Annotated in this window: 52 protein-coding genes and 2 tRNA genes; 34 read left to right on the top strand and 20 right to left on the bottom strand. The window is 52.8% G+C overall.

The window, feature by feature from the left end; all coding sequences use genetic code 11:
* Nucleotides 1-70 precede the first annotated feature (70 nt).
* A complete protein-coding gene (locus VE954_RS30445; protein WP_324960078.1) occupies nucleotides 71-532 on the bottom strand; it encodes a hypothetical protein in 462 nt (153 codons plus the stop codon).
* Between the two features lie 191 nt (nucleotides 533-723).
* Between VE954_RS30445 and VE954_RS30440 the strand changes: the two genes are divergently transcribed.
* A complete protein-coding gene (locus VE954_RS30440; protein WP_324960075.1) occupies nucleotides 724-1,398 on the top strand; it encodes a DedA family protein in 675 nt (224 codons plus the stop codon).
* Nucleotides 1,399-1,626: 228 nt separating this feature from the next.
* On the top strand, nucleotides 1,627-3,018 hold the full coding sequence (locus VE954_RS30435) for an ammonium transporter (RefSeq protein WP_324960073.1): 1,392 nt from the start codon (nucleotides 1,627-1,629) through the stop codon (nucleotides 3,016-3,018).
* A 51-nt stretch (nucleotides 3,019-3,069) separates the two neighbouring features.
* Here VE954_RS30435 and VE954_RS30430 read toward each other — a convergent pair whose 3' ends face one another.
* The 3 genes from VE954_RS30430 to VE954_RS30420 are packed head-to-tail and all read right to left on the bottom strand — an operon-like array spanning nucleotide 3,070 to nucleotide 4,349.
* The gene (locus tag VE954_RS30430; protein ID WP_324960071.1) at nucleotides 3,070-3,612 is read right to left on the bottom strand and encodes a DJ-1 family glyoxalase III; all 543 of its coding nucleotides are present in this window, start codon (nucleotides 3,610-3,612) and stop codon (nucleotides 3,070-3,072) included.
* A 24-nt stretch (nucleotides 3,613-3,636) separates the two neighbouring features.
* Entirely contained in the window at nucleotides 3,637-4,170 is a 534-nt protein-coding gene (azu, locus tag VE954_RS30425; protein ID WP_324960069.1) for an azurin, read from the bottom strand.
* A gap of 32 nt (nucleotides 4,171-4,202) precedes the next feature.
* Nucleotides 4,203-4,349, bottom strand: a complete 147-nt coding sequence (locus tag VE954_RS30420) for a hypothetical protein (RefSeq protein WP_324960067.1) — start codon at nucleotides 4,347-4,349, stop codon at nucleotides 4,203-4,205.
* 557 nt (nucleotides 4,350-4,906) lie between these two features.
* On the opposite strand from VE954_RS30420, the gene VE954_RS30415 reads away from it, so the two are divergent.
* Nucleotides 4,907-6,631 (top strand): hypothetical protein, encoded by a 1,725-nt coding sequence (locus VE954_RS30415; protein WP_324960065.1) that lies wholly within the window; start codon nucleotides 4,907-4,909, stop codon nucleotides 6,629-6,631.
* A gap of 55 nt (nucleotides 6,632-6,686) precedes the next feature.
* Here VE954_RS30415 and VE954_RS30410 read toward each other — a convergent pair whose 3' ends face one another.
* Together VE954_RS30410 and VE954_RS30405 are read right to left on the bottom strand one after the other, a co-directional pair.
* On the bottom strand, nucleotides 6,687-8,510 hold the full coding sequence (locus VE954_RS30410) for a hypothetical protein (protein ID WP_324960064.1): 1,824 nt from the start codon (nucleotides 8,508-8,510) through the stop codon (nucleotides 6,687-6,689).
* Nucleotides 8,511-8,520: 10 nt separating this feature from the next.
* A complete protein-coding gene (locus tag VE954_RS30405; protein ID WP_324960061.1) occupies nucleotides 8,521-10,647 on the bottom strand; it encodes an RCC1 domain-containing protein in 2,127 nt (708 codons plus the stop codon).
* Nucleotides 10,648-10,763: 116 nt separating this feature from the next.
* Between VE954_RS30405 and VE954_RS30400 the strand changes: the two genes are divergently transcribed.
* Complete coding sequence (locus VE954_RS30400) at nucleotides 10,764-11,180, top strand: thioesterase family protein (protein ID WP_324960060.1); 417 nt, start codon at nucleotides 10,764-10,766, stop codon at nucleotides 11,178-11,180.
* Nucleotides 11,181-11,183: 3 nt separating this feature from the next.
* Here the strand turns inward: VE954_RS30400 and VE954_RS30395 are convergent, their stop codons facing one another.
* The 3 genes from VE954_RS30395 to VE954_RS30385 form a co-directional block, all read right to left on the bottom strand.
* Nucleotides 11,184-11,879 carry a hypothetical protein gene (locus VE954_RS30395; RefSeq protein WP_324960058.1) on the bottom strand — a complete coding sequence of 232 codons (696 nt, stop codon included), beginning with the start codon at nucleotides 11,877-11,879 and terminating at the stop codon, nucleotides 11,184-11,186.
* Between the two features lie 104 nt (nucleotides 11,880-11,983).
* On the bottom strand, nucleotides 11,984-12,496 hold the full coding sequence (locus tag VE954_RS30390) for an adenine phosphoribosyltransferase (protein ID WP_324960056.1): 513 nt from the start codon (nucleotides 12,494-12,496) through the stop codon (nucleotides 11,984-11,986).
* 23 nt (nucleotides 12,497-12,519) lie between these two features.
* A complete protein-coding gene (locus VE954_RS30385) occupies nucleotides 12,520-14,070 on the bottom strand; it encodes a S1 RNA-binding domain-containing protein (protein WP_324960054.1) in 1,551 nt (516 codons plus the stop codon).
* 187 nt (nucleotides 14,071-14,257) lie between these two features.
* Between VE954_RS30385 and VE954_RS30380 the strand changes: the two genes are divergently transcribed.
* Nucleotides 14,258-15,142 carry an alpha/beta fold hydrolase gene (locus tag VE954_RS30380; protein ID WP_324960052.1) on the top strand — a complete coding sequence of 295 codons (885 nt, stop codon included), beginning with the start codon at nucleotides 14,258-14,260 and terminating at the stop codon, nucleotides 15,140-15,142.
* On the opposite strand, the gene VE954_RS30375 is transcribed toward VE954_RS30380, so the two are convergent.
* A complete protein-coding gene (locus VE954_RS30375; RefSeq protein WP_324960050.1) occupies nucleotides 15,143-15,805 on the bottom strand; it encodes a hypothetical protein in 663 nt (220 codons plus the stop codon).
* Nucleotides 15,806-15,961: 156 nt separating this feature from the next.
* On the opposite strand from VE954_RS30375, the gene hmgA reads away from it, so the two are divergent.
* The 11 genes from hmgA to VE954_RS30320 all read left to right on the top strand — a co-directional run bounded on the left by hmgA (nucleotide 15,962) and on the right by VE954_RS30320 (nucleotide 29,669).
* Nucleotides 15,962-17,266 (top strand): homogentisate 1,2-dioxygenase, encoded by a 1,305-nt coding sequence (gene hmgA, locus VE954_RS30370; protein WP_324960048.1) that lies wholly within the window; start codon nucleotides 15,962-15,964, stop codon nucleotides 17,264-17,266.
* Nucleotides 17,267-17,320: 54 nt separating this feature from the next.
* Complete coding sequence (locus VE954_RS30365) at nucleotides 17,321-17,698, top strand: hypothetical protein (protein ID WP_324960046.1); 378 nt, start codon at nucleotides 17,321-17,323, stop codon at nucleotides 17,696-17,698.
* Nucleotides 17,699-17,759: 61 nt separating this feature from the next.
* Complete coding sequence (locus VE954_RS30360) at nucleotides 17,760-19,280, top strand: UDP-N-acetylmuramoyl-L-alanyl-D-glutamate--2,6-diaminopimelate ligase (RefSeq protein ID WP_324960043.1); 1,521 nt, start codon at nucleotides 17,760-17,762, stop codon at nucleotides 19,278-19,280.
* Between the two features lie 92 nt (nucleotides 19,281-19,372).
* Complete coding sequence (locus VE954_RS30355; RefSeq protein ID WP_324960041.1) at nucleotides 19,373-19,792, top strand: hypothetical protein; 420 nt, start codon at nucleotides 19,373-19,375, stop codon at nucleotides 19,790-19,792.
* 377 nt (nucleotides 19,793-20,169) lie between these two features.
* Complete coding sequence (locus VE954_RS30350; protein WP_324960039.1) at nucleotides 20,170-21,933, top strand: S8 family peptidase; 1,764 nt, start codon at nucleotides 20,170-20,172, stop codon at nucleotides 21,931-21,933.
* Nucleotides 21,934-21,968: 35 nt separating this feature from the next.
* Entirely contained in the window at nucleotides 21,969-22,952 is a 984-nt protein-coding gene (locus tag VE954_RS30345) for a MoxR family ATPase (protein ID WP_324960037.1), read from the top strand.
* A 9-nt stretch (nucleotides 22,953-22,961) separates the two neighbouring features.
* Nucleotides 22,962-23,501 carry a hypothetical protein gene (locus VE954_RS30340; protein WP_324960035.1) on the top strand — a complete coding sequence of 180 codons (540 nt, stop codon included), beginning with the start codon at nucleotides 22,962-22,964 and terminating at the stop codon, nucleotides 23,499-23,501.
* Entirely contained in the window at nucleotides 23,498-24,613 is a 1,116-nt protein-coding gene (locus VE954_RS30335) for a tetratricopeptide repeat protein (protein ID WP_324960033.1), read from the top strand. The genes VE954_RS30340 and VE954_RS30335 overlap by 4 nt, the downstream gene beginning before the upstream one ends.
* Complete coding sequence (locus VE954_RS30330; protein ID WP_324960031.1) at nucleotides 24,597-26,402, top strand: BatD family protein; 1,806 nt, start codon at nucleotides 24,597-24,599, stop codon at nucleotides 26,400-26,402. The genes VE954_RS30335 and VE954_RS30330 overlap by 17 nt, the downstream gene beginning before the upstream one ends.
* Nucleotides 26,390-27,193 (top strand): tetratricopeptide repeat protein, encoded by an 804-nt coding sequence (locus tag VE954_RS30325; protein ID WP_324960029.1) that lies wholly within the window; start codon nucleotides 26,390-26,392, stop codon nucleotides 27,191-27,193. The genes VE954_RS30330 and VE954_RS30325 overlap by 13 nt, the downstream gene beginning before the upstream one ends.
* Before the next feature lie 103 nt (nucleotides 27,194-27,296).
* Nucleotides 27,297-29,669, top strand: coding sequence for a transglycosylase SLT domain-containing protein (locus VE954_RS30320; RefSeq protein WP_324960027.1), 2,373 nt, complete (start codon nucleotides 27,297-27,299; stop codon nucleotides 29,667-29,669).
* Nucleotides 29,670-29,672: 3 nt separating this feature from the next.
* On the opposite strand, the gene VE954_RS30315 is transcribed toward VE954_RS30320, so the two are convergent.
* From VE954_RS30315 to VE954_RS30300, 4 genes are all read right to left on the bottom strand, one after another.
* Nucleotides 29,673-30,887 (bottom strand): glycoside hydrolase family 5 protein, encoded by a 1,215-nt coding sequence (locus tag VE954_RS30315; protein WP_324960025.1) that lies wholly within the window; start codon nucleotides 30,885-30,887, stop codon nucleotides 29,673-29,675.
* 77 nt (nucleotides 30,888-30,964) lie between these two features.
* Nucleotides 30,965-31,600, bottom strand: coding sequence for a maleylacetoacetate isomerase (gene maiA, locus VE954_RS30310; protein ID WP_324960023.1), 636 nt, complete (start codon nucleotides 31,598-31,600; stop codon nucleotides 30,965-30,967).
* 17 nt (nucleotides 31,601-31,617) lie between these two features.
* Complete coding sequence (locus VE954_RS30305; protein ID WP_324960021.1) at nucleotides 31,618-33,174, bottom strand: patatin-like phospholipase family protein; 1,557 nt, start codon at nucleotides 33,172-33,174, stop codon at nucleotides 31,618-31,620.
* Nucleotides 33,175-33,176: 2 nt separating this feature from the next.
* Nucleotides 33,177-34,991, bottom strand: a complete 1,815-nt coding sequence (locus VE954_RS30300) for a protein-disulfide reductase DsbD family protein (protein WP_324960019.1) — start codon at nucleotides 34,989-34,991, stop codon at nucleotides 33,177-33,179.
* 206 nt (nucleotides 34,992-35,197) lie between these two features.
* Between VE954_RS30300 and rplX the strand changes: the two genes are divergently transcribed.
* The 12 genes from rplX (at nucleotide 35,198) to VE954_RS30240 (ending at nucleotide 43,443) form a co-directional block, all read left to right on the top strand.
* Nucleotides 35,198-35,542 carry a 50S ribosomal protein L24 gene (rplX, locus tag VE954_RS30295; protein WP_324960016.1) on the top strand — a complete coding sequence of 115 codons (345 nt, stop codon included), beginning with the start codon at nucleotides 35,198-35,200 and terminating at the stop codon, nucleotides 35,540-35,542.
* A 300-nt stretch (nucleotides 35,543-35,842) separates the two neighbouring features.
* Complete coding sequence (locus tag VE954_RS30290) at nucleotides 35,843-36,496, top strand: c-type cytochrome (RefSeq protein ID WP_324960014.1); 654 nt, start codon at nucleotides 35,843-35,845, stop codon at nucleotides 36,494-36,496.
* A 143-nt stretch (nucleotides 36,497-36,639) separates the two neighbouring features.
* A complete protein-coding gene (locus tag VE954_RS30285; RefSeq protein WP_324960012.1) occupies nucleotides 36,640-37,329 on the top strand; it encodes a cytochrome c oxidase subunit II in 690 nt (229 codons plus the stop codon).
* A gap of 130 nt (nucleotides 37,330-37,459) precedes the next feature.
* The gene (locus VE954_RS30280) at nucleotides 37,460-39,058 is read left to right on the top strand and encodes a cytochrome c oxidase subunit I (protein ID WP_324960009.1); all 1,599 of its coding nucleotides are present in this window, start codon (nucleotides 37,460-37,462) and stop codon (nucleotides 39,056-39,058) included.
* A gap of 24 nt (nucleotides 39,059-39,082) precedes the next feature.
* Nucleotides 39,083-39,655 carry a cytochrome c oxidase subunit 3 gene (locus VE954_RS30275; RefSeq protein WP_324960007.1) on the top strand — a complete coding sequence of 191 codons (573 nt, stop codon included), beginning with the start codon at nucleotides 39,083-39,085 and terminating at the stop codon, nucleotides 39,653-39,655.
* A gap of 18 nt (nucleotides 39,656-39,673) precedes the next feature.
* On the top strand, nucleotides 39,674-40,051 hold the full coding sequence (locus VE954_RS30270; RefSeq protein WP_324960005.1) for a cytochrome C oxidase subunit IV family protein: 378 nt from the start codon (nucleotides 39,674-39,676) through the stop codon (nucleotides 40,049-40,051).
* A gap of 63 nt (nucleotides 40,052-40,114) precedes the next feature.
* Entirely contained in the window at nucleotides 40,115-40,693 is a 579-nt protein-coding gene (locus tag VE954_RS30265; protein ID WP_324960003.1) for a heme-copper oxidase subunit III, read from the top strand.
* A 188-nt stretch (nucleotides 40,694-40,881) separates the two neighbouring features.
* A complete protein-coding gene (locus VE954_RS30260; protein WP_324960001.1) occupies nucleotides 40,882-41,496 on the top strand; it encodes a TlpA family protein disulfide reductase in 615 nt (204 codons plus the stop codon).
* Between the two features lie 12 nt (nucleotides 41,497-41,508).
* Nucleotides 41,509-42,396, top strand: a complete 888-nt coding sequence (locus VE954_RS30255) for a M48 family metalloprotease (RefSeq protein WP_324959999.1) — start codon at nucleotides 41,509-41,511, stop codon at nucleotides 42,394-42,396.
* 11 nt (nucleotides 42,397-42,407) lie between these two features.
* Nucleotides 42,408-43,061: a hypothetical protein gene (locus VE954_RS30250; protein ID WP_324959997.1), complete on the top strand. Its 654-nt coding sequence runs from the start codon at nucleotides 42,408-42,410 to the stop codon at nucleotides 43,059-43,061.
* Between the two features lie 64 nt (nucleotides 43,062-43,125).
* Nucleotides 43,126-43,202 (top strand) — tRNA-Asp (locus tag VE954_RS30245).
* A gap of 164 nt (nucleotides 43,203-43,366) precedes the next feature.
* Nucleotides 43,367-43,443: transfer RNA gene (locus VE954_RS30240), tRNA-Asp, on the top strand.
* Between the two features lie 41 nt (nucleotides 43,444-43,484).
* Here VE954_RS30240 and VE954_RS30235 read toward each other — a convergent pair.
* Nucleotides 43,485-46,190, bottom strand: coding sequence for an ATP-binding protein (locus VE954_RS30235; protein WP_324959995.1), 2,706 nt, complete (start codon nucleotides 46,188-46,190; stop codon nucleotides 43,485-43,487).
* A gap of 328 nt (nucleotides 46,191-46,518) precedes the next feature.
* Between VE954_RS30235 and VE954_RS30230 the strand changes: the two genes are divergently transcribed.
* On the top strand, nucleotides 46,519-48,123 hold the full coding sequence (locus VE954_RS30230) for an ATPase domain-containing protein (protein WP_324959993.1): 1,605 nt from the start codon (nucleotides 46,519-46,521) through the stop codon (nucleotides 48,121-48,123).
* Nucleotides 48,124-49,809 (top strand): HAMP domain-containing sensor histidine kinase, encoded by a 1,686-nt coding sequence (locus VE954_RS30225; RefSeq protein ID WP_324959991.1) that lies wholly within the window; start codon nucleotides 48,124-48,126, stop codon nucleotides 49,807-49,809.
* 16 nt (nucleotides 49,810-49,825) lie between these two features.
* On the opposite strand, the gene VE954_RS30220 is transcribed toward VE954_RS30225, so the two are convergent.
* A complete protein-coding gene (locus VE954_RS30220) occupies nucleotides 49,826-50,083 on the bottom strand; it encodes a helix-turn-helix transcriptional regulator (protein ID WP_324959989.1) in 258 nt (85 codons plus the stop codon).
* Nucleotides 50,084-50,294: 211 nt separating this feature from the next.
* Here VE954_RS30220 and VE954_RS30215 point away from each other — a divergent pair, with 211 nt between their 5' ends.
* Nucleotides 50,295-50,798 carry a DUF2721 domain-containing protein gene (locus VE954_RS30215; protein WP_324959987.1) on the top strand — a complete coding sequence of 168 codons (504 nt, stop codon included), beginning with the start codon at nucleotides 50,295-50,297 and terminating at the stop codon, nucleotides 50,796-50,798.
* On the opposite strand, the gene VE954_RS30210 is transcribed toward VE954_RS30215, so the two are convergent.
* Entirely contained in the window at nucleotides 50,799-51,236 is a 438-nt protein-coding gene (locus tag VE954_RS30210) for a hypothetical protein (RefSeq protein WP_324959985.1), read from the bottom strand.
* 73 nt (nucleotides 51,237-51,309) lie between these two features.
* Here VE954_RS30210 and VE954_RS30205 point away from each other — a divergent pair, with 73 nt between their 5' ends.
* On the top strand, nucleotides 51,310-51,927 hold the full coding sequence (locus tag VE954_RS30205) for a YkgJ family cysteine cluster protein (RefSeq protein WP_324959984.1): 618 nt from the start codon (nucleotides 51,310-51,312) through the stop codon (nucleotides 51,925-51,927).
* A gap of 131 nt (nucleotides 51,928-52,058) precedes the next feature.
* On the opposite strand, the gene groL is transcribed toward VE954_RS30205, so the two are convergent.
* Complete coding sequence (gene groL, locus VE954_RS30200; protein ID WP_324959982.1) at nucleotides 52,059-53,696, bottom strand: chaperonin GroEL; 1,638 nt, start codon at nucleotides 53,694-53,696, stop codon at nucleotides 52,059-52,061.
* Nucleotides 53,697-53,738: 42 nt separating this feature from the next.
* Nucleotides 53,739-54,026 (bottom strand): co-chaperone GroES, encoded by a 288-nt coding sequence (gene groES / locus VE954_RS30195; RefSeq protein WP_324959980.1) that lies wholly within the window; start codon nucleotides 54,024-54,026, stop codon nucleotides 53,739-53,741.
* A gap of 225 nt (nucleotides 54,027-54,251) precedes the next feature.
* On the opposite strand from groES, the gene VE954_RS30190 reads away from it, so the two are divergent.
* A complete protein-coding gene (locus tag VE954_RS30190; RefSeq protein WP_324959978.1) occupies nucleotides 54,252-54,749 on the top strand; it encodes an ATP-dependent zinc protease in 498 nt (165 codons plus the stop codon).
* A complete protein-coding gene (gene rimK / locus VE954_RS30185; protein ID WP_324959976.1) occupies nucleotides 54,746-55,633 on the top strand; it encodes a 30S ribosomal protein S6--L-glutamate ligase in 888 nt (295 codons plus the stop codon). The genes VE954_RS30190 and rimK overlap by 4 nt, the downstream gene beginning before the upstream one ends.
* 69 nt (nucleotides 55,634-55,702) lie before the next feature.
* Here the strand turns inward: rimK and VE954_RS30180 are convergent.
* The coding region (locus VE954_RS30180) for a methyl-accepting chemotaxis protein (RefSeq protein ID WP_324959974.1) at nucleotides 55,703-57,517 on the bottom strand (1,815 nt) is incomplete at its 5' end.

Raw genomic sequence — 57,517 nt, 5'->3', positions numbered from 1 at the left:
GAGGTGAGCACGCGGGCCTTTCAAAGACCCGCGCCCAGTCTCCAGGAAAATCACGTCGGACGCAAGCGTCTCAGAACTGCGAATAATAATGCAGGGTCAGGAAACTACGGAGCATGTCGACGATCTGGGTACCCTGAAAGTTGGCCAGAATGTATTTGTGGCAGTCGAGGTCGCGGGCGATATCGATTTTTTGGTTCCCTTTGACGACCGTGAAAAGAAATTCAGGGGCATCCGCGCAGATGGGCGCTCCTTCATTGGTGTCGATCAGTTCGGCGATGGCAATGGACTGGATGTCCTTCTGCAAGGCGTTCGTGAGCTCCTTGCCAAGTCTCAGCAGAACTTTACGTTCCACGGACGGGGTGGGGACGTACTTCTGGATTTCGACATAGACCGTGCCGTTATCTTCGATCGTAAGGGACGACGATGGGCAGGTGCCAGGACAGAATCCGCCGGATTGTTTTAGAAAAGCCAGAGGTCTGGCGGATGCTGCGGTCGTCAAAAGGAGCGATGAGAGCAGGAGAAGAGTCTTCATAAAATATCCTTCAGTGGAAAAACGAAATCGTAATCCCAATCCGTATACCTGAATCGGTAGCAGCTGCCTAAACCGAAGACTATTCAAGTCAAGACGTCATCAGTCAGACTGAACCATCGATTGGTTGGAAGATACCATGATAAGCTGCAGCTTTACCCGACGGTCGGAAAGCGAGGCGTATGGATATCTTAATGGAATGGATCAAGCAATTTATCGACATCATCCTGCACATGGATCTGTATCTGAATAATTGGATTCGTGATCTGGGCCCACTGATCTACGTGCTGGTGTTTATGGTGATCTTTGCCGAAACCGGGTTGGTCGTGACTCCTTTCCTGCCGGGGGATTCGTTTTTGTTCGCGCTCGGGGCGATGGCGGCCGTGGAGAATGCCTATCTCAGCCTGCCGATGCTGCTCGTGCTGCTGTCTGTTGCGGCGATCCTCGGTGATGCCGTGAATTATGCCGTGGGCAAGTACATCGGACCCCGCATTTTTTCCAAAGACACAGGTCTGCTGCTGAATAAGAAACATCTGCTGGCAGCCCAGGCCTTTTATGAAAAGCACGGCGGCAAGGCGATTATCATCGCCCGTTTCGCACCGATCCTGCGAACCTTCGCCCCGTTTGTTGCGGGTATTGGGCATATGCGCTACAGCCGATTTTTAGCCTACAATGTGGTCGGTGGACTCGTTTGGGTTTGGAGCTTTCTCTTAGCTGGCTTCATGTTCGGGAATATGCCCCAGGTTAAAGACAACTTTCACATCGTGATCTTTGCGATCATTTTCCTGTCTTTGGTACCAGTTGCTATTGAAACATGGCGCGGTTGGAAGGATAAGCAGGCGCGCAGTGCCCCTGTGCGTGAGCGCTGAAAGCTATAATGAATCTACCTCCCGCGTTTTATCCTACCAAAGCGCGGGTTGCCTCCTCCCATTCCTACCATTTCGTTCTTTTCGTCGCCCGGCGCAGACTCCAATTCTCGTGCTAAATCAATGTTATTGTTGGAAATTATAACAATCACAAAACATGGTACGTGTTGTGCTTTACAGAGGCAGCTTGGACACAACCTGCGACTCGTATGAGCAAGAAGGAGAACCTGCATGAAGCAATCTACGGTCCCCCTGGTTTTACTGATTCTATTAAGTCTGTTTGCGGCCTTTGTGCCGGCAACAGAACCATTGAAAACGGGTGGCGCCATTAATCCCGGAGATGTGGCCTGGATGCTGTGTGCGTCTGGACTTGTGCTCTTCATGACACCGGGTCTCTCATTCTTCTACGGAGGCATGGTGCGGTCGCGAAACGTGATCTCGACCATGCTGCAGAGTTTTATCTCCATGGGGCTTATTAGTTTGATTTGGGTGGTCGTGGGATTCAGTCTGGCCTTTGGTGATTCCATTGGCGGGCTCATCGGCAATCCGACCACTTTCTTTATGTTTAAAGGTGTGACCGGGGCCACGCATCCCGATCTTTCCCCCACCATTCCCCTGCTTCTTTTCGCCATGTTTCAATTGAAATTTGCGGTGATAACCCCGGCGCTCATCACAGGTTCATTTGCAGAGCGCGTGCGCTTTACGAGTTACATGCTCTTTATTACGCTCTTTATTCTGTTGATTTACACGCCCCTGGCTCACTGGACCTGGCATCCCAATGGCTTTTTGCGCACCATGGGTGTCCTTGATTTTGCGGGTGGGACCGTGGTCCACATGTCAGCTGGTTTTGCCGCCTTGGCGGGTGCTTTGATGTTGGGGCGCCGCAAAGATCATAACGGCGAAGCTCATACGCCAGCGAACATTCCGTTTATCATTCTCGGTACGGGTATGCTGTGGTTTGGCTGGTTCGGTTTCAACGCGGGTTCGGCTTTGGGTGCCAACGAGCAGGCCGCGCAAGCCTTTGCCACGACCAATACAGCTTCAGCGGCCGCGGCGCTGGCCTGGATTTTCCTGGATATGCTTAAGGGTCGTAAACCGTCCGCTGTCGGTGCTTGCATCGGTGCGGTTGTCGGTCTGGTGGCGATTACGCCGGCCGCTGGCTTTGTCAGTATTGGCGCTTCGATCTTTATTGGCGCTTTTTCATCGATGGTTTCGTCACTTGTGGTGTCCATGAAATCGAAAACAGCCATCGACGACACGCTTGATGTGTTTCCGTGTCATGGTGTGGGCGGTGTGATGGGAATGCTTTTGACCGGTGTGTTTGCCAAGGATGTTGGCCTTGTCTTTGGTCCCACCAAAACGTTCCTGATGCATTGCCTGGCTCTGGTCCTCGTGAGCGGCTTTTCCTTCTTTGGTTCCTTTATCATCTACAAACTCACCGACTGGATTATTCCGATGCGTGTTTCGGTCGATGAAGAGGAGCAAGGCCTCGACCTCAGCCAGCATGGTGAAAGCATGCTCGAAGGTGATCAGCTGCTTCAAGCGAGGACGAGTGATGAAACAGCAGAAGTCAAAAAAGGTTTTCCTGTTGTGGGCCTGACGACCCCCGGGGCTCCAGCTTAATTTGCTCAACGAGCAACCCGATGGCTTTTGCAGCTGTCGGGTTGTTTTGCGTTAAAGAAGCATGCCTTTGCGTACGGAATCTGCCTGCTGCTTGCCTTTCAACTGCTCGACGAGATTCAGTGCAAAACTCATAGCCGTGCCCGGGCCGCGACTGGTCGTGATTTCCTTATCCACCACCACAGCATCCACACTCAATTTGGCATCACGGAGTTGGTCTTCAAAACCTGGGTAACAGGTCGCATGACGTCCCTTCAGCATGCCATGAGCACCAAGTGCAATCGGGGCCGCGCAGATGGCAGCCACTTTGCGATTCTGGCCGAGTTGACGCTCGATCAGTGACGCGACCCGCGGGTCATCCCTGAGGGTATTGGCACCGGGCTGTCCGCCCGGCAGAACGACGAGATCCCAATTCTGGCCGTGGTCCTGCTCCAGCAGGCCGTCGGCCTGGACGGAAATTCCGTGAGCCCCACGCACCGTTTTGTCTTTTAAAGCTAGGGTTCGAACCTGCACATCGGCTCGTCGTAAAACGTCGACGATGGTGATGGCCTCGATCTCTTCAAAACCATCAGCCAAAAGAACAGCAACCTGGGACATCACGTACCTCCTGAAAAGAAGTGCTTACTTCTTTTTATCAGCCTTTTTGTCTTTGTCTGTTGTGGCTGCAGCCGTGGACGGGGCAGCTTTTTCGATCTCGAGAGTACCGGTCATCAAAGCAAAATGTCCAGGGAAGGAGCAGAAGTATTGGTATTTCTCGCCAGCTTTCAGTTTGTTTTTGGGAATCACGGTCGAGTCCGCGGCGCCGCCACCGACGATCTTGGTATAGGCAATGACTTCACCACCGGTCTTCAGTTGCTCACTGTTGGCGTCGATCTTTGCCGGATCAGCGCCAGCTGCCGCGTAACGAGTTTGGATGGTGGGGAGTTTGCCATTCTCGATCAGCACAACGTTGTGGCCCATCGCCGCTGCAGGCAGCTTGCCGATGTGCTTGAAGTCGATCTTGATATCGCTCGTGGCGCATTCGGCCGGGAGTTTGATTTCCTTTTTATCGTACTGCATTTGATCATTGCCCGAGAGGGTAATGGTGCAGTCCACAGCCAATGCAGTCTGAGCCGTGAAACCTGCGAAAGCGAGAGCCATGAGGGACATCTTCATACGAATTCCTTTCAAGAAAAAACATGGGGTCTTTAAGCCATCAGCTTATCGACTTTAAATGGCTTATCGTGCTCAGGCCTGTAACGCAAGAGAGTATTGATGGCGGATTGTGTTCCCGAAGACACAGACGCGAGTTTGAAGCCTTCATAGCCTGCCTTTGATGCGTTCATTCCGGTCAAGGAATTCACCTGGAAGCCATGCGGCTTTCGGCAAGCAGCAAAGCCTTACAAGATCGGCATTATTGCGGTTCAGGAATCAGCTTTGTGCCGTGTGTGCCGAAAGTTTTCTACAGAAGGTCATGATATGGGGCGACTTGGGCTGCGTGGTTTTTATGCGCGGCGATCACTGCTGTTCAAAGGTCGGTGATTCCCGGTGGAATTTGCATTTTTTTGTCTGCTGGACCTTGCACCCTTATGGCAAGACCTGACGACCGGCCCGTCGATGTCGATCCTTTGAACAGGAAAGATGTCAGTAAATATAGATGCTTGTGAGAGCACCTGTAGCGCGGATGGACGACAGTGCCCAAGGAACTTTCAAAAAGGGGAACGCCGGGATGATAAGCCACCGAATTTACACGATGCCGGAAATGGCTCATCAATTGCTTTTCATCTGCTATCGGCATTCGTCTGCCTAGCGTCCGCTGTATTGCAGCGGTAAGCGTGTATGCGTCTGTCGGGAATTCGATTGATAGTGGGTCAACGAATTCGGGGATTTTGGGCAAAGTGGAGGTTTTGGGATGTTAAATTTGCAACGCTGGACATTGGCTACGGCCGCGATCGTCCTGATCAGCTGTAGTCCATACAAAAAAGCTGGATACAGCGGTGGTGAGCAGACAGGCGCCACAGAACCAGGTGAAGTCACGACTCCAGGCACTGACAATGCCACTCCTGAAACCAAAGAACCCGGTAAGGCTAACAGTCCTGCCGATGCTCAAAAAGACAACAAAACATTCCTCGTTCTGAGCGATGAAGAAGCCCTTCATGGTATCAAAGAAGGCGAAGTTCAAATCAAAATCGTTTGTGATCGGAACGTCGGTAAGGTCAACAAAGTGATCACCGCTTTCTGTACGAACAATCTGCGTCCCAAGAGCCTTGCGGAGCTTCACACGGCTTTGGGCCTGGCGTTCCCAGCCGCCCCACAGGCTGGTCGTGGTAACAACGGTGCCGCCGGTAACGGTCCCGCCTATGCGATCCAGGGTCACTCCTCGTCGCTGGTCGGTAAGTTCGTTTCCGCCATCAACCCACGCGTTATTCTTATGGACCGTATCAACAACGATATCGCCCTCGGTTTCGTTCGCGGTGAGCAGTTCGCGGAAATCGCTGTTCGCAACGCGGACAACACCTTTGACTTCTTCCTGGTCGGCTTTAAGCAGGCCTGTAATGCCAAGCCCGAACACTGCAGCGCAGGTGAACTCCTGACCGCTGCTGTGGAGACGGGCTGGACTGCGTTTACTCTGTTCCAGGACATCGATTTGAAAAACACTATCGTTGACTGTATGCACTGTCACCAGCCTGATGGCCTGCAAAGCCAGAAGATTCTGCGCATGCAGGAACTTCGTAACCCATGGACCCACTGGTTCCGTGACAACACCGATGGCCAGCAGCTGATCGCGGATTATACCGCTGCCTGGGGTACGGATGGTGTGGGTGGTGTTCCTGGTGCTCTGATTTCCGGTTCGGATCCTCAGCAGCTGGAAAACTTTGTGCGTGATAACAATATGTTGTTCCAGGAAGCTCAGGCGGCGAATGCTGCAGCTCGTGCTCAGCAGCCCAATGAGTTCTTGACCAACCAGATTCGTGGCGAAGTGGCGAATGCCGCCAACAATGGTCGTAGTCCAACAGCTGAAATGCTGAGACAGCGCTTCATGGCTCGCAAAGCCCTGTCATTCTCAGTTCAAGGTACAACCATAACCCCGCTGAATGCGGATACAGCAGTTGCCAAGAACTATATTCCGATCCCTTTCTTTGGATTGAAAGTTGCTGATCCGACTCTTCAAGCAACATTCACCAAGCAAATTCAGGATTTCAAAGCCGGTACTTTGACGGCTGCCCAGTTTAAAGATACTCGCGAAATCTTCCCAGCAGATCAACAGGCCTTGGCTGACGTTGGTTTTGCAGTGGCTCCGAATGAGACACCACAGAACATTCTGGCCTTGGCTTGTTCGCAGTGTCACCACTCGGGCCTGGACCAAACTCAAAGCCGCGCGAAGTTCAACGCAGTTGACTTCACGAAGATGGCAAACCTGAATGCTGAACTCGATGTGGCTATCGGTCGCTTGAAGCTGGGTTATACCCCTGAGCGCCTGAAGGCTGATGGTATCAAGATCCTGGCTGCTGACGGCTCGCAAGTTGCGATGCATAAAGGTGAGCACCTTCTGACGATGCCACCACGTCGATTCAAGAGCTTGACTGATGCCCAGATCGATACTTTGGTCAAGTTTCTGGAAAGCCAGAAGAAGTAAGCTTTAGATTAAATCTCGATTGAACCCACAGCCCCTCCCTTTTGGGAGGGGTTTTTTATTGTGCTGGTGGGGCTGGGGCAAACTTATTGAGTTCGACCATGACAGGCACTGCAAAGCGGCTAAAGAGTTGATTGCCCTCATCATCCTCGCCTGGTGTGCCATTGGCCAACATTCCATCCAAATTACTGCCCCAGGCAAAGGCTCGGCCGTCTTCAGTTAATGCATAAATGGTAGCTTGAGAATTACCATCCTGCGTTGACGTCAGGCGTCGAATACCATCCAGAACTCTTCCCTTGGCATCGACGACATAGGATAGCTTATTCACATTCAGATCCGATGCATTGGATCCTACGCCTCCCGCATCATTATCGCCCCAACACATCGCCTTGCCTCCAATGAGCAGGGCGCAATAAGAATAGCCATCAGAAATAGTGTGTCGTGCAGGTTCGGGCAAGCCGTTGACTTTATAATAGGGGCCGGCAGCGAGACTGGCCGATGCCGATTGTGATGTTGGAAGTGCATTTGAGAGACACCAAACTTGACCTTCAGCGTCAACCAAGCACTTGTTAATAGCCGATGTCGGCGTCGGTGCTAAAACCTTTTGTCCATTCACTTCGGTGAGCTTAAACTGGCAGTCGAGCCCAAAAGCAGAAAGTTCAGAGCAGGCTTGCCCTGGGTTCACAAAACCGCTTGCTATAACTCCTTCCCAGTCCTTGGGCGCCCGCGAAGTTGGCAAATACTCATATTGAGCGTTGTCGCCCATAATAAGTTCCCAGCAATGAATCTTCCCGGATTCCAGCTGCACACACTGCTTGCCAAATTTTGTGATTTTCTCCGAAAATCTGAAAGCAGTTTGGTAATTGATGTCATTTCTTAGCGGATAGTTGTCTTTGGCGAGCTGCGTGCCCCAACATGCAGCATCACCATTTTCCAAAAGGGCACAGTTACCAGCGATCTCGGTCGCAGCAAGACATGAGTCAGAGGACTTGAAATAACCTCCCTGACAGGTATGACTCAACAGGGTTTTCTTTGCCTTTTCATCCACCTGTTTGCATTCATATCGGCCTTCGCCTCGCTTTAAAGCGAGACTTTCGGTCCATTTCGAGCCCACTCGATAAGTGTTGTCACAGAGCCTTGGTATGCAGGACACAGTTGATGGATCAAAATCCTCATCCTTGGCACAGGTGTGTCGAACAGTAAGCGGACAATGACTTTCAGCGGTAGGAATGGACTTATCATGATAATTATCGAACACACTCATCTCGACCTTATAGGTGCCTTCTGCCAGATTCTTAAGATCAAAGCGTTGAGGTAATGATAGGATTTCATCGTGCAGGGTCTTCGTAAACAAGGTTTGCACTTTTTCTTTAGCGCTGTTGTAGATATTGATATACACCACGTATCGGGACAGCTTTCCTTGTGCCTTTTTGACTTCAACTATATTTTGAAGGTCAAAGGCAGCGAGTAAACCCTGCTGTGGGCACTTGAGACCCAGCTCCAATACTCCAGGTGCCTCGAGCTCAACCGTGTGAATTGTATCAGTCGCGGCCTTTTCATCGAGACTAACTTCGCCTGTTAACGGTAATTTCCCGTTAATGCGAGCTTTGACAAGGCCTGCGCTCTTGGGAAGCGCCACGCACGCTTGTGAAGAAGGTTGCATGGTCTGGACCATGTCAGGCGCAGATTGATACTGAACTTGAAGTTGAGCCACCTGTGCTGGTGTCAGGGCAACGCCGCCTGGATTGGTAAACTTTAAGAGGACTTTGTTCTGGGTTTTGCTCCCGATATCGCATTGCACAGCAAGAGTGTCATGACGGTTGCTTAGGGAATGGCAACCGACAAGGACGGACATGCTCAGAGCGGCTAATTTAAATTTCATGGCCATCTCCTTAAGGTGCCTGAATGAGTGAAGCACGAATGATCCTAGGGATGCCGGTTCCTGTTCCTGACTCACCCATCGTTCCGTTGCCGAGGCGTCCAAACTGGTTGTTACCCCAGCAATAAACCTGCCCAGAAACGTGGACTCCGCAGCCGTGCCAGAAGCCAACAGCCAGCGTTTGAATGTCCCGTAAAGCGGTTCCATCCTCCTTCAAAATATCGCGTGCCTGCAGGCGTGGTGGGCGGGTGTTTATATAGACTCCGTTCACCGTTTCTGATTCGTAGGCATTGGTTCCAAGCTGACATACGGGCTGGGAATCAGCTTTCAGGACGCAGGATATCTCGCCATTCAAGCCGACTTCTTTGACCTGCTGAAAAAAATTCTTGTTCTCTTCAGGCAGAGTCATTGCCCTCGGTATATCAGGAACCCCATGAGCAAAGTTCCATTCAAGATTTTGCATTTTATTTGTCTTAAGGCCCCAGCAGAAAAGCCGATCATCAACCAGCAGCGCACATTTCCCAATGGACTGCGAACTGATCCAGCGTGCCGGAGCAGGCAGAGCTACGGGGACAAGAACGGCAGGATTTTCCAGTGCTATGGCAAACAGATCAGAACCCAAGGCTGAGCCCTGGCAGAACACAGAACCCTCGCTATCAAGTCCGCAGATCTCCCGATCGCTAACAGCAAGCTGTTGTATGGTGCGATCAGCAAAAATTCGCTGGGGATAGAGCCAATTTCCAAACTGCAAAGTCTGGCGACGGCTCAGGAGGTCCTTACCCCAGCACAGGGCTTCCTTTTTCTGCGTCACGACGCAATAGGTGTCTTGATCCGGTCCACCGCCTACAGTAAGAGACTTCACCTGCTGCAGTTCGCTGCCATCAGCCATGCGAACAAATTGGGGATGACCCGAAACTTCGTATTGAACGAAGCCTTCACTGTCGATAGTTTTCGGCAGCGAACCCCAACATTGCACTCGACCCGAAGTCAGCAGTGCACATGATGAGACACTGCTAACGCCGACGTACTGAGCGGGTTCTGATAATGAGAGTGGGGGCTGGGGCCCTAAGGCTTTGCCTGAACTGCCGACGGAATCACTGGGACCGAGCGTATCAAATACATTGTATCCCCAGCAGCTGACATCACCATTTTCCAGGACGGCACAGCTATGATTAAGTCCGGCAGCTACTTGAGTGGCTCCGATACATGATGCGCGGGATTCAAAATAACCGGCTTCGCAGGTCGCATCACTTGCAAGTCTTACCGGCTCTCCGGCCTGTAATTGACAGGTAAAGAGACCGTTTCCTTTTTTATTTGAAAGTTCTTCAGACCAAAACTCACCAACCCGATACTTATTGTCGCAAAGCTTGGGTTTACAGCTAAGGTTCTCAGAATCAAAGCTATCGTTCGGACTCGCGCAGGATCTTTTTACCTGCAAAGGGCATTGAGAGGCCACCAACAGGGCCTTTTCGTTTTGACCGAAGAAACTATCCGTCAGACTCATGCTAACGGTAAACTCACCTTCGCTCAAAGCCGTCAGGGGCAGCCGTGTCGGGAGCTCCAGGGCTTTGTTGCCGAAGTCTTTGCTAAACAAAGTACCAAGATTTTTCCCGTTCTTATCACTGACCGTCAGCTGCAGCTGAAGGTTCTGCAGATTTCCAACACTATCCCTGATCGCAAGCATCGGCGCCAAGCTCTCATTTGCCAAAAATCCCTGATCGGGGCAGGGCCACTGGACATTCAAGCGCCCGCGCTCAGCCAGGACCAGGTCGCGTTGTTCAATGGATCGGTCGGCTTTTAAGCCGTTCTCAAAAGCCACCCATTCCTGATCTGAGCTGACCCGCGCCGACAGCTGGCCATCGGCCTTGGGCAAGGCGAGACAGCCTGCAGGTGACAGGGTGAGAGCTTCAATGCGTCCATCGGTATGAATAAACTCAGCCGACGTCCGTGCTCTGTCCTGCTCGGCGAGTGGCGCCAGGCCTGGGCTTAGGAGGCGGACGTATTCGATATCAGGATTCACAACTTTGAGGCCGCAGAGGACTTTGATATCCTCGACCCGATTGGATAGGGTGCAACCTGTTGTTACGCTTAGGCTGAAAATGAGGCTGGTTAAGGGCAAGAGAATGAGTCGGGCGTGCATGAGGCTCTCCTCAATTGGTACGCGAATTTAGCCCAATTGATTCAGGTTAGCAAGTTAAATATGCTTAAATGGCTTGGTTTTATTGTTTAATAAAATTAATGTGTTATGGAGATGAAATGGATTTCAAACGCTACCGCTGCGACCTGCAGGTCCGATTCCGGGATACCGACGGGCTCGGGCACATCAATAATGCTGTTTACCATTCCTATATCGAAATGTGCCGGACGCAGTGGCTGGATGATGCCCTGGGCTGTGGGATATTCACTGAAGGCAGGCGGATTCCTATCATCCTGGCTCGGACTGAGATGGATTATCTCAAGCAGGCCCACCTGCATGATCGGCTTTATGTGGAGCTCTTTATTTCGCAGATCGGTGATAAAAGCTTTCACCAGCGCTATGAAATCAAATCACAGCAGCAAACCATAGCCGTGGCCAAGGCTGTGCTGGTCTGGTTTGATTTTGATGCGAACCAAAGCGTGAGCATTCCTGACGATAAGCGGGAGATCATGCGGACCTATATGCCAGCCGATTGAGCTTTATAGACCAGCAAGCGTGGCACCAAAATCATAACCGCGATGAAAGTTCTCGATCAGGTGCTGCTCATTCAGAAGCAGGGGATTGCCGACGGGGCGGGGCAGGATCACACGACGGGTCCAGATCCGACGATCCAGGGTGGGTCCGCGATTGGAGAGGCCATAGGTGATCATCCAACGTTCACGGGTTTCCAGAGGCGAATGAAAATTGTTTTTCGCAAAGCCTCCGTCTATGCCGCCACCAAAATGGGGGACGAAATTGGTGACAAAGGGAATCGAAGACGATTTCAGAATGGCCCGAAACACTTCATACATATCGTAAGTCATGACATCTTCGGCTACAAATTTCATGTTTTTGGTTTGAATATAACCGACATAGAAGTGCTTCAACCCGTTCTTGCGCAGCACCTCGGTATCCACCATAAAGGGCAGCGTAAAACTGCTGATATGATCGGCCTTCATATCGTAAGGCGGCAGGAATCGGGTGATGGGTTTGCTCTTTAAGTATTCGCCGCTGGTACGAAACCAGGCCATCGCCTTATTGAAATCCGCATCACTAAAAGCCAAATAACCCGCATGATTCCCTGACGACACAGCGCTGATGATCTGAGGCAGGGCTTTGCGCTCGCGCAGGGCATACAGGAATCCGGTCAAAGTCATTCCCCAAAGACCACCACCGGGCAAGGAAAATTCCAGCATAGGATGCGCGCCTCTTATCATGGGATTGATAAGATGATTCTATCATACAGCGGGCGAGAGGGAGGAGTCCGGGCCCCGAAAGGCCCAGCCTGAAGAGGAAGCGATCAGTAACGAATCAAACTGTGGACCGGGTAGGGCGAGAGCTTCTGCCGACCCGTAAGGAACGTCAGCTCAATCACAAACGCACAGCCGACAATGATGCCGCCACATTTCTTGATAAGCTCGATGGCGGCTTGAGCGGTACCGCCGGTCGCCAGGAGATCATCAACCAGGAGCACGCGTTGTCCTGGGCGAATCGCATCCTGATGAATTTCCAGGGAGTCCGTACCGTACTCCAAATCATAACTTTGCTTGAAGACAGCGGCCGGGAGCTTATTGGGTTTGCGAATGGGAATGAAGCCCTTGTTCATCAAAAGCGCGACTCCCACGCCGAAGAGAAACCCTCGACTTTCCGCGCCCACGACCAGGTCCACCTCATCCTCCCGATACTGGTTGGCGATGGCTCTGTAGGTATACTGCAGCGCATTAGGATCCTTGAGCAAGGGCGTGATGTCCTTGAACACGATCCCAGGCTTGGGAAAGTCGGGAATGTTGCGGATGTAATCATCCAAACGCATGTTGGTTCCTCGAGTGATCGGTGTCAGGATTTTTTCTTGCCTTCAAGACTGGCGGCCAGGATATCACCGAAGCTGCCCCGAGGAGCCTTGGAGGTTTCCTTCTTCACCTTGTCCTTGTCCTGCTGGGACTGCATGTACTCGTGATAAGCCTGGATATCATCCGAGTCATCCTTGATCTCCGGGAGAGACAGAAGAATCTTGCGCTCGGCAATATTAAACTCCCGAATCACCACTTCGAGTTCCTGCGGCGGCGAAGCCTTTTTCTTATAAGACTCGCCGTGGGCTTTCTTCAAAATTTCCGTGGGCACGAGGCCGGTCACGCCGGGCACCAGCTGGACAAAAGCGCCAAAGCCCTTCAGACTTTCGACAGTGCCTTTGACTTTGGCCCCCACAGGGAATTTATCGGTAATCGAGGCCCATGGATCGGCTTCGATGTTTTTCAAACTCAGCGACAGTTTCTGACTTTCGTTTTGGATGTCGACCACTCGAACATCCACCTTGTCGCCAACTTTCAGAATCTCATTGGGATGATGGATGCGTTTTTCCCAGGACATTTCGGAAATGTGGACGAGGCCTTCGACGCCTGGCTCCAGACTGACAAACGCACCGAAGGTTTCGAGGCGTGTGACGGTGCCGGAATAGGACTTGCCGGTTTCATAGCGGTTGCCGATGGTGGCCCAGGGATCTTCCTGGATGGCTTTCATGCTAACGCTGATGCGGCGCTTGCCATCGTTGGTGGTTTCGATTTTCAGAAGCTTGACGCGGACCTGATCACCCTTTTGCAGGAAGTCAGACGCGCGGTTGACGCGAGCATAGCTCATTTCTGAAACGTGCAAAAAGCCGTCAAATCCGCCAAGATCAATAAAGGCACCGTAATCCCGCAGCTCGGTCACGATACCATCGAGAATGATATCCTGATCCTGATTCTTGCGTTCTTCCAATTCAGCGATCTTGAGTTCAGCTTCCTTGCGCAGAAGCTTGGAACGCGACACCACGATGTTACGCCCGCCTTCCTCGATCTTTTCGATCAGGAAGTTGAATTCGCGGCCCATGAACTCGGTCTTGTTGGTGACGAAGCGGGTGTCGATTTGCGAAACCGGGCAGAAGCAGCGCTTGCCCATCAGAGTGATTTCAAAACCACCTTTGTTTTCACCGGTGACTTTGCCACGCACAGGCAGCTGCATATGCAAAGCGTTGTGCAGGTCTTCCATGGACTGTTTCGAAGCGCTGAGACGGAGACTCAGTTGAATCTCGTCCTGTGTGTAGGCGACGACGTAAGCCGTAATCCGATCTCCGATGTGGTACTGCTGTTCACCTTTTTCGTTATAGATCTGATTCTTATCCATAACGCCGGTATGCACAGCATCCAGCTCGACGAGAACGTTATCCGAGGTGGCGCTGATAGCTGAAATCACGCCGCTCACCTGCGAACCGCGGCGAATTTCGACGTCGGGAACCGATTCCTGCTGCAAAAGTTCTGCGAATGAAAGTTCTTCAACCTGCTTTTGGCCGGTCTTCTGACTTTCGCCTTCGAGATCGGATTCATCTTCCCATTTAATGTCTTGGTAACGCATGAGTTCAACCTTTGTAAACACTCGATAAATAAGCGCAGTACGGCGCTGGAGTGTACCCTTTTTCAGGATGAGGGAACACAGCTTTTTCGGTCGTTTGACGGCAAATACCGTCGATCGTGCTGGTCAAAATGTGTAAAATAGGACAAATTTATAGGGTAACCCTGACATCGTGAAGCAAGGAGAGCCTATGGCCTGCCAGACGCGGATTGAATCCCTGGAAGCCGTCGATGGATTGGATATCTACTGCGAGGTCCATACGTGCCCCTCCCCCAAGGGTGTCATTCTTGCTGTGCATGACTATGGGGAGCACTGCGGCGCCTATCACGGTATTTTCGATAGGCTCTGCCAGGAAGGATATACAATCTACGCAGCGGATCTGCGTGGTCATGGCAAGTCCGCAGGGGAACGCGGGGCGATCACGCATTTTGATGATTACCTGGAGGACCTCGATCTGCTCATGGCCCGGATCAAGGATCGCGAGCCCACGCAGCCCGTGTTCATCCTGGGACAAGGCCTTGGGGCTTTGATTGCGACCTGCTTTGCGATGTCACGCAAGCCCCGCATGAAGGGGCTGATACTCTGCGGCCTGCTCATGGATTTGCCGATTGGAGCCATGGAACGACTGCTCATGCGCCACGCCGGTTTTCTGCTGCACAATTCCAAAGCGATGAAGGCGCTGCGCGAGGTGCTGCTGGCGCCCGCTTTGCAAGGCGCTTTGAAGCAGGACGACCTGGCCTTTCGCGGGTCTATCAAGCCCACGACGGTGCGGGAAATTTTGGGCGCCTGCGCAGCGATCCAGAAAAGCCATGACCAGCTGCCCTTTGCCATCCTTTCCATTCATGCTTTGGAAGCGGTGACGAGTCGCGCCTCAGCTTTGGAACGCTGGCTGGATGCCATCGCTTCCGTGGATAAGTCGGTGCAACGCTATGAAGGCCAGGATCATCACCTGCTGCTCCATAAGGAGCGGGATCAGGTCGTGGGGGATATCATTGAATGGTGTGAGAAACATCGCCTGGATGGTGATGACGATGAGGAAGAAGAATGGGATGAACTGGCCCACGACGCGCTATGATCAGCGCAGTTTGAGCCTTTGATCCCGCAGTCTTTTCAGGTTGTCGCAGCCTGTGTCATGCTTTTCCAGGCAGGCCCGGGCATAAAAATCGAGAGCGTCGTCCCAGTTCTGGTTTTTTTCCAGCTGAAAGCCGAGGTTATTACAACTCTTGCTAAGCCCGCTTTCACAGGCGATCTTATAAAATTGGCGGGCGTTGTTCAGATTCCCGAGACGTTCCTCGTGCCAGCCAAACTTATGGCAACCTTCCGTGTGACCGAACTGACAGGCAACCAGGTAGTACTCCTGACCTTCATCAAAATTACCCTGAGCCACCAGATGACGACCGCGCTGATACAGAGCCGCAGCCTTGCCACGTGCTGCCGATGGGCCGGCGTGTTTTTCCGAAGGATTTTTCTTGATACGGTCCAGGGCGTCCTGTTTCACTTTTTGCAGATCCTTGGCTTCCACATCACTCAGCGGAACCAGGCCCTGTTCGCCCGTTTCTTCATTCAGCATGCCTTCAGGCAAAGCTTTGGCACGCATTTCTTTGGTGCCTTTGGAAGCATGGTCGTTCGATGCCGTCTTGGAGGCAGCATCGCGCGCCGGCATGAGCGATCCCTTGCGCTTTTCACAAGCGCTGGTATTGAGCATGAGAGCGATAACGCCAAACCATAAAGCCTTCACAGCATAACTCCTCTAATTCCTGGCAAAAGAGAGCTACGAGGTCTATCGGATGATTGCGCAAAAAGTTAAGCAGGGCTTTCGGGTTCTTGGCAGAGCCGCTTCCATTTGATACTTTCCGGTCAGATTTCGATAACTGGGATCAAAGAGGGGGCCAATATGCGTTCTGATCGAAAATACCAAAGCGGTTTTGGCAATCATTTTGCCACGGAGGCCTTGCCCGGGGCCCTGCCTGAGGGCCAAAATTCGCCCCAGCGACCGCCATACGGGCTGATCGCGGAACTCCTGTCCGGGACTGCCTTTACCGTCAAACGATCAGAAAACCTCCGATCCTGGGTCTATCGCATCAGGCCCTCGGTCCTGCACGGCGAATTCCGACCCGTCGCCCGCGGTTCGATCGCCACCGGAGCCCCGCGTGATATCATCACCCCGGCCGCGCAACTGCGTTGGAACCCGCTGCCATTGCCCCAGGATAAAACTGATTTTGTGCAGGGGCTTGTGACCTTTGCCGCCAACGGCGATGCGGATGCGCAAACGGGGAGCGCTGTGCACCTTTATGCGTGCAATCAGTCCATGGATACCAACTTTTTCCAGAACGCTGATGGTGATTTTTTAATCGTGCCCCAAAGCGGATCTCTGGAGCTGCGCACGGAGTACGGGATTCTGGATGTCGATCCGGGTGAAATCGTGGTTATTCCACGCGGCATCAAGTTTCAGGTCCGCCTGCACGAAGCGACCGCTCGCGGCTATATCTGTGAAAACTACGGCGCGCATTTTGTTTTGCCGAATTTAGGACCGATCGGTTCCAATGGACTGGCCAACCCACGTGATTTTGAAACACCGGTGGCGGCTTATGAAGAACGTCAAGGAGCCTTCCGTCTGCAGCTGAAATTCGGCGGCGAACTGTTTGAGGCTGCCATTGAACATTCGCCGCTCGATGTCGTGGCCTGGCATGGAAATTACGTGCCTTATAAATATGATTTGAAAAAGTTCAACACCATCAATACCGTCAGCTATGATCACCCGGATCCTTCCATTTTCACGGTTTTGACCGCGCCGACCGACCATGAAGGTCGAGCCAATGTGGATTTCGTAATTTTTCCACCACGTTGGATGGTGGCCCAGAATACCTTCCGCCCGCCTTACTTTCATCGCAATATCATGAGCGAGTATATGGGCCTTATTTATGGCGTTTATGATGCGAAGCCTTCGGGAGGTTTCGAACCAGGCGGCGGCAGTCTGCATAACTGCATGCTGGCCCACGGTCCCGAAGCCAAAGCCTTTGAAGAAGCCAGCAAAGCCGAACTGAAGCCGCAGTATTTGGATAAGACCATGGCCTTCATGTTTGAATCCTCCATGCTGTACCGTCCGACCCGCTTTGCTTTGGAAGGGGGCCTTCTGCAGAAGGATTACGCTGCCTGCTGGCAGGGGCTCAAGCCGACTTTTAATCCCAAAGTTCGCTAGCATTGGGGTAAGATAGGAAGACATCGCAAATCAAATGACAGAGAGGGCTATCCCATGGCCTATGCTTCCTTTCGATGTCTGGTCGATGCTCCCTATCTGAAAGTCTGGCAATCCGTATCCGCGATCGCAGCGCCCCAGGGTCGCGGTCAACCCATCCGTCAGCAACTGAAAATTGATAGCTTCAATTTGCAGGAAACGGTCAGTCTTGATCCGCAGAAAGGTGAAGTCACCCTGAAGCTTGAGGGCGGCCAGGCGCTCAAGGGCGAAAGGCGGTTTGCCGTTCGCGAAGACACGAGCACATCACGGTTGATGATTGAATGTTCCCTGAACTGGCACGCCCAGGATCAGGATGTGGACCGCCGCCTGCATTCCATACTGGATCAGCTGGTGCGCGACCTGGTTTTGGAAATGAAAAGAGTATCCGAATCCTGATTTCGTGGACAGACCCGGAAGCGAGCGATTAGGATGAGGGCAATCCGTGACGGAGTTACCCATGCTGACCCGAAAATTAATCGCTCAGGACATTGTTCACGTTTTACAAAAATCCGGTCTGCTTCTGCAACACCGCATACCCCGCGTGGATCAACCCTTTGACGGCCACACCACGCATTCCAATCGGGTGCAAGACGGCTCGTTGTTCATTGCCTATAAGGGCGTCAGTTTTGATGCGCATGGCGCCATTCCAGGTCTGCAGGAACAGTTTGCGGGACTTGGATTTATTGTGGAGCAGCAGGACGCTTTCGAACAGATGTCGGATCAGACTTTTGTCTGTCTGGTGAAGGATAGTCGTGATGCCTGGGGTTGGCTGGCGGCTCACCTTTATCATAATCCGCAGGACCAGCTGCGCATGATTGGAATCACGGGAACCAACGGCAAGACCTCGACGGTCTGGTTTTTAGGCCAGCTGCTGCGCACTCTGGGTGAGCCCTGTTTAACGATGGGCACCATCGGCGTGTATTGCGGCGAGGAAAAATTTCCGGCCACTCATACCACGCCTGATCCAGATGAACTCTTTCGGCTCCTGGCCCTGGCTGTGGAAAAAGGCGTGACCTGGGCGGCTATGGAAGTTTCATCCCATGCGGTGGTCCAGAGACGGCTGGGTCCTTTGCGTTTTGATGCCGCTGGCTTTACCAGTTTTTCCCGCGATCACCTCGACTTTCATAAGGATATGGACGAGTACTTCGCGGCCAAGTGGGAACTCTTTTCGCACCTATTGAAACCTGATGCGGTGGCCTGGCTTTCGCATGATTTGGAAGGCTGGTTGCCCCCGGATGCTTTTACCCGGGGTTTTCATTTTTATGGAACGGCTCGTCAGGGTCGGACGCTGCAAACCGGGGATGCGATTTTTGAGGTCGCCTCGATGACTCTGCAGTCCACAGATCTCACGGTCACTTCGGGATCCAGACGTTGGCAAGGACGTCTGCCTTTCGGGGCGGACTTTGCCATGGCCAATTTCACAGCGGCTCTTTTGATTGTGGAAGGGCTTCTGCCCGGACGCACGTCGGCTGCGGATTGGTCGCGCATTGAACCCGTGCCAGGTCGCTTTGAGCCAGTTCCTGAAGCGTTTGCTGAGGGTCTGGCTGTGATCGTCGATTATGCACATACCCCCGACGCGTTGGACAAGACGGTGCATAAACTGCGGGAATTAACCAAGGGCCAATTGTGGGTGGTCTTTGGCTGTGGTGGGGATCGTGATCGAGGCAAACGGCCGTTGATGGGGGCGGTGGCGGAAAAAGAGGCGGATGTGATTCTCGTGACGTCCGACAATCCGCGTTCTGAAGATCCGCAGGCTATCATTCAGGATATTTTGGGAGGCATGAGCCAGGGTAAACACAAGGCCATAGTCGACCGTGAAGCTGCCATTTTGTATGCGATTCAGCAAGCCAAATCAGGCGACAGCATTCTGATTGCTGGCAAAGGGCATGAGGACTATCAGATCATCGGCAAGGAGAAATTTCCCTTCGATGACCGTCAAGTGGCATCACGTTGCCTGCGTACACGCCCCACGAAATGACTCTGGACAGACACCCGGACACACTGTAAGTCAAGGACTGACACGACTGACCGGGGGTTTTTGGAGTGCGTCCTGATTTTCAAGAAATTTACATGGACCTTGCTTTTAGCCTGGCGCGGCGTTCCACCTGCAAACGTTTGCACGTCGGAACAGTGATTACCAGCACCGACTTCCGTAAGGTTCTGGCTGTTGGCTACAACGGCAATGCAACCGGCCTGCCCAATGGCTGTGACCGCGATGAGCCGGGCAATTGCGGCTGTCTCCATTCAGAAGAAAATGCCGTGATCAACTGTGATAGCCCGCGCTTTATTGAAAAGCTGGTGTTCGTCACGCATATGCCTTGTGCCGCCTGCGCCAAGCGTTTGATCAACCTCGGTAACGTTCGCAAAATCTATTATGCCCGTGAATATCGCACCCGAACTTCGCTCGAACTCTTTTCCACGGTGGGAATTGCCGTGGAACATCTGCCTCATCAATCGATTCACGACGAAGAAAATAATTGCTGCAGTTAGACAGGAGCCGACGATTTCAAGTCATTATGCGCTACCAGATGTAGCGTGAATTTTAAAACCTTCACGCTATGATTAAAATTTAAGCAAAATGATTAACATATTGAAATCATCACTTAAATCAGCCTTATTATCCGGCTTATCCACTGCGCCTGTGGATAACATAAAACGGTCCACAATGCTGTGGATAGAGTGTCATTTGTGATCTGCGATGCGGTCATGGAGCGTTGGTCCCAGGCTGGATAAGCAGAGTTTCGCTTGTGATATGCGGAAAGGCAGTCGTATCATACAAGCTCAACCACGCCAACGACTGTAAATCGGGTCGGAAGGCTTGTCGGACGGCCTCCAGGCCGTGTTTATCCTGGTGAAGGGAGCCTACATTGCGGACGCTGTTATTTATGATAAGCCTGGCCAGCTTCGTCTGGGGCTGTGGCCGGATCGAAGATTCCAAAATGAGCCCAGTGGCCACTCAGGAACCGTTGCTCCGTTTCGCTGAAGTGGACGGCGAGGCTGCCGCGCAGCCGCAGAGTTATCTGGTGGCATTTCGGCATCTCCTGGATGATTCGCGCGATCATTTCACAGCCTTTCCTACGCGCATTCGCACCCATATGCAGGCTCTCATGCGAAGTTATTCGCGTGATCTGGGTCCGGCCCGACCGCGTTATCTCGGATCTTTGAATCTGACTGATCTCTCGCAATCCTTTACCCCGAAGCCGGCCAGCTATGGACCAGCTTTTATGCGGCGGAGTCTGCACGAGACGGCGTTGGACAGCATGGCAAGTCTGATGGAGGTTTCCTTCAATAATGATGAGGAAGCCCGGGCGACGCTTGGTCAATGGCTCAGCGAAGGTCGGATCTATTACGCCGAGCCCAATGGCAGAAGCGAATTGAAGGGCGAAGTCGAGGATACGATTGTGGAGCGCTTCAAGGACGATCAGCAGTTTACGCCCTGGTTGAGTCAGATCGCCTTTCTTCCCGCCATTCAGCAGATGGGGCAACTGGCCAGCATCGACGATCCGCCGGTGATTGCCGTGATGGATAGCGGTGTGGATGTCATGCATCCCAATCTTCGTTCCGCCATCTACGTGAATGAGTCCGGGCAAAATAAGCTCTGTACCGATGATATCTATGGCTGCAACACGACGGTGTCCAAGAAAGAAAATCTAGGCAACGGTGACGTTTTCCCTGCGGGCACATCGGGCTTTAATCAAAGCTGTGGCAATGAAGGCCAGTGTCAGCATGGAACTCATGTGGCCGGTATCATCGCCGCTCGTGATGCTGCCGATTATGTGGGCATGTGCCCTTACTGCCAGATTTTGGTCGTCAAGGTGGTGGATCTGGAAAATAGCGGGGGCAATAACACCTCGTTCGTCATCAAGGATGCGTCGATCATCGCGGGTCTGGCTTATATCTCGGGTTTTAAAAAGAAGGGCGAGCCTCTGGTCCGCGTGATCAATGCCTCGTTTGGAAAATTTGAACGATCGCGTTCGGTGGAACTCTTTATTCAGTCGCTCAAAACATTCGGTCGCGGCACGCTCATGGTCGCTGCTGCAGGCAACGAGGACACCATGCGGCGACAGTATCCCGCAGGTTTTGATTCGGTGATCGCCGTTTCCAACGTGAAAAGCGATGCCGAGCTGCCGGTGAAAAGCGATTCGTCCAACTTTGGGACCTGGATTGATATCGCAGCGCCAGGGGATGGACTCTGTGACGTCGAATCCGGCATTCGATCCAGCGTTCCCGGTGGCTTTTCAGCCTGTAAAGTGGGTACATCCATGTCTTCACCTGTTGTTGCGGGTATTGCTGGATTAATTTTGTCCAAAGATCCCACTTTAACGGCGGCAGAGGTCGAAAGACGTTTGCTTGATACCGCCCAGCCCGATAAACTTTATTCCGATTCGGTGAATAACGGCTATCGTCCCAATATCAAGGGGATGGGTCTGGTGCCGCTCCTGGGCAGCGGTGTGGTCAATGCCAACCTTGCTTTGGATCCTAACCTGGATCAATCCCCTCCTGTCACAACCAAACGAAGTGATCTGGTGCGGGCCGGGTGTGGCGTGATCGGTGGCGAGGCTTCGTCAGCCTGGTTCTGGGGTTGGATACTCCTGCCCCTGGTCGCCATAGGCTGGCGCCGGTTGCGCTGAATGCACAAGATGATGTCATGAGGAGAAACAAGTCCATGATGGGACACGAATTGGATCGCGATGTGGAAACTGCGGCTCAGCACATCAATCTGGTGTTGACCACTGTTGGTCAACGCATGGTGGGGCAAAAGCAGGTGATGGAACGCCTGCTGATGGGTTTGATCGGCCAGGGGCATGTGCTGCTGGAGGGGTTACCGGGTCTCGCGAAGACCACTGCGGTCAAGGCCTTGTCGGACTGTTCTGATCTGGCGGTGACACGTATTCAGTTTACCCCGGATCTTTTGCCGGCGGATGTGATCGGGACTCAGATCTATGATCCGAGGCAGGCAGAATTCAAGGTCAAAAAAGGCCCGATTTTTACCAACCTGCTGATCGCTGATGAAATTAACCGGGCTCCGGCCAAGGTTCAGTCGGCGCTTTTGGAAGCGATGCAGGAACGCCAGGTTACGCTTGGGGATACGACCTATACGCTGCCCAAACCTTTTTTGGTCATGGCGACCCAAAATCCCATCGAACAGGAAGGCACCTATCCCTTGCCTGAAGCACAGATGGATCGCTTTCTGTTCAAGATCAAGGTCGACTATAATACTCTTGATGAAGAGATCGAAGTCGTGCAGCGGATGGCCAGCGGTGATGATATTCACCTGGCAAAGGTGATGCAGGCTGCTGATATTCTCCGTTGCCAGGAATTGATGAAGCAGATTCATGTATCCGATAAAATTCGTCGGTATATCGTCGAGCTGGTGTTTGCCACGCGGAAGCCAGCGTCTTATGGATTGCGCAAGTTGGAAGCCATGATCAAAGTCGGGGCCAGTCCGCGCGCTTCCATCAATCTGGAGCGGGCTTCGCGTCTGAATGCACTGTTTCAGGGGCGTGCCTATGTCACGCCACAGGATGTCAAGGACGTGGGCCTTGATATTTTGCGTCATCGGGTTCTGCCAACGTATGAAGCGGAAGCGGACAATATTGCCGTTGAGCAGATGATCCAAGAGATCTTTGCGCATGTTGATGCGCCGTGAGGACGCCTGATGCCTGATGCCCCTGCCGCCCCGCAGCTGCCTCATGGAATCATGGGCCTGCAGCCTGAAGCCTTTCCCTGGATGCCGGTCATGCTCGGCAGCCTTGCTTGTCTTGCACTGGCCCTGATTGGCTGGTTTTTATGGACACGGCTGCGCCGCCGAAGTGCGCATCGACCCATCACACCCGTCACCCGGCCCGTGGATCCCTGGTTGCGCGTGGAGCAACGCCTGCAAACCCTGAACATTCAAGAGCCCTGGAGCCGGGAAGCCTGCGAGGATTTTTTCTTTCAGCTGAGCTTTGTGCTGCGCGAAGCCCTGGAACTCCGGACTGGCCTGCCCATTACCGGCCAAACCCTGGCGGAAACCAGAACGAGTCTCGAGAAAAGTCCGGTTCTCTCAGCAAATTTTCAGCAAGACCTGATAAAATTCCTGAGTCTGTCGGAGCAATTGAAATTTGCCGGTCAATGGCTTGGTGCCGCTGAATCGTTGGAATGGCGTGAGAAGGTTAAGGCATGGGTGGAACAGTTACGTCGCGGAGAGCTGTCATGACGTGGATAAAGGGTTGGGGTCTGGTCCTGATCCTGATTGTCCCCACAACGTCTCTGCGTGCGGATGGACTGGGGGATGCTTATAAGGCCTTTGAAAAGGGCCAGTATGAAGAAGCCGCCAAAAGTTTTCAAAACCACACCCAGAAAAAGCCGCAGGATTACGATCAACTTTACAACACCGGTGTGGCCCTGTTTCAAAAGGGCAAATACGACGAAGCCAGTCAATACTTCGACCGAGCCAAGCAATCGCCTGATCCCCAATTGAAAAGTCGTGCGGCCTATAACAAAGGCGTGGCCCAGGCGCAGCAGCAACGCTGGGATCAGGCCGAGGCTGAGTTTCAAGAGGCGCTGAGCTATGACAACGACAATGTCATGATCAAGGATAATTTGCAGTTTGCCCGTGATCAAAAGAATCAGCAAAAGCCGGAGCAAAAAAACGCGGATAATGATCCGAAGCAGAAGAATGACCCGTCGCAGGATTCCAAACAGGCGCAAAACCAAAACAGTGGTGGGGCGGATCAAAAGCAGGCGGGGCAGGAGAATCAAGAGACTGCTCAGAAGGATGGTCAGTCCCAGCAGAATACGGATGACAGGACCCAAAAGGACGGTCAGCCGCAGCAGAATGCGCAAAGTGCAGACAAGAGTGATCAGTCCCAGCAGAATGCGCAGAAGGAGGATGGTCAGTCCCAGAATGCGCAGAAGAGCGATCCGTCGCAGAAAGATGCTCAGTCCCAGCAGAATGCGCAGAAGGGTGATGGTCAATCCCAGCAGAATGCGCAGAAGGATGGCCAGCAAAACAAGCAGACGGCGCAGAAAGATGGTCAGGCTGCTCAAGCCGGGGACAAAGCGAAGCAGGAGAACGGTGCGGGCGCTGTGGATCCGCAAGGCGATAAAGCTCAACAGGATCAAAAAGAAGGTATGGCCCAGCAGGGTGTTCCGCCGTCAGGCGAGGCCAAAGGCCCTGATGGGCAGCGAGTCCTGACGGTCAAGGATCTGAAAAAGCAGGAAGCCGAAAAACTTCTCCGATCGGTGGATGATCGCATCGGCACTTATATTCTTACCCCGGAACAGGCAAATACGGAGGGCAAATCACGTAATGGCAAGGATTGGTAAGCTCGCAGGCATCTTGGTCTTCCTGATGTTCTACGCGGGATCGATCCTGGCGGGAACCGTGACGGGAGAATTGGATAAACCCGAGGGCAGCCTCGAGGACCAGTTCGTCTATACACTTGCGGTCCAGGGCTCCGCTGACGGCGACCCGCAATTTCCTGATGTTCCTGGATTGAGCGTCAGGCAGGCGGGAACAAGTCAGAGTGTGTCCATTATCAACGGGCGGATGTCGCGCGAGGTTCAGTATCAGTTTGTGCTGACTCCTTCCAAGGAAGGCACCTATACGATTCCGCCGATCGTGATGAAAATCGATGGGAAGCAGGAGCAGACGCTGCCGCTTGAATTCAGGGTAATGCCGGCAGGTTCTGCCACGCAAGGACGCTCGGATCGACCGATTTTTATCGAGCGCAGTCTGGCCAAAGATAAGGTGTATGTCGGTGAACCCGTGCTGTCGAGCATTCGCGTGTTTTCCCGTGTGCGCATTGTCGGGGCTCAACCGGATTTTCGATATCCTGATGGCTTTCAGGTGAAAAAAATCGATGGCGAAAGGAATTACACCAAGGTGGTGGATGGCCAGGAATTTACCGTCACTGAAATCAATGCGATTTTGATCCCGGGGAAGGAAGGAAAATTTGAAGTGCCGGCCGCCGGACTTGATGTTCGGTTCGTGGATCAAAGTAAACCGCGGCGCTCCACACGTTCCCTGTTGGAAGACTTATGGGGACCGGGCAACACCACCGAGAAGCATTTTCGCAGTGCGGCCACGACAATTGAAGTCCTGCCTTTGCCTGTTGCGGGGCGACGCGCCAATTTCAGTGGCCTTGTGGGTGAGTTCAGTGGACGCGCGGAACTTGCGCCTGCCTCGGTAAAAGTGGGTGAAACGGCGACCCTGACACTCACCATTCAAGGCCGGGGTGCCACCACCGGCATGGCGGATCCTGAGTTGGGACTCGGGGATAAGGCGAAAATTTATAAGGATAAACCGCAGTCGACCGACAGCCTCGATGCCAATCAAGGGGTTTTGGGTCAGCGCAGCTTTAAAATTGCCATCGTGCCGACGGTGGACGGAGCCCTGAATCTTGGGGCTTTGAACATTCAGTATTTTAATACGGCTCTCGGTCAGTACCAGGATATGGTGATCGAACTCGGTCAACTGCAGGTCACAGGCTCAGCCGCGCCTGTCGATCCCCAGGCGGCGACCGGGGCACCCACGCCTTTGGATAATAAACCAACCCCAGCCCCGTCGGCCCCTGCTGAAGTGCGGTCATTGGGCAGCGATCTTCTGGAACCCCATCCCATGGAGCGGCTGCATAAGCCGCATGCAATCGGGACTGGTGATCGGCTGGTTGCGAGTGCATGGCTTCTGGCCACACTGGCTTTTTTAGGCTGGGGCGGATGGAAACACTGGATCCGGCGTCAGGGTGCGCAAAGGGATCAACGGAAAAAAGCCGATCGAGCCTTGAAAGCGGCGAGCCGCCAGTTGAATGAGGCCCGCGTGCTGCTTGATCGACATGATGTCCAGGCCGCAGTCGGACTTGCGCAAAGTTCCATTCGTCAGTACATGGGCGATAAATTCAGTATCAAAGCCAGCGCGTTGACTCTGCGGGATTTGGAGCAGCAGCTCCTCCAGCATGGACTGGCGGGTCCCACTGTCGAAGAGATGCGCCGCGTTTGGCAGAATCTCGATCAATTGCGATTTGCGGCTTCCACGGCGGAGCAAAATTTCGGACGGGAGGCTTTGCAAAAAGTCGATCAGTTGCTTGCGGAGGTGGAACAACGATGCGCTCATTAATGCTCATTCTTGCCATTTTTTTGATGAAACCGGTTCTCGCGAAAGATTCTAGCGGTGGGTATGCAGCCGCCGAGGATGCCTATCGTCAGGGCCATTTCGAAGAAGCCATTCAAATTTATCTGGCTGCTGTGCAGCAGGGTGAAACGAATGCGAGCCTTTTTTATAACCTGGGAACCAATCTTTATAAGAATGGAGAAATGGGTGCTGCGCTTGCCGCTCACCTGCGCGCCGCGCGTTTGAATCCCACCGATCCCGATATTCGTTACAATTTGCGTTTTCTTCAAGACAAGGCCCGCGACAAGCTCGACACCAAACTGGCCCATGATTCCTGGCTTGCTCTCAGTGCCTCGCGATGGGTGGGTGAACGCGCCCTGTTCTGGTTGACTGTCATTCCACTTGGGTTGGCCTTCAGCCTCGCCGGGTGGCAGCTTTTCAGCGGCCGTGCGCCCGTTTTGAGCTGGGTGACCGTGGGTCTTCTGCTTCTGGTCAGCCTTTATCCTGGTCTGAGCCTGGGCCACGCCTCCTGGCAGCAACCAGAATGGGGCGCCATCGTCAGTCCCGAAGTGGATGTTCTCGCAAGCCCTACCGTGCGGAATGCTGTGGTGATATTTCAATTGCACGAAGGAGCCCCCTGCGCTGTGCTCGGTGAGTCCGGCGATTGGTTTAAGATCCAGCTCTCGGATGGAAAGACGGGATGGGTCCCCCGGGAACATCTGGCGATCTTTGGTAAAAACTTTTTTTCTTATCAGACTTCGAAAAGCGATCAATCCTCGAAAAAATCTGCACTTTGAATCTTAAGGCGGTCGATAAAAAGGCCGCTTAACCTCTCTTCCCTTGCTATGGTAGACTTGTTTTCAGAGTTCATCCCAGAAGCCATTCAAGCGGTTAGAATATATGCTGCGAGCCTTATGGTGCCTTGTGTTCCTCGGCCTTTCCCGGTTTGTTTCCTATTCAGAAAGCGCGGAAGCCCCCACCCCGCCTGAAACTCATGTCCTGCGCGAATACAAGATGGGCTTTGCTCAGGCGGATCCGTCGCTTGAAGTCTGGCTCCAGAAGATTCACGATGGACGATCGCCTCTGGTCTTTACCGAGGACAAGGAATTTGAAGCGGCCTTGCAGGCTTGGGATCCCGCCAGCGCATGGCTCTTCCGCCTTCGCCGCAATGAAGGTGGAACAGACAAAAATGTGGCGAAAGGGGCTTTGGCCCAGGCGCTCGATCGTGGTAGCCAACTCGCCAACGAATCGATGTATCCTTATGTTCTCCAAGCCCTCATTGACCACCCTGGTCTTGATGCCAAGGAAAGAGCGCAGGCGCGCAATCTTTTGTTGGAACGTGGAGGGATCAGTTGCCCACGGAAGAAAAACATACTTCAGGATCTCCGCCTGACTGAAAAAGGCAGCCTGAAGACAGAAACAGCGCGTAAGTATTTGGCGACCATTCAGGAATTCACCGCGCTGGGTTTTATGGAGGAGAGTCTACGGGCCCTTCTTTACGGAATGAGCCCCAATGTGCAAAAAGAAATGCGTGCGGAACTGGCGTCGGCATTGCAGCCTTTCCCTCGCCTGGTTGGTGATAACCCCGGTTTGTTCGAAGAGAGCGCCGACGAACCAGGAGCTAACAGAAGCACGGCTTTGGGTCGCATTTACCAGGCGGAGAAACAAATCAATGACGCCGGATGTCTGGTTGCCCGCGATACTTTGGTTCGCGGCGTGAAAGAGGACAGCGGCAAGCAGCATTTGTCCACAGTGGAAGCGGTGGCAGGCAAGATCGATGGCTGTTTGAAACCCAAAGGTGATAAGACTCGCATTGCTTACTGGCAGGAGCTGGAAGCCCCTCTGAAAGAGACCTACGGTTTTCCTGGGGAAGCCATGGTCCAGCGGCGCCTCGGCCTCATCTATTGGGGGCGCGATGAGTTTGAAGATGCGCGCAAGATTTTCAGTCAGATGCTGCTGCGCTCGGAGAAGGATTATCCCACCGTGCATGCGGATACTCTCTTCACCTATGCTCGCGTGGTGGAAAACGAAGGCAAGTTCGATGAAGCGATTGAAAAGTATCGTTTCTTTATCGAGCTTTATCCTAAAAATGAACAGGCCAATCAAGCTCTCTCATCGATGATAGTTCTGGCCACCCTGCTGAAGCGCAGTGATGATGCCCTGCGCTTTGCCTTGCAGATGATCGATCTGGAAGCGGTGAAGCCCGTGGATGAACGCGATGGAGCCGCTCTACCCATGGCCCTCTTCTGGGCTGGCAAGATTTATCTGGAAAAGGGTGAGAATCATCGTGCGGAGTTTTTCTGGGCCCGCCTGGCTCAGGAATTTTATTCGACCTTCTATGGTGCCTTGGGTCACTACTCGCTGGAACGTCTGACTCATAAGCGTTTTATGCTGCCACCCGTTCATGCGCCGCACTTCAACAAAGGCGAGATGTTCAAGGAATTCCCTCTGGCCGAACGCCGGGTGCTGGAGCGTGCTGAAAGGCTGCTTCTGGCCGGTATGAAGGATGATGCTGCCTGTGAAATTAAGGAAATTCGTTCCGCCGCGACCGATACGCATCGGCAGTTGGCCAAAGCTCTGTTCCAATATGCTGCGGGTGACTGGCTCGCTGCCGTGCGCATCTACCAGAACCTGCCCAAGTCCTATCGCCTGACCTTGCCTCGCGGCATGGAAAGAGTTCTGTTCCCTAGGGCTTATTCGGCACTGGTTACGCAGTATGCGGCGAAATTGAAAGTCGATCCTGCCTATGTGAACGCCATCATTCGGCAGGAAAGCGTATTCAATCCACGGGCCCAGTCGATCGTGGGAGCGCGTGGTCTGATGCAGCTGATGCCCGGTACTGCGCGTATGGAAGCCCGATCCTTGCGGGGCGATTACATCGATGCTGAAAAGGCATCCCGAGTGAGTAAAGTGCTCAGCGATGAATCGATCCTGAGTGAGCCTGAGGTCAACATCACATTAGGTGTGCATCATGTGCAGCGCCTGTTTCAAAAGTACCGGAGTCCGGTCTTTGTGCTGACGAGTTACAACGCCAACCCAAGGGCCACGGAACGCTGGCTGGAGTCGATTGACAGCAGCGATATGATCGTCTTCATCGAACGGATTCCTTATCGGGAAACACGTTCCTATGTGAAGCTCGTGATGCGGAATTATTTTTACTACAAGCGCTGGTATGAAGGGGCGGAAGCGCCGATGCCCCTGTTCGATGGTCTTTTGCCGCAGGCCCTGGCTGGAAGTGCCAAGTCCCAGTACCAGGCCAGCAGCTCTCGCTGATTCCTATCGATCGGACTTTAAAGCGTTGGGAACCAGATCATATTTAAAACGATACGATCGGGTTTCCGTCTTTTCCACCAGACCAAACCAGCCGCGATCATCCCACACCGTCGGCGCCATGCCGTGGTCCAGGATGGTTTGCGTCATCAGCTGATAGTATTGCCTGACAATATCCGTATTGCGCTCGTTCTGATTCACCTTCCGACCGACGCCGAATTCTCCATAATTCACCGCCACGCCAAGAGTCTGGGCATGCAGGAATGCAGCGTCGATTGTCTCGACGATTTTTTGCGATCCGGGCCATTTTGTGTTGGAACCGTCTTCACCGCAAAATGTCCATGGATCATAGGTGTGAAGCGAAACAGCAAGATAGGGATCGTTGCCATCATCCGGCAGGTCGCCCTTATTGGGATACACTTCATCCAGTAAGGTCTGATTACCCTGGGCATTGGGCAGGATCAGAACCAGACGTTGCTGATTACGTGGATCAGAATTCCGTATCGCCTGGTAGCCGACTTCATTGATATGACGGGTCAGCCTCATGGGTTCAGCATCGAAGGGGCTGACGGGGCCGGTAAAATCACCGAAAACCCCTTCAGGTTCGTTGAGAACCTCAAAGATCAGCTCGTAGGGATAGCCAGCAAAATGTTGCGCAATCTGATGCCAGAGATTGGCGAAGATGACATCCGAAGTTCCAGCCTTGTAATCCCTCTTCAGCCATCGTTCATGGTGTGTATTGATGATGACAAACATGGGCTTCGCGAGGGCGTAATCGATGACAGTCGTGAGGTCACGCAACCTGGGATGATTGGTGCGCAGCTGGCCGTTGGCATCGGCCAGGTGATCGCCTTCAAAGTCATCCATCCAGGTCACGGGCAGGCGGACATGCCGATGCCCGGCCTGATAATAAAGATCAATGATGGCTTTCATTTCATCGACAGTGGTCGGCTTATCCTTACGATCAAAGATATTGCCGAGATTGAAGCCGCTACCCATCGCAGCGATCGCTTCGAATCCATTGATAGGGAGCGAAGGCTCCGGAATGGGAAGTGGGGACGGCTCAGGTTGGACAGGATTGCCTTGGGTCCACGGATGCGACCCATCTTCCGAAGGGTTAGGCGTGGGGATAAACGTTGAACGCCTGGATTTGTCTCGTGGTGCACAGCCCAACTGCAGGTTAAGGAGCAGAATCATCGGTAAAAAGAGACAGAATTTCATAACACTCCCTGGGTTGTTAGTCCAAGGAGATTATCTCTCGATTGAGATGAAGGCGCTACACTGCCGGTGCGGATGGACTAAGGCTGAGCGTCCGGTTGCCGATGCGGAGCGGCTTTGTCGCAGTAATCGGTTTTGAGACAATTGGAATAAATGGCTTCCATTCGCGGAAAACGGCGCATTTCCACATGCACGCGCAAAGCATTGTACACCTGAGGCACAATCGCAATATCAGCCAACGTCAGTTGATGACCGAAGGCGTAGGGTCCGCTGTACGGAGCCAGCTTTTTTTCGAGCGCGTGAAAACCCTCTTCAATGAAATGCTGGCTCCAGCTGTCGCGCTGCTTTTGATCTTCGGAATAAAAACGGGTGACCTTCAGATTTTGCAGGGGCTGCATGCCAGCGACCACCATCATGGTAACCTCGCGCACCAGAGCCTTGTCCCATGGATCCTTGGGCAGGAGTGGTTCGTAAGGATAGGTTTCCTCCAGCCACTCGATGATGGCCATCGATTCACTGACCGTCCGATCTCCGACCTTAAGCATGGGGACCTGGCCTGTGGGATTCAACGCAAGGTATTCATCCGAGCGCTGCTCCGATTTCAGAAGATTCACAGCGACGGATTCATAGGGCAGGCCTTTGAGGGCTAAAGCCCAACGCACCCGCCAGGAACAGGACGAACGCCAGTAATGATAGAGGGTCAGAGCCGGTTGCATAGGCAGATCCTTGTAAATTAGTTGGCGATATTCTCGATTATGTCTTTGTACGAATTTTCGAGTTTGCGCAAGGCATCGATGCTTTTCAGTTCAAATCCATAACGACTCGTTTTGGCTGCATACACCCGATGCCTTTCACGCAGGCGGCGCAAGGTGCTCTGAAACGCAACTTCAATGACTTCAATCCGCAGGCGAGCCCGCAGGGGTGATCCAGCCATCAGGCGGGCGCATTCTTCATCCGGTTGAAAGACGAGAAAATCGACATCGGGATACTGTTCTGATACGGAGCGTAAGGAGGCTTCAAAACGGGTCGAAACCAGAGCTTTGATGGTCTGCACAATCCCATAATAGCCGCCTTTGATGTCAGCCGTTCCGGCAATGGTGGCCCGATAGGGTTTCATGGGATCGATGACAAACACCAGGCGCGTTCCATCCTCGACCACGGCTTCCAGGTTACAGCTCTTGGTGACCTGACCGTCGATATACCAGCGGTCACCGATAGCTTTCGGCGTGAAAAGTGGCGGCAGGGAACAGGAGGCTCGCACCGCGGCGCTGATATTCATGCGATCATGCGGGAAGCGGCCCAGCGTGACATGATCAAAGGTATCCTGATCGGTGGCACCGATATAAAGCTTGGGTTTCACCCCATCGAAATGATCACTGACGCCATGGTCGACAAAGAGTTCGTGAAAATAGGCCTCAAGCTTATCGCCTTTGAAAAAGCCAGTGGGAATCGATTCCATGGTGGCTTCGAGCCATTGGCTCAGTTTGACCCGGCGCATTTTTAGGGAGCTGCTGACCACGCGCTTCAGGATATGAAGGCCGGCAAGATCGAAGATGGTCGACAGCTTGAACGGTGGATAGCGGGAGGTCAGGTCCATGATGCCGCGCACCAGCTCTTCCACTTCGATCTGATTGGCGACCATCGAACCCACAATACTGCCGCTGCTGATACCGGAAATCACATCACAGGTATAAATGCTCCGACCATCGAACGCATGTTTGAGAGCAAGGATGGCACCCGCCTGATAAAGCAGCCCTTCGATGGCACCGCCGCTGAGGGCGAGTCCCACTTTATTTTCCCGGATGATCCCGGCATACAAGACTTCGCGGAGCCAGCGCAGCATCAGCGCGGTTTTCTCCGGTTCCACGATCACATCGCGAACATTCAAGCGGCCCAGGATAAACACCCGATGATCCACATCGGCTGTTTGCTTGAGAACGGTGACAATGCGCGAATTGGGAAAATGAAAGTCGGGACCCCAAAGCTGCGTCAACGAACTGACGTCCCGATTGATGTGCTGGACGGCCGCCACGGCCTCGACCGCATCGTCGCCCCGTTCATCATAAACGAGCAGGTCAACCGGATGCTGACGCAGGAAGGGTGAGACGCCATCGATGTCGGACATGAGGTGAATGCGCATCGTCATGCCTTTCAGCAGACGATGGTTCAATTCAAAATTCTGCGTCAGGGCCCCGTCATCGGGCAGGCGTTTGGCGTCGAGCCGCTCCAGGGCGGCTATAATATTGGCTAAGCGTGATGGGGCTGTGACGTAAAGCAGGTACTGTCGCATGATCATTTCCCTTTGAAAGACCGCAACTCATCGAGAAGACGCTGCTTGCCGACATAACCTGTGAGTTTGCGACTTTTGGTCAGGTCCCCGTCCGCAGGAACCAGGACCAAAGTTGGCAGGCCTATCATTCCGTATTTCTGGGCAAGAGCTTCATCGGCTTCCGTTTGCTGGGTCATGTCAAGCTTAACGGTAACCCATTCCTCTTGCAGCAAGGAAATCACTTCAGGTTCCTGGAAGGTGGTCTTGTCCATGTCCTTGCAGGCGGGGCACCAATCCGCCCAGCCATCGATCAATATCGGACGACCGGCTTTCTGCGCTTCACTGTAAGCCGTGGCGTCATCACTCATCCAGGCGACTTTGGTTGCTACATCACTGCCTGTCATCCACTGAATTCCTGCAAATAGCGCACAACCGAACAATATTGTGGGCGCCAGCTGTGTGCTTTTGCGCAAGATAAGCGAAGAACTGCGGACGATCACAATCAGAATTGGCAAACTGATAATGAGGAGCCCGATAAAGAGTTGATACCAATGACCCTGAACCGGTTTCAGCCATGCCTGGAGTGGATTTTTAAGATAATAGAGAGCCAGGGCATACATGGCCGCCGAAAAAAGAATTTTGACGCTGACCTGAACACGCGGACTCACTTTAAAGGCCGTCACGCGTTTCGCCGCCATCCCAAGGAAGACATACGGCAGGGCGAAGCCCGTGCTATAGAGGAAAAAGAGTCCAACCGATTGACCAACGCTGTTCAGAGTCGTCGCGTAAGCCAGCAGCGCACCCATAATGGGCCCTGTGCACGGAGCTGCTACCAAACCGGCGCCCGCGCCCATGCCGAAAGCATTCAGAAATGAAGATTTCCCAGCGCCCATTTGCGAGCCGAAGGCCTGCAGTTTGCTCAGGTCGCCAAAACCCAGCATGGTGAGCCCAAGAATTGCGAAAATGATCGCAAAGGCAACGTTCACCCAAGGATTAGCGAGAACGGAACCAAAGATTCCCCCACTGAGCGTGGCGACCAGACCTAGACCTGTATAGGTCACGATAATGCCCAGCGCATAGACAATGACGGAAGCGAGGCGCGCGTGACCCTGCTGAGCCAGAAGCCTTAGGGTGATGGGAATCATAGGGAAAACGCAGGGTGTAAGGTTGGTGGCGATGCCGCCGAGAAAAACCACGAGCAGCACGAGAGCCCACGGGAGTTCGCCGCTTTTTAAACGTTCGGCATATTTTTCTTCGGTCGTGAGGTGGTCGCTGCTCGGTCCTTCGCTGATTTTAGGTGCCGTATCGGTTGGCGTCGAAAAATCCTGAAGGGCATTCGGAGCCTTGGTGGACGAGCTGCTCGCGTCGCTATAGACCGGAATCTTCAATTCCTGAGTGTAGGGGAATAGACAAATTTGATGAGTACACCCAAGAAACGTGATGCCGATGGGCAGAGTCGGTTCCGTGAACTTTTGGGTGCCCATCAATTCGATTTCGAAGTCGCCGCCATCGTAAACCTCGATCTGCCCGCCTTCAACAGGGTCCTCCTGGAGACGCGCGGTGGGAGCGGACTTGATGGTGACAATGAAATCGCCAGGAGCACGAAACTCCAGCCGCTTCTTATAAATCGAAAAATTATCTTTGGTGGACAGGCGCAAGCCTACGACCAGGTGCCCGTCGCGGTCCTGCAAGGCTTGCACACCCTCCCAGATGATGACGTCATTCGGCCGTATATCAAGTCGGGTCTTGCCAGCTGGGTCAAGGGCTTGAGCCGTCAGGCTTGAGGCATATAGTGTCAAAAAGGCCAGGATATTCATCAGCAGTCGAAGGCATTTCAAAATCGCCACTCCTCATCCACAGGGTTCTTAAAAGTTATAACCGACGGACTTGTCCGGGGGAAGCCAGGCGGCAGCCCGAGCCAGCTCTGGACAAAGTTCTCTTGACTTGACGGGCACTTTCCCGTACTAGAGAAGTTCGCTTAGGGCAAGATTCGCCAAAAAAGCTGTAAAAACCAGAATCATCAACGTTTAAATGGATACCTGACATGGCTCAAACTACAAAGACGAAATATCAGGAAAAGTTTCGTTTGAAGAAAGGCGACGAAGTCGTCATCCTCACCGGTAAATCCAAAGGCGGTGTTGGCAAGATCGATCGCGTTGACTTCAAGAAGAACGCAGTCTTTGTCGCCGGTCAAAATATTTTCAAAAAACATAGCCGTCCCGGCGCCAATGGCGACGAGGGTGGAATCATCGACAAAGCCATGGCGATTCACATCAGTAACGTGGCCCTGGTCGATCCCAAGACTAAAAAAAGAACAGGTATTGCCTACCAAGGCCAGAAGGGCGAAAAAGTCCGCGTCGCGAAAGCTTCGAAGACTGTGCTGGGTTAATCCCCGCGCGACCCCAAGTAAAATTTTAGCTTTTTCAAAAGCCGAAGCCAGCTGAGCTTCGGCTTTTTGTTTTTTTCTATCCGATCGGATGAATCCAGCCTCCCTTGAAAGTTCGCCTGACTCCATTGTGTTTTATTTCACGTTCCTTTCGCGTGAAGTCCAACGGCATTTTGGATTTCACGCTGCGTACGCAGGCAAAAAAAAACCAGCTTTCAGTTGCTTCCCTTTGCGAAGTTATGATGTAATAAGCCGGATTTTAAAATGCTGTATCGTCGCAATATGGACCTCAGTAGGTGCTAGATGAAGTTTTTCCGGGTGGGTTTTCTTTCTATTTCCCTTGCAGCTCTTTTTGTTGCTGGCAACGCGTTGTCTCAAGATAACGGTCGGGGCGAACGAGTCTACAAACTCTGCACCTATTGCCATGGTGACCAGGGTGAAGGACGTCAGGATCTGGCAGCGCCCGCGATCGCAGGCTTGCCTGACTGGTATCTGAAGGCTCAGCTCACGAAGTTCTATGAAGGCGTGCGGGGCAGTCACCCGCGGGACCTCGGCGGTCTGCGCATGCGGCCCATGGCGCGAACTCTCTTTTCCAATCAGAATGACATCGAAGCCGTTTCCAAGTATGTCTCGGCCCTGCCTCAGCCCCAGGTAGCCGCGACCGTTAAAGGTCGAGCGATCAAAGGTCAAGCAGCCTACCAAGTCTGTGTTTCGTGCCACGGTGAAGCCGGCATGGGGAACCAAGCGCTGAATGCCCCGCCCTTGGCTGGTATGAGCGATTGGTATATGGTCACTCAGCTGCATAATTTCAAAGCCGGAATCCGGGCAGGTGATCCTGTCAAAGATCCGACCGGCGCCACCATGCGACCCATGGCGGCTACGCTCACTCCAGAAGGCATGAACGATGTGGTTGCCTACATCAACCTGCTCAAACAGAAGCAACAACAAAAACAATAAGACTTGAGGATGCCCGGTGAAATCGGATGATGCTGATCAGCTGAGTAAGAAGTTGTTTTATATTATTGTGGCTGGCGTCGTAGCGTACGGCGCCGCTGTTCTGTACTTTGTTTTGCGCTAAGACGTTTGAGGGATAACATTTTATGATGAATTTTATGTCTCTGCTGCGTGAAAGCGCGTCCACCTTTGCGAATGACATCGACAACCTGATCGCGTGGGTTGCCATCCTGGGTGGATTCTGGTGGTTGATCGCTGAAGGTGTTTTGCTTTGGCTCATCGTTAAATTCCGCCATAAAGATGGCGTCAAAGCCCAGTACATCACCGGTGAAAAGAAAGAGGAGATGAAGTGGATTCATTGGCCTCACAACATTATTCTGTTTTGCGATCTTGTGATCATCGTGATGGCGATCAAGGTTTGGCATCACGTGAAGCAGGAACTGCCACCGGCCGATGACACGATTCGCGTGATTGGGCAGCAGTGGTCCTGGCGCTTCATCCATTCCGGCAAGGACGGTATCCTCGGTACCCCCGATGACGTGGAAAAAGTGGATGAGCTGCACGTCAAGGTTGGCCAGACCTATCATTTCAAGCTGGAAACCACCGACGTTCTGCATAACTTCTCAGTGCCTGTCTTCCGGCTGAAGCAAGACGTCATCCCTGGGCGCGTCATCACTGGCTGGTTCAAGCCAACTATGACGGGTACATTCGATATCCAGTGCGCAGAGATGTGCGGGATCGGCCACGGTATTATGATGGGCCGCATCCACGTCGAAACACCTGAACAGTACGACCAGTGGCTGGCTACGCAGCAAAATGTTGCTCAAACACACTGATTTGAATCTCCGATTAACGATTAGGTGAAACATGTCAAGCAGTACGCACGCAGCACATCACGACGACCACCATCACCATTTGAGCTTTTGGCAGAAGTACATTTTTTCTACCGACCATAAAGTCATTGGGATGCAGTACCTCCTCACCGGCATCTTCATGGGTGTTATCGGTGGCTATATGTCCTATGTCTTCCGTATGCAGCTCGCCTTCCCTGGCAAGGAAGTTCCCTTCTTTGGTTTGGTGACGGCCGCGGAATACAACTCACTGATTACGAACCACGGTTCGATCATGATTTTCTGGTTTGCGATGCCCGTTTTGATCGCGGCCTTCGGCAACTATTTGATTCCGCTCATGATCGGCGCGGATGATATGGTGTTCCCCCGAATCAACCGACTCTCCTACCAGATCTTTCTCTTGTCAGCGCTGATTCTGATTGCCAGCTTTTTTGTGCCAGGCGGTGGTTTTGGTGGAGCCTGGACGGCTTATCCACCTCTGTCCGCCAAGGCCGAGTACAACTTGACTCCTTGGGGTTCAAGTCTTTGGCTGCTGGCCGTGGCTCTTGAATTTGTGGCCTTCCTTCTGGGTGGTATCAACTTCATTACGACTCTGATGAACGCGCGTGCCAAAGGCATGAAGTATACCGACATTCCCATTGTGCTCTGGATGATCGTGATCGCCAGTATCCTCTTCATGGCATCGGTCGGTCCTCTGATCGCTGGCGCTATCATGCTGCTCTTTGATCAGATGATTGGCACCGGCTTCTTCGATCCGGCACGCGGTGGCGACCCCATTCTGTGGCAGCATTTGTTCTGGTTCTTCGGTCACCCGGAAGTTTACGTTGTTCTTCTCCCAGCCATGGGTATCGTGGCGGAAGTCATGACCACGTTCTCGCGTAAGAAACTCTTTGCCTATAAGACAGTTCTCTTCACGACCATCGCAACCGGCGTTTTGAGCTTCTTCGTTTGGGCCCATCATCAGTTCATCGCCGGTATTGACCCGCGGATGGCGAACATTTTTGTGGTCACGACCGTTTTGATTTCGATTCCGATCGCTGAAATGCTGTTTGTCTATATCGCTACGCTGTACGGCGGTTCGATTCGCTTCACCACGGCCATGCTCTTCGCTCTGGCGTTCCTGGCGACCTTCCTGATCGGTGGGGTGACGGGTATCTTCCTGGGTGCCAGTGGTGCGGATATTTACTTCCATGATACTTACTTTGTGATTGCTCACTTCCATTACACGTTCGTGCCGATCGCTGTGATCGCCGTGTTTGCCGGTCTCTATTACTGGTTCCCCAAAATGTTTGGTCGTTTCATGAACGAAAAACTGGGCAAGATTCACTTCTGGGGCACATTTATCCCATTCAACACGATCTTCCTGCCTCTGTTCTTCACAGGCGCCGCAGGCGATCACCGTCGTATCTTTACTTATGCGAACTTCCCGCAGTTGGCCACACCAGGTCTGCAGGATCTGCGGATCATCGCGACCTATTCGGTCGTTGCCATCATGCTGTTCCAGTTTGTTTTCTTCTGGAACTTCTTCTACAGCATGTTCCGGGGAGCCAAAGCCGGCAAGAACCCATGGAATGCCAACACGCTGGAATGGGTCGCTCCGTCGCCTCCTCCGCATGGCAACTTCGATGTCTTCCCTGAAGTTTATCGGGGTCCTTACGAGTTCAGTGTCCCAGGGCGCGATCAAGATTTCTGGCCGCAAAACGAGAAAGCCTAATCTGCAGAGGAAGAGAACGTGGGAATGCAAACTCCAGTAGCGACGGGTCGCAGTGTAACAGGTATCCCAACAGGCCGTTTGGCGGTTTGGTGGATCGTCGGATCAGAGATCGTGATTTTCGGCGGTCTTCTGATGTACTACATCATGCTGCGTAACAAGTTTGATTTTTGGTCGGAAAGTTCGGCACACACCAACACGTTTGCAGGTGCACTGAACACTTTCATCCTTCTGACTTCGTCCTTGTTCATTGTCATGGCTCACTACTATGCCGAGCAGAAGGATCACATTAAATCCTTCAAGTATATCTGGGCGACCATCGGAGGGGGCCTCTGCTTTCTTTTGGTCAAGTCCATGGAGTGGACGTTCGAGATCATGTCCGGGTACACTATTACTTCGGAGTTGTTCTGGTCGTTCTACTATACAGCAGCCGGCATCCATGCCGTTCACGTTATCGCTGGTATGGTGATCATGGGAATTATTTCCTTCGACGTTTTGCAGCGCAAGAACATGCATCGCGTCGAACTCATCGGTATCTACTGGCACTTTGTGGATATCGTTTGGATCTTTCTGTTCCCCTTGCTCTATATCGCGAAATGATTGGTTTGGAGGCATAAAATGGCAGAGCACACGCACGCGCACAAAGACGAACACGAGCATCACGGCCCTCGTTTTTACTTTAAAATTTACCTGGTTCTGCTCGTCCTTCTGGTGGTCAGTATCATCGGTCCTGAGCTGAATAATCGGGTCTTGACCTTGATAACCGCCTTTGGTATCGCCATTGTCAAGGCTTTGATGGTGGCTGCGTACTTCATGCATCTCAAGGTCGAGAAGAAGTACATCTGGTATATGCTGTACACCATGCTTTTGATGGTTTTCCTGTTTTTCCTCGGTACGGCGGCTGACGTCATGAAGTCGGATGGAAACAACTGGACCAATGAGTCGGCTCATAGGCTGATCGACCAGCACAAGGGCAATGCCCCGGCTGAGCACTAATTCAATTTTCGAACGCTCGGCCGTGCCATACGGCCGGGTGACTCATCCCCTCAAGGAGTCCCTATGGCTCAAACCATGAGTCTATCAGCGGGTCCCGGATCCACTCGTAAACCACTCATCCCCAGCAGCGTTCTTGGTATGTTAATTTTCGTGACCACGGAAATTATGTTTTTCGTTGCCCTGGTGAGTGCTCATACCGTGATCAAGTCATCCGCCGGCGTTTGGTCGCCCCCGGACACTGTACGTCTCCCGCTCCTGGCCACCGGCTTTAATACGCTGGTGCTTTTGAGCAGCGGTGTCTTCCTGTTTTTGGCAGGTCGCAGTTTTGGTCAAGAAAAAGCCCGAACTCTATTCGCCCTGTCTATCGTTACGGGTCTCTTTTTTGTCTGCCTTCAGGGTTATGAATGGGTCAATCTGATCAAGTTTGGTTTGACGATGACCTCGGGCGTCTTTGGCGCTACATTCTTCCTGCTGGTCGGCAGTCATGGATTGCACGCCGCATCCGGTGTTCTGGCCATGATGATTGTGTACCGACTGATGAGTCGTGGGAGGATCAACCGTGACAACTTCAAAGCTCTCCAAATTTTCTGGTATTTCATCGTCGCGATCTGGCCTCTTTTCTATGCGGTCGTCTATTTCTGATGGGCTTGGGTTGTGCTTGCTTGCCGTCCTGGCTCTGTCGACCTCTGATGTTTGGGCCTGTGCCACCTGCACAGGGGCCACGCCGGAGCCTGTCAGGCAGGCCTATAATTATTCGACAGCGTGGCTGTCGTTTATACCGCTGATCTTCATGGGGTCGGTGGTTTACACCATTTATCGAGCCGCCAAACGTGGACAAACCAAAAAACAATAATAAATCGCTGCTGATTTCCCTGGTCGCCGCCCTGGTGCTGGTCGCTTCCTATATGGGCATCCAACGCTGGTTCGGGTCATGGGATGAAAAGCTCGTGCAGTACGAGCGATTTGAAATAGCTCCTGCCTTTGATTTGCCACTCCAAAAGCATGTGGAACCCGCATCGCTGGCTGGTAAAAAAAACGTGACCCTTCAGGATTTGAAGGGTCGTCCGGTTTTATTGCATTTTTGGGCCAGCTGGTGTGTGCCGTGCCGCGAGGAAAAGCCCATGCTCCAGGAGCTGGTCAATCAGCATAAGGATGGATCGCTGACCCTGATCGGCATTTCCAGTTATGAGACCGAAGTCGCACTGCGTGATTCCGGACTGCTAGCCGAAACGCCGTTTACCGTGCTCCTGGATGAAGAAGGCGAAACCGCTGTGGCCTACAAGGTGCGAGCGATTCCCCAAAGTGTTCTGGTGGATAGGGAAGGTCGCGTGCGCTATCGAGTCAAGGGCGCTCTGACGGCTGATGAAATCACAGCGATCCAGGACGTGCTGACGAGCCTACGCCGGGAAGAAAAGAAACCATCGACGGCGTCCGTTCATCCGTAAAAGTGGGGCTTTATGCTGCGTCAAATTCTGGCTTGCATCCTCACTTTCCTTGGTATTATGGCGACCTTTGTTTTTTGGTACGAGGTCATTCCTCTGGCCCCTAAGTTTGTCGCATGGGATCGTGATCCACACGATGTTTTGACCACATTCGCGGTGTGGGCCATGCTCGGTGCCTTCAGCTGTTTATTTCTCTCGCAGCATATTGCGAACTGGGCCATGAAAGTGGACCTGCTGCCGCTGGATCAGATCGATGCCGAGGTGGAACGGGCTGAAGCTGTTTTGCAAAAAGCCGTCGCGCGTTTGAAGCTGAAGACCAAGCCAAAACTTGGTATTTATGAGCGGCCCGAGTTGAATGCCTATATAGCAGGATGGACCTTAAAACATAGCACTCTGGTCCTGTCGCGGGGCGCGCTGCAAACATTGACAGCGGACGAGTTGGAAATCCTGATGGGACGCGAGCTGCTGCATTTCAAAAGTGGTGACGTCAGGGCTTTGGCCTTCATGGAAGGGATGATTTTCGCCTTTACCCTTTATGTCGCGCGGATGCTGGCGTTTCTGTTGGGGACAAGTCTTCGGCAGACGGAAGAGGAAGCAACGTCTTCGGATGGTGTGGAACTTTTTGTGACCAGTGTTTTAATCGTGCTCGTGACGGTGCCCGGTGCCCTTGTCTTCTGGTGGTTCAGCCGTTCCAGTGCGCTGCGGGCGGACACAGCCGTGGCCAAGGTCATGGGACAGAACGCTTATGCAGCCTTGCCCGCACGCCTGCCAGGAAGCCAGGCCCTGCGCCGCGAGATTTTTACCGATGCCTTTAAATTACAGAGCCGACCATTCCCAAGGATTTTATCCTGGCTGTCTTTACAACCGGAACTTTCACTTCGTTTTAAACGATTCTCTGCCTAAGGATACAAGCGATGAATGCAGCGACCAAAAAAACCTACAATAGTCGAGTCGTCTTCTGGATTATAGCCGCTCTGATGGCTTTAACAGCAGTCTACATGACCATCGTTATCAAGAAGGTTCCCCGCACGATCGAAAGCTCGAAGATAGGACCTTTTCCAGGCCTTGTGGATCAGCTCATCGCCTTTCATATCAATCCACCGGCTCCGGGGCATGACGGCAAGACCTGGGATAAGGATGCCGTGAACGAAGTGATGGCGAAGCTGACGCCTTATGAAGGTCTGGCACTGAAACGTGCTGCTGTTGGCTATGAACTGCAAACGGCCACCTCCACCATCTTGAATGAGCGGCCTCTGCTCATGGTGCGCCTGAAACATCCTGAGGGCGAGATGTTCACGCTTGGTATGTTTCCCATATCCAAAAGGCACTTCCCGAAGACGAGAAGTTTTGTGCACAAAGATGCCTGGTTTTTTCAATATGGCAAGGACCTGGAAGGTGCGCCCACGGCCCTCCAAAACGAGATTCCCGCGCTTAAGGGCCACAACGTGAATCTGATCGCGACCAATTATGGAAATGATTACTATCTGCTTTTGGTAGGCGAAGCGACGTCCAAAGACCTTGCCAAGCGGCTGTTTGAAGCCACGACCGTCTTCTCGCCCAAGAAGTGAATTTTTTTCAGGCTTTGGTGTTGACAAAAGATTCTGAAACCAATAATTATGGAGTCCTCCTAGCGGGGGTGTAGTTAAGTTGGTTATAACGCCGGCCTGTCACGCCGGAGGCCGCGGGTTCAAGTCCCGTCGCTCCCGCCATCTTTGTAAGTTATCGCGTAAGCGAGAATCATAGAAGCCTCTATCAGTTGCCCTGATAGAGGCTTTTTGACGTATCAACCTAGAGCATTGAAATTCTTCCACTTTTTCCTAAAAAACTGTTGGACAATTGCAATCGGTTTCAGTATCTTCACAACTCGTCGGACGGGGGTGTAGTTAAGTTGGTTATAACGCCGGCCTGTCACGCCGGAGGCCGCGGGTTCAAGTCCCGTCGCTCCCGCCACTTCCGACTTCTTTTCCCTTCCTCTTCAGCCTGTCGCTTTTTTAATTTCCCTGATTATTTACATTCAAATTTTCCATAACGGAAAGCAGTTCCTTGATATCAACCGGTTTGGCCACATGAGCTTGATAGCCACTCGTAAAGGCTCGGGATTTATCCTGACCTCGGGTATAGGCGCTTAACGCGATCGCGGGAATCAGCCCGCCTGCATCAGGGTCACGCGTCCGTAGGATCTCCAGGAACTGAAATCCGTCCATACCAGGCATTCCAATATCAGAAATAATAAAATCAAAGCCCTGGGTGCTGAGCAGATTTAAGGCGGATTCCCCGGAATCGGCAAGTTCAACCATGAGTCCCAACCGGGAAAAAATAAGACCCAGCACCTTCCGTGAAGCAGGCTCATCATCAATGATCAGGATGCGCTTTTCGCTCAGACCCGGGGGGCATTCGATGCGAAAGAATTCACTGCCCTTGTCGCGCAAACCCTGGACTGCTTTGTGCAAAGGCGCCACCGGTAGATCGATTTCAAAGCAGGAACCTTGATTTTTTCCAGCGCTTTTGGCCGTTATATGTCCATCATGAAGTTCGACCAGGTGGCGGCAGATGGCAAGTCCCAGCCCAAGGCCCAGATGCTTGCGCGCCATGCTGTTGTCGCCTTGACGAAAGCGGTCGAAGATAAACGGCAAAAGCTCCGGCTCGATACCCTGACCACTATCCCGTATATAGACCCGGATGCTGGTCTCTTCGGATATCAGACCGACTTCGATGGTCCCTTGTCGCGGCGTGAATTTCACCGCGTTATTCAGAAGATTCCAAAACACCTGCTGCAGTCTATCGGGATCGACATAGACCATCATCGGTTGGGAAGCCATGTTGATGAGTTGAATGTCCTTCGATTGCAGGGCGGGCTTCACCGCGTTGATGGCATTGTGCAGCACGCGATTGACTTCGATGACTTCCGGATGAATCTGCAGTTTGCCACTGACAATGCGCGAGATATCAATCAGATCCTCGATAAGTTGCAGCTGATCATAGGCATTGCGTTCGATGGTTTGATAGGCATCCTGATATTCGCTTTCGTGCAGAAGGCCACCGCGAATCATCTGCATCCAACCGATCATGGAATTCAAGGGCGTGCGCAATTCATGGGAAACCATGGCCAGGAACTCATCCTTGGCTTGACTTGCATACTGCAGATCGCGGTTCAGTTTCTCGATCTCTTCGGCTTTTTTCACAATGCTGGCCACCAGGAGATAAAGAAACCGAGTGGCTGCATCCACTTGCCAATCCAGCCAGGGTTGCGAATATCCCTTGACCGTCTGCTGCCAGAGTGCAAAGGAACCGCGAGGCGATAGCCGATCGCTGCCATCCATCGAAGTCTTGTCGGGATTGCCGGCCCAATTCACTGTGCTCACGATTTCGGGGCGAAACCAAATGATGCAATCATCTGTGCCCGAGAGCAGGTGAATGGCAATAATACCGGAAGCCGACTCGGCATGAGCCGTGGCGTCAGGAAATTCCGTCGATAGCTTATGAGTGGCCCATACATCCTTGGTTTTATGGGTCTGAAGCCACTGCACCAGGTGTTGAATGAATTCCCTGGGTGGAGTCACTCCGGCCGTCGCCATCTGATCGCGGTATTTCACGACCACGCCTTGGGCTTCCACCATCTGCAAAAGTTCATCTGAGCTCTTCAGCAAACCTTGCACCAGCGAAGGTTCGGCTGCGGTACTGGTAAGGATGTCGGACATGAACTGGATAGACGTGGCGCGTTTGGAACTGTAATCACTTCGCTCGCGTGACGAAATCTGCCAGGACAGGATTTGAGCCAGAGATTCACAGGCCAGCCGCACATCATAGGCTACGAATTTGGGTGAATAATGATGGCAGGCGATCAAACCCCAAAGCTTTCCATCCTGCAGGAGCGACACCGACATGGATGCTTGAACGCCCATATTACGTAGGTACTGCAAATGAATGGGGGATACACTCCGCAAAACGGAATGACTCAAATCCACAGATTGGCCGGTCCTGGGGCTGATATCCGGGATCAATGGAGCCGGTTTATAATCGCGATCTGCGATGAGGCGAAGCCAATTGACTGTATAGAGCCGTCGTGCCTGTTCGGGAATATCCGACGCGGGATAATGGAGGCCGAGAAAAGGCTCCAGGTTGGGTTCCCTGGCTTCGGCGATGACCTGGCCGTTCCAATCATTATCAAATCGATACAGCATAACCCGATCGAAAGAAGTCAGGTGCTTGACCTCCTGAGCCGCGCGATGACACATTTCATCGATGCTATCCATCTCCCGCATGCCTGAGATCGTTTGCCTAAGCCGCAGATGGTAGTTTTCAAAAATTCCATTGTGCCCGCTGACACTGTTTTCCAGTTCCATGATCAAAAGTCCCGAACTGCGATGCAGGATGGCCTGCATGGGCGGAAGTCTGGATCCAGCGCGACTGCGAATCTCCAACGGTCCGCACAGCAGCGGATCGGCATGGCTATGGAGGCAATCCAGAATGGACTGCCGGCTGTGGTCTTCAAACAGAATGGAAAAGTTCTGCTGCAAAAGATCAGCAGGTGTCAGGCCAAACTTCTCGAAAACATTGTCGCTCACCAATTCAATGGTCGACGTGCTTTCATCAATCCCCAGAAGAACGCCATGAGGCTGGATGGATCCAGGAACGTGAATCGGCTCCTGGTCACAGTTTGTCAGATTCACAGTGCGATTATGCGGCTCGTTCTTCATCGTGTGAAATCCAATGCTTATTCGTACAACACCCAACCTTAATGCGGGGTCTGCAAATTTTCAATGCCTTGCTCCAGTTGGAAAAGTAAGAATAACGAGCCGAATTTTTCCATCTTAAAAATCCATTTCCTTTAACATTCAGTGATTTAAGACAAATATGTGAAAACCGTGCAGACAATTGTCTGCATTTTTATTCGCATGTTTGGTGTTGAGAGCGCCAGATAGCTTGAAAGAAACTTGCGAAGTACGAAGAATATATGTATTTTTTCAAACGCAACTTAAACGCGTACGTGATGACGAGTCGACTCTATCCATGGATGGTCTACCGATGAGAGAGCTTATTCCGACAGGGATTGCAGGATTGGACGATATCCTGCTTGGTGGAGTTTTAAAAGGTAATGTCATCGTCGTGGAAGGCATGCCGGGCACCGGAAAATCCACCATGGCATCGGAGTTCCTTTATCGCGGCGCCAGGGACTCCCATGAGCCTGGTCTTATCGTCTGCTTTGAAACCTCAGCGCAAAAGATTGCGCGAGATGCCGCAGGATTCGGCTGGGACATCCTCGCCCTTGTGCGTGAAAACAAACTCAAAATTCTTGAACTTCAGCCCAGCGTTCTCATCGATGAGCTGCAAAGCGAGGCTGGCGTCCTGTCTCAGGAAATCGCGCGGATAGGGGCCAAACGCGTGGTCATTGATGGATTGACGCCATTGCGTATTTTGAGTAGCCGGGATAATGGGCAGTTTCTGCGCGAAACCTTGCATCGACTTTGGCTCCGTTTCGCCAGTTTGAACGTAACAGCCATGCTGACAACCGAAGTGAGCTGCAATCATCCCATTGGCGAGGCTGGAGCGCATGAAGAACAATTCCTGGCCGATACCTTGATTACCCTGAGAAAAGAAGCGCGTCGCCGCAGTGTCCACCGTTCGATTGAAATCGCCAAGTCACGCGGCCAGGATTTTTTTTCGGGACGGCATGCATTTGCGATTCAGCCCGAAGTTGGGGTCCGCGTTTTCCCTCGCGTTTATGCACGACCCAAGCATTACGAGACACAGCCGAGTTCAACGGAACGCATTTCCTCAGGTAATGGCTCATTGGATCGCATGCTAGGGGGCGGCCTTTTGAAAGGCTCCGTGACTCTAGTGGGCGGCATTTCCGGCACCGGCAAAACCATTCTAGGCATGCAGTTTTTGACGGAAGGCGCCAAACAAGGCGACCGTAGCCTGTTGGTCAGTCTCGATGAACATCCTGAACAGATTCTACGCAATGCGGATGAGCTGGAGTTGGAGTTCAGCTCCCTCCATGCCCAAGGCCAAATCCTTCTGCATTATGACTCGCCCTTGGAAGTGGAGCTGGACGAGCATTTTTATTCGATCAAATCCTTTGTCGAAAAACACGATATCAAACGTGTTGTGATCGATTCGGTTGCGGCCTATGAAAGTACGCTGCCGGATGAGTCTCGAGAGTTTTGCGTAACCCTGGCCTCCTATCTGAAGGGGCGCCAAATCACCACAATCTTCAACTTTGAATGTCCCGAGCTGCTGGGTATTTCCCAGATCAACGACCGCATGAAGTCATCCGCAGTTGCCGATAACATTGTGCTGCTCAATTATATTGAAATTTCGACCATGATCCGCCGGGCTATCACGATTCCTAAATCGCGAGCCAGCAAGCCGGATCAGAGAACGCGCGAATATATCATTCAACCCGGCGGCATCATGATCCTCGATGACAAATCCGTGGAGGGTGTGGAACGAGTGCCGCAGCTGCCTCTCTCCAGCTATTATGGAGTGCTGGCCCGAGCCCCGACTCGGCATAGCCCCGTTATTGATGAACATGTTGCCGCGGGCAAGCCTTTGCCGAAATCACGGATGCCGAGTTCATCGCTCAAATCAAAAAAGGACAGCTCTAAAAAAAGTAAGAAAGGGCGTTGAATGCCGAGGCAAGCGGGCGAGGGCGATTATTCTCTCTTTGATCGTTCGGTGTGGACCGAGCCACTCTTCAAGTTTGCTCAGGTCTCGCGGTTGGTGATCAGTCTCTATGATCGGCACGGCAAAAGATGGTGCGGCCCCTGTTTCAATCATGCGTTGGCCGCTCGTCTGGCAAGTGCTGGAATTTGGGAGGTATCCGGTTGGGGGAGCCAGCACGAGCGGGCTTTGGTGCAGCGGTGCGTGACGCAGAACGAGACTGTGCATGAGGTGATCGCCGATATCTTTGGCCACCTGGCTGTCCCTTGCAAACATGAAGGCCAGGTGATGCTGGTTCAGGTCCTGGGCTGGGTGCACCAACGGGTCCCTGACTCGGCTGCCCTTGAAAATCTGGTGGATCAACTGCACGTTCCCTCGCCTGAACTTGGGCAGCTCCTGCGCGTGATGCCGCCGATCCCTGAGGAAAACTTGCGTGCGCATGGGCAGATGTTGGAAACATTTTCTTCCACGCTTCTGCAGCAGGTTCTCATCCACAAGCAAACGCATCGTCAGGCGGCTGGTTTAAAAATTTTGAACGATACAGCTTTTGCTTTTGCTGGAGCCACGACCGAGCAGGAAATTTGCCAAATCGCTCACATGGCTCTCAAAGGTCTGCTTCGTCATGCGCAGGTGGAGATCAAACTGAATCCGCCCGAGGAAGTGGCTCGCGGTGTGGCGCTTATGACCCCGGCCTTATCCTCACGCCGTCCCATCAGTCTGCCCATTTTCGGCGCCTCCAATTTCCTTTTTGGGCAGATCGAAATCAGCCCGGAATATGGGACGCCGATCGAATTTTTTATGGAACCCCTGTCAGCGTTGGCTAAGCAGTTGGGAGTGGCTTTACAAAAATCGCGTTGGCTACGCAGTCTGGAAACGGAGCGCCATGTCTTGGAAGTGGCCAATACGGAGCTCAAACGGCTCCATCAGGTCAAGGATGAATTTCTTGCCACGGTATCCCAGGAACTGAAAACGCCATTGAACGCGATTATGGGTTGGGCTCGCATTCTGGGGGACCAGGAAGAGAAGCACGTTAAAGAAGCCTTACTAAAAATTGAGGGCAGCGCCCGCCATCAATCGCGTTTGATTGAGGATCTGCTCGATATCTCACGCATCACTTCAGGCAAAATGAGCCTGCAAAAAGAGGAGATCGAAGCTGCGGCTTTGATCACGACAACTTTGGACAGTGTCATGCCCCTGGTCCAGGCTCGGGGGCAAACCCTTGAGCTGCGGCTAACCGATCAGCCGATCCGTTTACGTGGGGATCGTATGCGGCTTCAACAGGTTTTTTGGAATCTTCTTTCCAATGCCTCGAAGTTCACTCCCGACGGTGGTCAGATCACTGTTATTTTGGAAGATATGGCTCCCTACGTTCGGTTTGAAGTCATGGATTCAGGCCAAGGCATCGCCGCTGCGGACGTCATCCGCTTGTTCGATAGCTTCCATTTGGGTGAAGCCTGCTCAGCTCGTGAACCCGGCGGCCTTGGTCTTGGATTGACTCTGGTCAAGCATCTCGTGGAATTGCATGGCGGTTCGGTGGCGGTTAAAAGCGCAGGGAAAGGTCAAGGGGCGACATTCAGTGTGCTGCTCCCGCAGGCCTTTATCGAAAGTCAGGAGCCGGGCTATTCCGATTCCGAACGTTCCGAAGCGTTGTGACCTTTCCAGGACCCATTCAGCGACGCAGGGGCACGTTACGTCGTCCCGGGCGTTTCATGGCTTTCTCTGTATGCCGAATCATATCAACAGCCGGAATATCCAAAGCTTTCGATATTTGAAAGACGGTCCCGAGAGTCGGCTGCCGTTTGCCACGTTCCAAAAGTGAAATGAAGGTTCGATCCAATCCACTGTCCAGGGCCAATTGCTTCTGGCTCAGGTCGCGCGAGCGTCGAATTTTCTTAAGAGCGGCTCCAAAGGCTGTGGCGATTTGCATGGCGTGGTCCTGATATGACGAAGGATCCCGGGGACACATCGTAGACTCTGCCAGCGAAGATTGCCAGCCCGTGTGTTGACACCGTGCCCCTTCATTGATTAAGACTAACTCCCTTTCGTAGGTCTCAATATGGCCCAAATGGCGTATGCAGAAATGACTGTCGTTTTGTTATAATGGAAAGGACTCAGTGCCTTTCAAGGAGATTTCAAGCATGTTGGCAACGGACAGTTCCGAACTCGCCAAGCTCATGTCAGCGTCCATCGCCCCCGTTTTCCTAATCACAGGTATCGGTGGAATCCTTTCCACCATGGCCCTTCGTTACGGACGGGTGATCGATCGCATTCGCACCCTGCTGCGTGACGGTCCCAAACTCTACCGCAAGGAAATCGGCACGGACCACCTGAACCGCGAGCTGCGTTCTCTTTATAAACGAGCGCGACTCCTGCGCATGTCCATTATCCTGGGCGTGGCCTCGATTTTTAGCATTTCCATTACCATCACCGTGCTATTCTTTTCGCTGACGTATGGATTTGCGGCGCTTTATATTCCGCAGTTCTTTTTTATTCTCTCCCTCGGTCTTCTGATGGTTGGTCTTGCCGCCTTTATTCAGGACTTTGCCATGTCCCTGGCGTGTATCGAACACGATATGGATGCGCGATCGTCGATCGATATGCAGGAAACCAAACAGGAAGCTATTTTCAAGTCGCTCGACTGATCACTTGCCGTATTCATTCATACCGAGTTTGGCCTTGGCTTCGGCCATGGTCAGCTTCTTTTTATCACCGCCGCTGCCGCCTCCACCTTCATCACCATCGCCGCCGCTGCCTACAAAACGATCCTTGCCGTCTTTGAAAAGGATATTGAAGCTCGTCAGCGAACCGTAGGATTTGGTGATGTAGGCCTGAAGATTGATCTTATCCTCGGCTGAAAGTTGGGGGTGGCTGTTGAGTTTTTGCTCCAGCACCCGCAGACTTTCCCGTATGCCGATAATCTTTTTGAAAAAGACGTCGATGGGAATATCCTTCGGCTGGGTATCATTCCCAGGCTTGAGGGTGACTGTCCCGCCCTGCCAACGGGGGGCAATTTCAATCGGTTTCGGCCCACATTCCTCTTCAATCAAAGCCTTGAGCCACTGCTTCAGTTCATCGTTCATCGATATCCTCCCTTGCTCTTGCCAACCATGGTAGCATGCTTTTCTAAACAATCTTCCAACGCGGTGCTGTGTCATGTTGAATCAGAGATGGACTCGTCTATCCTTGCAGATTGTGGAGCTTTATCAGGAACTCGATCGGGACGTGGCGGCGTTCGCCGTGCAGTCCGGCATGCGCTGTCCCAGTGGGTGTGGCGCCTGCTGCCGAAGCCCGCACGTGGAAACCACGGTCGCTGAAATGCTGCCATTGGCCCTTTTATTGTTTGAAAATGGTGAAGTGGAATCCATGTTGGAACGCCTGGAGCATGGACCTGTAACCTGCACGCAGTATGAAGCCGTGCCCGGCCACCCGGATCAGGGACGCTGCCTGAACTATGCGCAACGTCCGGTCCTATGTCGGCTGTTTGGATTCATGGGATCGCGGGATAAAGCGGGGCAGTCGCGCTATGGTGCCTGCAAGGTTTTGCAAACCATCGCGGCCGATCGTATCGAAGCTGTTGATGCTGATGTGAAAACAGGAGCGATGGACATTCCCCTGCTGATTCCTGCGCATGAACGAATCGCAGAAATCGGTGGGCCTCTGGGAACAGATACGCTGCCGATCAATCAGGCTCTGCTGCGTGCCATCGAGATTGTGGGACTCAGTCAGCAGCTGGAGGATCTTGGCGCTGAGGAGTCACGCGAGGCTTTGTGAAATCGCCGGGCAAGACACTGTCTCGCGCCAGATGCTGCCGATAAAAAAAGACCCGGTCGAAACCGGGTCTCTTTCTTCGAGGTCACACCTCGTCCACTCGCTTTTACGCGTAGACTGAGGCGTGCACAGGCTTACATGTAGCCGCCATCATCATGGTCGTGACCGGCATGCGAGCCACCTTTGGATTTTCTCTCGGGCTTGTCCGTAATCATCGCTTCGGTGGTCAGCAGGAGGCTGGCCACGGACGCCGCGTTGGTCAAAGCCGTTTTGGTGACCTTGGCCGGATCGATCACACCAGCCTTGAAGAGGTCTTCATAGATTTCGGTGTGAGCGTTAAAGCCGAAGCCATCCTTGCCGGCGCGGATCTTGTCCACGATCGGAGCTGGCTCCAGACCGCAGTTCAAAAGGATCTGACGCAGAGGCTCTTCGATCGCGCGTGAAACGATTTTCACGCCGTGAAGTTGTTCGATGGTATGAGTCTTCAGGTTCTCAAGAACCGACTGAGCGCGGAGCAAAGCCACGCCTCCACCGGTCACGACACCTTCAGCCACGGCCGCGCGGGTGGAGTGCAAAGCATCTTCCACGCGAGCTTTCTTTTCTTTCATTTCCGTTTCGCTAGCCGCACCGACGGAAATCACAGCCACACCGCCGACCAATTTGGCCAGACGTTCCTGCAGTTTTTCCTTGTCGTAGTCGCTGCTGCTTTCTTCGATCTGTCTTCTTATCTGCTTCACGCGAGCGTCGATGACATCTTTTTTACCCTTGCCGTTGACGATCGTCGTGTTGTCTTTGTCGATCGTGATCTTCTTGGCAAAGCCGAGGTCTTCGAGGTCAGTGCTTTCCAGCTTCAGACCCATGTCTTCAGCCACCATGGTGCCGCCGGTCAGAGCCGCGATATCTTCCAGCATCGCCTTACGACGATCGCCGAAAGCCGGGGCTTTCACAGCTGCAATTTTCAAAACGCCGCGCAGTTTGTTGACGACGAGGGTGGCGAGAGCTTCGCCTTCGATATCTTCGGCGATGATAAGAAGTGGCTTCTGCAGACGAGCAACTTTTTCCAGCACGGGAAGAAGTTCTTTCATGCTCGAGATTTTTTTCTCGACCATGAGGATGTACGCGTCTTCCAGTTCCACCATCATGCGCTCAGCATTGGTGACGAAATAAGGCGAGAGATAGCCGCGGTCGAACTGCATCCCTTCCACAACGGTCAAGACAGTTTCAGTGCCTTTGGCTTCATCCACGGTAATGACGCCGTCACGGCCGACTTTTTCCATGGCATCGGCGAGGATGGTGCCGATTTCCTTGTCGTTGTTAGCCGAAATACTGCCCACATGCTGGACAGCTTCGCGTGTGTCGCAAGGCTTGGCCTGGCCTTCGATATGCTTCACAAGGGCAGCCACAGCCTGGTCGATCCCGCGCTTCAGTTCCATGGGGTTGTGACCAGCGGCCACCAGTTTGGAACCTTCACGGAAGATGGCCTGAGCCAAAACAGTCGCGGTTGTCGTGCCGTCACCTGCCGCGTCGGCAGTACGGGAAGCGACTTCTTTGACCAGCTGCACGCCCATGTTTTCGAATTTGCCTTCGAGTTCAATTTCCTTGGCGACAGTAACGCCGTCCTTGGTAATCAGAGGGCTGCCAAAAGAGCGGTGAATCAGAACGTTACGACCTTTGGGACCCAATGTGACTTTGACTGCATTAGCCAGCGTGTCCACGCCTTTCAGCATGGCTTCGCGGGAAGCAGCACCAAAGTTGATCATTTTAGCGGTCATCAGCACTCCTTGAGTATCTTGTATGTGATGGATAGAGATAAATCAGTTAACCACGGCCAGAATATCTTCTTCGCGCATGATCAGGTGGTCGACACCGTTAATTTTGATTTCGTTGCCGGCGTATTTGGAATAAAGGACGCGGTCACCCACTTTTAATTCTGGTTTGACTACGCTGCCGTCTTTGAGGACGCGGCCGTTGCCGACACCGATGACTTCACCTTCAACAGGCTTTTCTTGCGCATTGTCGGGAATGATAATGCCACTTGCCGTCTTGGTTTCAGCAGTCAAGGGCTTGATAACAACTCGGTCCTGCAAAGGTCTAACTTTCATCGAACATTCCTCCCAGAAGATTAACGGAGCCCGAATATCTTGTAATTCAGCTCATAAAATAAGATCGAAACCGGATCTGTCAACGCCCCCTTCAAAAATTTTCCCCCGGGTTGCATAAATTACGCATTTCGGGATACTGAAGGTGTTGGGACAGAACTGCGGACTTTCAAAAGTGGGTTCATACTATACGGAACCGATCGTCGTGACGAGAGGATAAGACAATCCATGCTCGAACAGCATGCGGGGCTGCTGCCGCACACAAAAAGTTTTCCGAATCTCATTGTCGTTGGTTGGCGGGAGTGGGTATGTATGCCAGCTCTTGGCGTCGACCGCATCAAGGCGAAGATCGATACCGGGGCCAGGACCTCGTCCCTGCATGCCTTCGATATCGAAGTGATTAAGCACCGGGGCAAGGAAATTGTTCGCTTTAAGGTCCATCCCTTGCAACGGCAGAGTCGCAAGATTATCGTTTGTCAGGCGGACCTTTACGACGAACGAATCGTGCGTAGCTCGTCCGGACATTCTTCGTTACGTCCTGTTATCATGACTCAACTCCAGGTTGGCCCTTGTTTTTGGGATATGGAACTGACTCTGACCAATCGGGACAAAATGGGATTTCGTATGTTGATCGGCAGACAGGCCATTCGTAAACATCTTCTGGTGCATCCCGGAAAGTCATTTATCCTGGGTACCCGCAGACCACGGAAGGGTGAGGGCTCATGAAGATCGTCATTTTGTCGCGTAAAAAGGACCTCTATTCCACGCGCCGCCTGGTGGAGGCCGCTGAAGAGCGCGGTCACCAGGTGCGGGTGATTGACTATCTGCGTTGTTATATGAACATCACGGCGACCGATCCCCGCATTATTTATGGGCATCAGGTGCTGACTGGCATCGACGCTGTGATTCCCCGTATCGGGGCCAGCTATACGTTCTATGGCACAGCCGTCGTTCGTCAGTTTGAGTTAATGAAGACCTATGTGATGAATAATTCGGCGGCGATCGCCTGCTCGCGGGATAAGCTCCACTGTCTGCAGAAGTTGGCCAAGGCTAACATCGACCTACCGGTAACCGGCTGTGCGCACAGCACCAAGGATGTGGCCGGTTTGATTGAGATTGCCGGTGGCGCGCCGCTGGTCGTGAAACTTTTGGAAGGAACCCAGGGCATCGGTGTGGTGTTGGCAGAAACCAAAAAAGCTGCTGAATCGGTGATCGAAGCCTTTCGCGGTTTGGATGCCAATATCATTGTGCAGGAATTTATCCGGGAGGCAGCAGGCAGTGATATTCGCTGCTTTGTTGTGGGTGATCAGGTCGTTGCGTCCATGATGCGCAAGGCAGCCGACGGTGAATTCCGCTCCAACATTCATCGCGGGGGTAGCGGTCACGAGGTGGAGATCTCGGAGACCGAAAGGACCATGGCCATCCGCGCCGCCCAGCTTCTGGGGCTTGAGGTGGCTGGAGTTGATATCCTGCGGTCCAAAAATGGCCCGGTGGTGATGGAAGTGAATTCTTCACCTGGTCTGGAAGGCATCGAGAAAACGACGAAAGTGAATGTGGCCGGCGCCATCATCGGACATATTGAGCAGCGCCTGCAGGGTTCGGTGACCTAAGCCCATGCATCTCTTGCAACAGCACATGCAAGGTCTGCACCTCGGCGGTGCAGCAACCTCCGCATCGGATTAATCTTTGCTGAAGCCCGGATCGTTCGGATCCACTTGGGCGTTGGTATGACCATCCCCTTCACTGCCGGCTGCCATCGGCATGCTTTCGAAGTCTTCCGGTGTTGCTTTTGCCGCTTTTTTCCGGCCCAACGATAGCTTCACGACATTGGATGGGGTTTCCGTTTCGGTAGCCTTGACGTCGGCGACCGATGGGTTGCGTTCCGCTTTCGCGGCGGCGTGCTGGTCGGCTGACTTTTGCATCATCCGAGCGCCGGATACCAAAGTATCCAAATCACGGATAATGGTCCGCAGCTGACTCGATTGCTTGGACAAAGTTCCGGCATACCCCATGGTTTCGTGGGCCATGTCGGAGTTTGCATGCGTGGTGGTATCGATCTCATTCATGGCGACCGTGATGTTGCTGACGCCTTCCGCTTCCTCTTTGGCTGCGGTCGAGATTTCTTCCATCAGTTTTTTCACGCCATTGACGTTTTCCACAACTTCCTGGAGGATTTCCTCGCAACGATTGGCGATATCCACGCCGATGTGTACTTTCTCGCCGCCCTTACGGACCAGAATATCCATCTGCTGCTTGGAGTCTTTGATGATCAGTTCCACATCCGTACGGCTGCGGGCCAAAAGATCCCCGATTTCCTTGGCGGCTGAACCACTCATCTGCGCGAGGTTGCCGACTTCTTCGGCCACCACAGCGAAGCCTTTGCCGTGTTCACCGGCGCGGGCGGCTTCCACTGAAGCATTGAACGATAGCAGTTTGGTCTGGAAGACGATGTCGTTGATCACTTGAGTTTTGCTGGAAATCTCATTAATGATTTGAACAATGCTTTCCACACGCTTATTGCTTTGATCGACCTGCTTGGTCATATCATTGATGTTATTTTGAATCTCCTGCATGGCGAGGCGCATCTGATTCACCGCTTCCTTGCCTTCGCTGGCAATATGAAAGCTCACCGACGCTTTTTCCGCCGATGACGATGCGTTCTCGACGCTCTTGTTGACCATGGCGGTGATTTGATTCAGGGTCGCCACGGTTTCCTGAATGGCTGAAGCCTGTTCCGTGGTGGCGGCGGACACTTTCTCGGCTGCAATCTGCAAGGAATCACTGGTTTTCTTGGTGCCCAGTGCCGTTTTATTAACTTTGCGAGAAATGTTGGTGAGCGACCGGGAGATTTCGGTGAATTCCACCAGCGACCCAATCGAGATAAAGACGATCACGACAAAGATGACGAGGAACAGCCAGGCGCTGAAACGGGCCAGCTTATCCAGATCTTTGATCTCGGTATCATTATGCGTCATGATTTGAGTCGACAGGCTCTCCATCATGCCTTCCAGGTTTTGAATCAACCCGCGTTGGGTGGCACGGATATCCTTGACCTCGGTATACGAGGTGCCCAAGGCTTGAGTGGCCTGGCTGTAGTTTTCGAGCAGTGTTTTCAGCGTCGTTTTTTGAGACGTGGTCCAGGCTCCGCTCTTGGCCACCTGCACCGAGAGAAGTCGGGCGGCCTCCAAAACCTTGTCCGCATGGACCTTGTCGCGAAGAGTCACAAGGTTGCTCTGGTGCCGAACCATGCTCTCGAAATGCGCCCAGGCACGGCTATCCATGACGCCGGTTCCCAGTATTTTTTCCACACTGTCGGTGATCTGTTCCAGCTGGCCCCGGGTGCCTGTGGTGGCGTCGCCCTGAGCCTTGATCTTGTCGACCATGGGTTGAAAGGAAGCCCGATAGGCGGCAATGGAATCCTTGAACTTTTGAATGTCCTCACTTTTCACGAAGTCCTGCTTCACGCTGTCGACTTCCATCACGAACAGATCGAC

This window comes from Oligoflexus sp. (assembly GCF_035638955.1).
Taxonomy (GTDB): domain Bacteria; phylum Bdellovibrionota_B; class Oligoflexia; order Oligoflexales; family Oligoflexaceae; genus Oligoflexus.
This window is presented reverse-complemented; position numbering and strand designations above follow the sequence as displayed.

What these genes read in the sequence shown, in the direction of transcription:
- VE954_RS30445 (WP_324960078.1), bottom strand. Translation starts at nt 532, where the DNA reads ATGAAGACTCTTCTCCTGCTCTCATCGCTCCTTTTGACGACCGCAGCA.
- VE954_RS30440 (WP_324960075.1), top strand. Translation starts at nt 724, where the DNA reads ATGGAATGGATCAAGCAATTTATCGACATCATCCTGCACATGGATCTG.
- VE954_RS30435 (WP_324960073.1), top strand. Translation starts at nt 1,627, where the DNA reads ATGAAGCAATCTACGGTCCCCCTGGTTTTACTGATTCTATTAAGTCTG.
- VE954_RS30430 (WP_324960071.1), bottom strand. Translation starts at nt 3,612, where the DNA reads ATGTCCCAGGTTGCTGTTCTTTTGGCTGATGGTTTTGAAGAGATCGAG.
- azu (WP_324960069.1), bottom strand. Translation starts at nt 4,170, where the DNA reads ATGAAGATGTCCCTCATGGCTCTCGCTTTCGCAGGTTTCACGGCTCAG.
- VE954_RS30415 (WP_324960065.1), top strand. Translation starts at nt 4,907, where the DNA reads ATGTTAAATTTGCAACGCTGGACATTGGCTACGGCCGCGATCGTCCTG.
- VE954_RS30410 (WP_324960064.1), bottom strand. Translation starts at nt 8,510, where the DNA reads ATGAAATTTAAATTAGCCGCTCTGAGCATGTCCGTCCTTGTCGGTTGC.
- VE954_RS30405 (WP_324960061.1), bottom strand. Translation starts at nt 10,647, where the DNA reads ATGCACGCCCGACTCATTCTCTTGCCCTTAACCAGCCTCATTTTCAGC.
- VE954_RS30400 (WP_324960060.1), top strand. Translation starts at nt 10,764, where the DNA reads ATGGATTTCAAACGCTACCGCTGCGACCTGCAGGTCCGATTCCGGGAT.
- VE954_RS30395 (WP_324960058.1), bottom strand. Translation starts at nt 11,879, where the DNA reads ATGCTGGAATTTTCCTTGCCCGGTGGTGGTCTTTGGGGAATGACTTTG.
- VE954_RS30390 (WP_324960056.1), bottom strand. Translation starts at nt 12,496, where the DNA reads ATGCGTTTGGATGATTACATCCGCAACATTCCCGACTTTCCCAAGCCT.
- VE954_RS30385 (WP_324960054.1), bottom strand. Translation starts at nt 14,070, where the DNA reads ATGCGTTACCAAGACATTAAATGGGAAGATGAATCCGATCTCGAAGGC.
- VE954_RS30380 (WP_324960052.1), top strand. Translation starts at nt 14,258, where the DNA reads ATGGCCTGCCAGACGCGGATTGAATCCCTGGAAGCCGTCGATGGATTG.
- hmgA (WP_324960048.1), top strand. Translation starts at nt 15,962, where the DNA reads ATGCGTTCTGATCGAAAATACCAAAGCGGTTTTGGCAATCATTTTGCC.
- VE954_RS30365 (WP_324960046.1), top strand. Translation starts at nt 17,321, where the DNA reads ATGGCCTATGCTTCCTTTCGATGTCTGGTCGATGCTCCCTATCTGAAA.
- VE954_RS30360 (WP_324960043.1), top strand. Translation starts at nt 17,760, where the DNA reads ATGCTGACCCGAAAATTAATCGCTCAGGACATTGTTCACGTTTTACAA.
- VE954_RS30355 (WP_324960041.1), top strand. Translation starts at nt 19,373, where the DNA reads ATGGACCTTGCTTTTAGCCTGGCGCGGCGTTCCACCTGCAAACGTTTG.
- VE954_RS30345 (WP_324960037.1), top strand. Translation starts at nt 21,969, where the DNA reads ATGATGGGACACGAATTGGATCGCGATGTGGAAACTGCGGCTCAGCAC.
- VE954_RS30340 (WP_324960035.1), top strand. Translation starts at nt 22,962, where the DNA reads ATGCCTGATGCCCCTGCCGCCCCGCAGCTGCCTCATGGAATCATGGGC.
- VE954_RS30335 (WP_324960033.1), top strand. Translation starts at nt 23,498, where the DNA reads ATGACGTGGATAAAGGGTTGGGGTCTGGTCCTGATCCTGATTGTCCCC.
- VE954_RS30330 (WP_324960031.1), top strand. Translation starts at nt 24,597, where the DNA reads ATGGCAAGGATTGGTAAGCTCGCAGGCATCTTGGTCTTCCTGATGTTC.
- VE954_RS30325 (WP_324960029.1), top strand. Translation starts at nt 26,390, where the DNA reads ATGCGCTCATTAATGCTCATTCTTGCCATTTTTTTGATGAAACCGGTT.
- VE954_RS30320 (WP_324960027.1), top strand. Translation starts at nt 27,297, where the DNA reads ATGCTGCGAGCCTTATGGTGCCTTGTGTTCCTCGGCCTTTCCCGGTTT.
- VE954_RS30315 (WP_324960025.1), bottom strand. Translation starts at nt 30,887, where the DNA reads ATGAAATTCTGTCTCTTTTTACCGATGATTCTGCTCCTTAACCTGCAG.
- maiA (WP_324960023.1), bottom strand. Translation starts at nt 31,600, where the DNA reads ATGCAACCGGCTCTGACCCTCTATCATTACTGGCGTTCGTCCTGTTCC.
- VE954_RS30305 (WP_324960021.1), bottom strand. Translation starts at nt 33,174, where the DNA reads ATGCGACAGTACCTGCTTTACGTCACAGCCCCATCACGCTTAGCCAAT.
- rplX (WP_324960016.1), top strand. Translation starts at nt 35,198, where the DNA reads ATGGCTCAAACTACAAAGACGAAATATCAGGAAAAGTTTCGTTTGAAG.
- VE954_RS30290 (WP_324960014.1), top strand. Translation starts at nt 35,843, where the DNA reads ATGAAGTTTTTCCGGGTGGGTTTTCTTTCTATTTCCCTTGCAGCTCTT.
- VE954_RS30285 (WP_324960012.1), top strand. Translation starts at nt 36,640, where the DNA reads ATGATGAATTTTATGTCTCTGCTGCGTGAAAGCGCGTCCACCTTTGCG.
- VE954_RS30280 (WP_324960009.1), top strand. Translation starts at nt 37,460, where the DNA reads ATGCAGTACCTCCTCACCGGCATCTTCATGGGTGTTATCGGTGGCTAT.
- VE954_RS30275 (WP_324960007.1), top strand. Translation starts at nt 39,083, where the DNA reads ATGCAAACTCCAGTAGCGACGGGTCGCAGTGTAACAGGTATCCCAACA.
- VE954_RS30270 (WP_324960005.1), top strand. Translation starts at nt 39,674, where the DNA reads ATGGCAGAGCACACGCACGCGCACAAAGACGAACACGAGCATCACGGC.
- VE954_RS30265 (WP_324960003.1), top strand. Translation starts at nt 40,115, where the DNA reads ATGGCTCAAACCATGAGTCTATCAGCGGGTCCCGGATCCACTCGTAAA.
- VE954_RS30255 (WP_324959999.1), top strand. Translation starts at nt 41,509, where the DNA reads ATGCTGCGTCAAATTCTGGCTTGCATCCTCACTTTCCTTGGTATTATG.
- VE954_RS30250 (WP_324959997.1), top strand. Translation starts at nt 42,408, where the DNA reads ATGAATGCAGCGACCAAAAAAACCTACAATAGTCGAGTCGTCTTCTGG.
- VE954_RS30235 (WP_324959995.1), bottom strand. Translation starts at nt 46,190, where the DNA reads ATGAAGAACGAGCCGCATAATCGCACTGTGAATCTGACAAACTGTGAC.
- VE954_RS30230 (WP_324959993.1), top strand. Translation starts at nt 46,519, where the DNA reads ATGAGAGAGCTTATTCCGACAGGGATTGCAGGATTGGACGATATCCTG.
- VE954_RS30225 (WP_324959991.1), top strand. Translation starts at nt 48,124, where the DNA reads ATGCCGAGGCAAGCGGGCGAGGGCGATTATTCTCTCTTTGATCGTTCG.
- VE954_RS30220 (WP_324959989.1), bottom strand. Translation starts at nt 50,083, where the DNA reads ATGCAAATCGCCACAGCCTTTGGAGCCGCTCTTAAGAAAATTCGACGC.
- VE954_RS30215 (WP_324959987.1), top strand. Translation starts at nt 50,295, where the DNA reads ATGTTGGCAACGGACAGTTCCGAACTCGCCAAGCTCATGTCAGCGTCC.
- VE954_RS30210 (WP_324959985.1), bottom strand. Translation starts at nt 51,236, where the DNA reads ATGAACGATGAACTGAAGCAGTGGCTCAAGGCTTTGATTGAAGAGGAA.
- VE954_RS30205 (WP_324959984.1), top strand. Translation starts at nt 51,310, where the DNA reads ATGTTGAATCAGAGATGGACTCGTCTATCCTTGCAGATTGTGGAGCTT.
- groL (WP_324959982.1), bottom strand. Translation starts at nt 53,696, where the DNA reads ATGACCGCTAAAATGATCAACTTTGGTGCTGCTTCCCGCGAAGCCATG.
- groES (WP_324959980.1), bottom strand. Translation starts at nt 54,026, where the DNA reads ATGAAAGTTAGACCTTTGCAGGACCGAGTTGTTATCAAGCCCTTGACT.
- VE954_RS30190 (WP_324959978.1), top strand. Translation starts at nt 54,252, where the DNA reads ATGCTCGAACAGCATGCGGGGCTGCTGCCGCACACAAAAAGTTTTCCG.
- rimK (WP_324959976.1), top strand. Translation starts at nt 54,746, where the DNA reads ATGAAGATCGTCATTTTGTCGCGTAAAAAGGACCTCTATTCCACGCGC.